Annotated in this window: 49 protein-coding genes (2 of these 49 running past the window's edge); 14 read left to right on the top strand and 35 right to left on the bottom strand. The window is 43.7% G+C overall.

Annotated features, from left to right (window positions below):
• Together KP803_RS05895 and KP803_RS05890 are read left to right on the top strand one after the other, a co-directional pair.
• Positions 1 to 37: the end of a peptidoglycan binding protein CsiV gene (locus KP803_RS05895; protein WP_248007917.1), read on the top strand. It extends 821 nt beyond the left edge of the window; only the last 37 of its 858 coding nucleotides appear in the window; its start codon lies beyond the left edge, outside the window; the stop codon is at positions 35 to 37.
• Positions 38 to 88: 51 nt separating this feature from the next.
• On the top strand, positions 89 to 637 hold the full coding sequence (locus tag KP803_RS05890; protein ID WP_248007916.1) for a GNAT family N-acetyltransferase: 549 nt from the start codon (positions 89 to 91) through the stop codon (positions 635 to 637).
• Positions 638 to 713: 76 nt separating this feature from the next.
• On the opposite strand, the gene KP803_RS05885 is transcribed toward KP803_RS05890, so the two are convergent.
• The 7 genes from KP803_RS05885 to hinT form a co-directional block, all read right to left on the bottom strand.
• Positions 714 to 2,003, bottom strand: a complete 1,290-nt coding sequence (locus KP803_RS05885; RefSeq protein WP_248007915.1) for an NAD(P)/FAD-dependent oxidoreductase — start codon at positions 2,001 to 2,003, stop codon at positions 714 to 716.
• Between the two features lie 312 nt (positions 2,004 to 2,315).
• Positions 2,316 to 2,855 (bottom strand): alpha/beta hydrolase YcfP, encoded by a 540-nt coding sequence (ycfP, locus tag KP803_RS05880; protein ID WP_248007914.1) that lies wholly within the window; start codon positions 2,853 to 2,855, stop codon positions 2,316 to 2,318.
• Between the two features lie 152 nt (positions 2,856 to 3,007).
• On the bottom strand, positions 3,008 to 3,871 hold the full coding sequence (locus tag KP803_RS05875) for a phosphotransferase (protein ID WP_248007913.1): 864 nt from the start codon (positions 3,869 to 3,871) through the stop codon (positions 3,008 to 3,010).
• 55 nt (positions 3,872 to 3,926) lie between these two features.
• Positions 3,927 to 4,517 (bottom strand): penicillin-binding protein activator LpoB, encoded by a 591-nt coding sequence (lpoB, locus tag KP803_RS05870; RefSeq protein WP_248007912.1) that lies wholly within the window; start codon positions 4,515 to 4,517, stop codon positions 3,927 to 3,929.
• 112 nt (positions 4,518 to 4,629) lie between these two features.
• A complete protein-coding gene (locus tag KP803_RS05865; RefSeq protein WP_248007911.1) occupies positions 4,630 to 5,019 on the bottom strand; it encodes a YcfL family putative periplasmic lipoprotein in 390 nt (129 codons plus the stop codon).
• Positions 5,019 to 6,410 carry a COG3014 family protein gene (locus tag KP803_RS05860; RefSeq protein ID WP_248007910.1) on the bottom strand — a complete coding sequence of 464 codons (1,392 nt, stop codon included), beginning with the start codon at positions 6,408 to 6,410 and terminating at the stop codon, positions 5,019 to 5,021. The genes KP803_RS05865 and KP803_RS05860 overlap by 1 nt, the downstream gene beginning before the upstream one ends.
• Positions 6,411 to 6,477: 67 nt before the next feature.
• The gene (hinT, locus tag KP803_RS05855) at positions 6,478 to 6,828 is read right to left on the bottom strand and encodes a purine nucleoside phosphoramidase (protein ID WP_248007909.1); all 351 of its coding nucleotides are present in this window, start codon (positions 6,826 to 6,828) and stop codon (positions 6,478 to 6,480) included.
• Positions 6,829 to 7,092: 264 nt separating this feature from the next.
• Here hinT and KP803_RS05850 point away from each other — a divergent pair, with 264 nt between their 5' ends.
• Together KP803_RS05850 and KP803_RS05845 are read left to right on the top strand one after the other, a co-directional pair.
• Entirely contained in the window at positions 7,093 to 9,084 is a 1,992-nt protein-coding gene (locus KP803_RS05850) for a methyl-accepting chemotaxis protein (RefSeq protein ID WP_248007908.1), read from the top strand.
• Between the two features lie 171 nt (positions 9,085 to 9,255).
• Entirely contained in the window at positions 9,256 to 10,422 is a 1,167-nt protein-coding gene (locus tag KP803_RS05845) for a DUF1887 family protein (RefSeq protein WP_248007907.1), read from the top strand.
• A 90-nt stretch (positions 10,423 to 10,512) separates the two neighbouring features.
• Here the strand turns inward: KP803_RS05845 and fadR are convergent, their stop codons facing one another.
• Positions 10,513 to 11,352, bottom strand: coding sequence for a fatty acid metabolism transcriptional regulator FadR (gene fadR, locus KP803_RS05840; RefSeq protein ID WP_248007906.1), 840 nt, complete (start codon positions 11,350 to 11,352; stop codon positions 10,513 to 10,515).
• A 623-nt stretch (positions 11,353 to 11,975) separates the two neighbouring features.
• Between fadR and nhaB the strand changes: the two genes are divergently transcribed.
• Together nhaB and dsbB are read left to right on the top strand one after the other, a co-directional pair.
• On the top strand, positions 11,976 to 13,568 hold the full coding sequence (nhaB, locus tag KP803_RS05835; RefSeq protein WP_248007905.1) for a Na(+)/H(+) antiporter NhaB: 1,593 nt from the start codon (positions 11,976 to 11,978) through the stop codon (positions 13,566 to 13,568).
• Positions 13,569 to 13,650: 82 nt separating this feature from the next.
• Positions 13,651 to 14,172: a disulfide bond formation protein DsbB gene (gene dsbB / locus KP803_RS05830; protein WP_248007904.1), complete on the top strand. Its 522-nt coding sequence runs from the start codon at positions 13,651 to 13,653 to the stop codon at positions 14,170 to 14,172.
• A 104-nt stretch (positions 14,173 to 14,276) separates the two neighbouring features.
• Here the strand turns inward: dsbB and KP803_RS05825 are convergent, their stop codons facing one another.
• A complete protein-coding gene (locus tag KP803_RS05825; RefSeq protein WP_248007903.1) occupies positions 14,277 to 17,255 on the bottom strand; it encodes a DNA translocase FtsK in 2,979 nt (992 codons plus the stop codon).
• 266 nt (positions 17,256 to 17,521) lie between these two features.
• Positions 17,522 to 18,016, bottom strand: coding sequence for a leucine-responsive transcriptional regulator Lrp (gene lrp / locus KP803_RS05820; protein WP_248007902.1), 495 nt, complete (start codon positions 18,014 to 18,016; stop codon positions 17,522 to 17,524).
• A 156-nt stretch (positions 18,017 to 18,172) separates the two neighbouring features.
• On the opposite strand from lrp, the gene ald reads away from it, so the two are divergent.
• On the top strand, positions 18,173 to 19,297 hold the full coding sequence (gene ald, locus KP803_RS05815; protein ID WP_248007901.1) for an alanine dehydrogenase: 1,125 nt from the start codon (positions 18,173 to 18,175) through the stop codon (positions 19,295 to 19,297).
• Positions 19,298 to 19,429: 132 nt separating this feature from the next.
• Here ald and KP803_RS05810 read toward each other — a convergent pair whose 3' ends face one another.
• Positions 19,430 to 19,588, bottom strand: coding sequence for a YqaE/Pmp3 family membrane protein (locus tag KP803_RS05810; protein ID WP_248007900.1), 159 nt, complete (start codon positions 19,586 to 19,588; stop codon positions 19,430 to 19,432).
• Between the two features lie 129 nt (positions 19,589 to 19,717).
• Entirely contained in the window at positions 19,718 to 20,170 is a 453-nt protein-coding gene (gene yfbV, locus KP803_RS05805) for a terminus macrodomain insulation protein YfbV (protein WP_248007899.1), read from the bottom strand.
• A gap of 390 nt (positions 20,171 to 20,560) precedes the next feature.
• Between yfbV and KP803_RS05800 the strand changes: the two genes are divergently transcribed.
• Positions 20,561 to 21,757 carry an acetate kinase gene (locus KP803_RS05800; RefSeq protein ID WP_248007898.1) on the top strand — a complete coding sequence of 399 codons (1,197 nt, stop codon included), beginning with the start codon at positions 20,561 to 20,563 and terminating at the stop codon, positions 21,755 to 21,757.
• Positions 21,758 to 21,954: 197 nt separating this feature from the next.
• Entirely contained in the window at positions 21,955 to 24,093 is a 2,139-nt protein-coding gene (pta, locus tag KP803_RS05795; protein ID WP_248007897.1) for a phosphate acetyltransferase, read from the top strand.
• A gap of 99 nt (positions 24,094 to 24,192) precedes the next feature.
• On the opposite strand, the gene KP803_RS05790 is transcribed toward pta, so the two are convergent.
• The 8 genes from KP803_RS05790 to KP803_RS05755 form a co-directional block, all read right to left on the bottom strand.
• Complete coding sequence (locus KP803_RS05790) at positions 24,193 to 24,630, bottom strand: hypothetical protein (protein ID WP_248007896.1); 438 nt, start codon at positions 24,628 to 24,630, stop codon at positions 24,193 to 24,195.
• Positions 24,631 to 24,645: 15 nt separating this feature from the next.
• Positions 24,646 to 25,926: a hypothetical protein gene (locus KP803_RS05785; protein ID WP_248007895.1), complete on the bottom strand. Its 1,281-nt coding sequence runs from the start codon at positions 25,924 to 25,926 to the stop codon at positions 24,646 to 24,648.
• Entirely contained in the window at positions 25,919 to 27,529 is a 1,611-nt protein-coding gene (locus tag KP803_RS05780) for a VWA domain-containing protein (protein WP_248007894.1), read from the bottom strand. The genes KP803_RS05785 and KP803_RS05780 overlap by 8 nt, the downstream gene beginning before the upstream one ends.
• A gap of 2 nt (positions 27,530 to 27,531) precedes the next feature.
• A complete protein-coding gene (locus tag KP803_RS05775) occupies positions 27,532 to 28,521 on the bottom strand; it encodes a vWA domain-containing protein (RefSeq protein ID WP_248007893.1) in 990 nt (329 codons plus the stop codon).
• Positions 28,514 to 29,014 carry a DUF4381 domain-containing protein gene (locus KP803_RS05770; protein WP_248007892.1) on the bottom strand — a complete coding sequence of 167 codons (501 nt, stop codon included), beginning with the start codon at positions 29,012 to 29,014 and terminating at the stop codon, positions 28,514 to 28,516. The genes KP803_RS05775 and KP803_RS05770 overlap by 8 nt, the downstream gene beginning before the upstream one ends.
• The gene (locus tag KP803_RS05765) at positions 29,011 to 29,967 is read right to left on the bottom strand and encodes a DUF58 domain-containing protein (RefSeq protein ID WP_248007891.1); all 957 of its coding nucleotides are present in this window, start codon (positions 29,965 to 29,967) and stop codon (positions 29,011 to 29,013) included. The genes KP803_RS05770 and KP803_RS05765 overlap by 4 nt, the downstream gene beginning before the upstream one ends.
• 9 nt (positions 29,968 to 29,976) lie before the next feature.
• Entirely contained in the window at positions 29,977 to 30,942 is a 966-nt protein-coding gene (locus KP803_RS05760; RefSeq protein WP_248007890.1) for an AAA family ATPase, read from the bottom strand.
• Positions 30,943 to 31,070: 128 nt separating this feature from the next.
• Entirely contained in the window at positions 31,071 to 32,591 is a 1,521-nt protein-coding gene (locus tag KP803_RS05755; RefSeq protein WP_248007889.1) for an arylsulfatase, read from the bottom strand.
• Between the two features lie 190 nt (positions 32,592 to 32,781).
• Between KP803_RS05755 and KP803_RS05750 the strand changes: the two genes are divergently transcribed.
• The 4 genes from KP803_RS05750 to KP803_RS05735 all read left to right on the top strand — a co-directional run bounded on the left by KP803_RS05750 (position 32,782) and on the right by KP803_RS05735 (position 38,865).
• On the top strand, positions 32,782 to 33,711 hold the full coding sequence (locus KP803_RS05750) for a LysR family transcriptional regulator (protein WP_248007888.1): 930 nt from the start codon (positions 32,782 to 32,784) through the stop codon (positions 33,709 to 33,711).
• 130 nt (positions 33,712 to 33,841) lie between these two features.
• Positions 33,842 to 35,047, top strand: coding sequence for an anaerobic sulfatase maturase (locus KP803_RS05745; RefSeq protein ID WP_248007887.1), 1,206 nt, complete (start codon positions 33,842 to 33,844; stop codon positions 35,045 to 35,047).
• A 15-nt stretch (positions 35,048 to 35,062) separates the two neighbouring features.
• On the top strand, positions 35,063 to 35,839 hold the full coding sequence (gene fkpA, locus KP803_RS05740) for an FKBP-type peptidyl-prolyl cis-trans isomerase (protein ID WP_248007886.1): 777 nt from the start codon (positions 35,063 to 35,065) through the stop codon (positions 35,837 to 35,839).
• Positions 35,840 to 36,078: 239 nt separating this feature from the next.
• A complete protein-coding gene (locus KP803_RS05735) occupies positions 36,079 to 38,865 on the top strand; it encodes a M16 family metallopeptidase (protein WP_248007885.1) in 2,787 nt (928 codons plus the stop codon).
• 202 nt (positions 38,866 to 39,067) lie between these two features.
• Here the strand turns inward: KP803_RS05735 and oppF are convergent, their stop codons facing one another.
• The 7 genes from oppF to KP803_RS05700 all read right to left on the bottom strand — a co-directional run bounded on the left by oppF (position 39,068) and on the right by KP803_RS05700 (position 47,703).
• Positions 39,068 to 40,060 (bottom strand): murein tripeptide/oligopeptide ABC transporter ATP binding protein OppF, encoded by a 993-nt coding sequence (gene oppF, locus KP803_RS05730; RefSeq protein ID WP_282437201.1) that lies wholly within the window; start codon positions 40,058 to 40,060, stop codon positions 39,068 to 39,070.
• Positions 40,057 to 41,028, bottom strand: coding sequence for an ABC transporter ATP-binding protein (oppD, locus tag KP803_RS05725; RefSeq protein ID WP_248007883.1), 972 nt, complete (start codon positions 41,026 to 41,028; stop codon positions 40,057 to 40,059). The genes oppF and oppD overlap by 4 nt, the downstream gene beginning before the upstream one ends.
• Positions 41,029 to 41,050: 22 nt before the next feature.
• A complete protein-coding gene (gene oppC, locus KP803_RS05720) occupies positions 41,051 to 41,953 on the bottom strand; it encodes an oligopeptide ABC transporter permease OppC (RefSeq protein ID WP_248007882.1) in 903 nt (300 codons plus the stop codon).
• Positions 41,954 to 41,968: 15 nt separating this feature from the next.
• The gene (gene oppB / locus KP803_RS05715; RefSeq protein ID WP_248007881.1) at positions 41,969 to 42,889 is read right to left on the bottom strand and encodes an oligopeptide ABC transporter permease OppB; all 921 of its coding nucleotides are present in this window, start codon (positions 42,887 to 42,889) and stop codon (positions 41,969 to 41,971) included.
• A 131-nt stretch (positions 42,890 to 43,020) separates the two neighbouring features.
• Positions 43,021 to 44,685, bottom strand: a complete 1,665-nt coding sequence (locus KP803_RS05710; RefSeq protein ID WP_248007880.1) for an ABC transporter substrate-binding protein — start codon at positions 44,683 to 44,685, stop codon at positions 43,021 to 43,023.
• A gap of 595 nt (positions 44,686 to 45,280) precedes the next feature.
• Positions 45,281 to 46,342: a tetratricopeptide repeat protein gene (locus KP803_RS05705; protein ID WP_248007879.1), complete on the bottom strand. Its 1,062-nt coding sequence runs from the start codon at positions 46,340 to 46,342 to the stop codon at positions 45,281 to 45,283.
• Positions 46,343 to 46,365: 23 nt separating this feature from the next.
• Positions 46,366 to 47,703 carry an anaerobic sulfatase maturase gene (locus KP803_RS05700; RefSeq protein ID WP_248007878.1) on the bottom strand — a complete coding sequence of 446 codons (1,338 nt, stop codon included), beginning with the start codon at positions 47,701 to 47,703 and terminating at the stop codon, positions 46,366 to 46,368.
• A 142-nt stretch (positions 47,704 to 47,845) separates the two neighbouring features.
• Between KP803_RS05700 and KP803_RS05695 the strand changes: the two genes are divergently transcribed.
• The gene (locus tag KP803_RS05695; protein ID WP_248007877.1) at positions 47,846 to 48,628 is read left to right on the top strand and encodes a formylglycine-generating enzyme family protein; all 783 of its coding nucleotides are present in this window, start codon (positions 47,846 to 47,848) and stop codon (positions 48,626 to 48,628) included.
• 92 nt (positions 48,629 to 48,720) lie between these two features.
• Here the strand turns inward: KP803_RS05695 and KP803_RS05690 are convergent, their stop codons facing one another.
• The 8 genes from KP803_RS05690 to KP803_RS05655 all read right to left on the bottom strand — a co-directional run.
• Positions 48,721 to 49,629, bottom strand: a complete 909-nt coding sequence (locus tag KP803_RS05690) for a LysR family transcriptional regulator (RefSeq protein ID WP_248007876.1) — start codon at positions 49,627 to 49,629, stop codon at positions 48,721 to 48,723.
• 230 nt (positions 49,630 to 49,859) lie between these two features.
• Entirely contained in the window at positions 49,860 to 51,191 is a 1,332-nt protein-coding gene (locus KP803_RS05685; protein WP_248007875.1) for a BatD family protein, read from the bottom strand.
• Positions 51,188 to 52,921 (bottom strand): VWA domain-containing protein, encoded by a 1,734-nt coding sequence (locus KP803_RS05680; protein WP_248007874.1) that lies wholly within the window; start codon positions 52,919 to 52,921, stop codon positions 51,188 to 51,190. The genes KP803_RS05685 and KP803_RS05680 overlap by 4 nt, the downstream gene beginning before the upstream one ends.
• Positions 52,914 to 53,999, bottom strand: a complete 1,086-nt coding sequence (locus KP803_RS05675; protein WP_248007873.1) for a vWA domain-containing protein — start codon at positions 53,997 to 53,999, stop codon at positions 52,914 to 52,916. Before KP803_RS05675 ends, KP803_RS05680 begins: the two co-directional genes overlap by 8 nt.
• A complete protein-coding gene (locus KP803_RS05670; protein ID WP_248007872.1) occupies positions 53,996 to 54,505 on the bottom strand; it encodes a DUF4381 domain-containing protein in 510 nt (169 codons plus the stop codon). The genes KP803_RS05675 and KP803_RS05670 overlap by 4 nt, the downstream gene beginning before the upstream one ends.
• Positions 54,506 to 55,468: a DUF58 domain-containing protein gene (locus tag KP803_RS05665; protein WP_248007871.1), complete on the bottom strand. Its 963-nt coding sequence runs from the start codon at positions 55,466 to 55,468 to the stop codon at positions 54,506 to 54,508.
• Positions 55,469 to 55,479: 11 nt separating this feature from the next.
• Positions 55,480 to 56,475 (bottom strand): AAA family ATPase, encoded by a 996-nt coding sequence (locus tag KP803_RS05660; RefSeq protein ID WP_248007870.1) that lies wholly within the window; start codon positions 56,473 to 56,475, stop codon positions 55,480 to 55,482.
• A gap of 97 nt (positions 56,476 to 56,572) precedes the next feature.
• Positions 56,573 to 57,671, bottom strand: the final stretch of a protein-coding gene (locus tag KP803_RS05655) for a cytochrome c3 family protein (RefSeq protein ID WP_427916926.1). It continues 1,223 nt past the right edge of the window; the window shows 1,099 of its 2,322 coding nt (coding positions 1,224-2,322); the start codon falls outside the window, past its right edge; its stop codon occupies positions 56,573 to 56,575.

Below are 57,671 nucleotides of genomic sequence, written 5' to 3'. Positions count from 1 at the left end.
TATCATTATCCAAGTTCGCCGTGTCGAGCAGAGCTAAATAAAAACGCCCTCACTCATCGAGGGCGTTCTTTTACGTGAATTCTATTCTATGACCCCTAAATTTACCCTTTCAACCCAACGCCTGAGCCTTCGCTTAATCGAGCACGACGAAGCGGAAAAGCTTCGAGAACTTGTTGTGCGCTCTCCTTCACTTCATCAGTGGATTGACTGGTGTACCCCTACTTTCTCGTTGAAAGACAGTGAACGTTTCCTGCTAGCTACACGACTCAATTGGGTGAAAGGCGATGCATTTGGTTTTGGGTTATTTCGACACAATGATGGAATGTTGGTAGGAATGGTCGCGATCAACGAGCTTTATCATACCTTTAACATGGCAAGCATGGGCTATTGGGTGTCTGACCAATATCAGCATCAAGGCTATGCCAAGGAAGCCGTACAAAAGGTTATAGAGTTCTGCTTTGACTTGCTAAAAGTCACCCGTATAGAACTGGTTTGTGACCCTCAGAATGAAGCCAGTCATGCCCTTGCTGCAAGTTGTGGCGCTGAAAAAGAATCAGTGGCTAGAAATCGTTTTATATTTGATGGACAACCAAAAGACGGGCTAATATTTTCCCTTATCCCGCCTTCCTCTCAATGAACCAATTGTTAACCATAAAACAAAAAAGGAAGAGCAACCGCTCTTCCTTTTTCCTATATACGTATAGAGGTATAAATTAGTGCAACTTCAAGTTTGGACGCAATACACGGTTAATTCGACCGACCAACATCATTAATCCCGTTTTCACAGCGCCGTGTAAAGCCACTTGGTGCATGCGATACAAAGAGATGTAAACCACACGAGCAATACGCCCCTCAACCATCATAGAGCCCTTAGTAAGGTTACCCATCAAGCTACCCACTGTAGAAAAGCGACTGAGAGAAACCAATGAACCGTGATCAGCATATACATAGGGTTTTAATGGCTTATCAGCAAGTTTAGCAACGATGTTCTTATAAACATGGCTAGACATCTGGTGAGCGGCCTGTGCACGTGGTGGCACGAATGAACCATCTTCCTGAGTACATTGAGCTAAGTCACCGATAGCAAAAATACTATCATCGCGAGTCGTTTGCAGTGTATTGGTCACCACCAATTGATTAATACGATTGGTTTCAAGACCCGCTATATCTTTGATGAAGTCTGGCGCTTTAATACCAGCTGCCCAAACCATGATTTGCGCGTCAATTTTCTCACCGTCTTTGGTTACTAAGCCATCTTTATCGGCTTGGGTCACCATAGTCGTTGTGCGTACGTTAACACCAAGCTTAGTTAGCTCTAGGTGCGCTGCACTTGAAATTCTTGGCGGTAAAGCGGGTAAGATTCGTTCACCGGCTTCTACAAGGTTAACATTCAATTTGCTTGAATCTAGATCACCAAATCCATAGGTGCGTAGCTCTTTTACTGCATTGTGCAGTTCTGCTGAAAGTTCTACACCAGTTGCACCAGCGCCTACTATCGCGATATCAACAGTGCCATTACCATTTTTCGCATGAAGCTTCAGGAACTCGTTGTTCATTTCTGTTCTAAAGCGATGCGCTTGCTCTGGGCTATCTAGGAAAATACAGTTATCGCGTACACCAGGAGTGTTGAAGTCGTTAGAGGTTGAACCGATGGCCATAACTAAAATATCGTAGTTAAGTTCACGGCTTGGCATCAGTAGCTCGCCTTGCTCATCTTTTAGTTCACTAAGTCGAATGCTCTTTTTCTCGCGGTCAATACTCTCTAGGCTACCCATTTGAAAGTCAAAACCATGGTTTTTAGCGTGAGCGCGGTAACTTAATGCGTCAACACCCGCATCCAGAGAACCTGTCGCTACTTCGTGCAGAAGAGGCTTCCATAAATGGCTCGCTTTTCTATCTACAAGCGTAACCTTAGCACTCTTTTTCTTACCTAATGTACGGCCCAGTTTTGTAGCTAGCTCAAGGCCACCTGCACCGCCACCTACGACAATAATCTGCGTCATCACAACACTCCCTAATAATAATAAATACTCTGTACACCTTGAGAACTTCAAGATGAAAAATTTGTTGGTATCGGGCTTGTACTTCTTTAGTTCAACGCAATTTCGGATTTGTAGCGCAGAGCGCCAAGAGAAGCATTGGTTGCTTCTTTAAACTTTTATTGATAATTATCAAATAATTTTTATGGAATTCATTATATAGAGGAAAGTTAAGAAGGCAACTGCGAATTTATCTGCAGCTAAAACTAAAAAACACCACGTTTCCACATGGTGTTTTTATAGTCTATCGGGGGATGGGACAATGACTACGGGTCATTAACCATCTTTAAAAGCTTTCATTGCTTGAAGGTGTTGTGAGATTTTCTCAAACTTGTGCTTTTGGTTTTCATCCCAAATGATTTGATAATGCGCTTCAAGTTCTTTCGCAGTGTTAGCACTGTCGCGAATCTCATCGTTAGTTGAGAGAACAACTAAACAGCGACCTTCATTTTTGCTACGAAACTTTTCGACACACTTGGTCGCGATATCTTCATACTCTTCAGGACGATCAATGCGATCCATCATATTATCTTGCGGGTGAAGATTAGGGTTAAACATCACTTGTTTAATCCCACATAAGAATCCAATTCGTTCTGCCCAGAAGCCGCCTAATCCAACACCACAAATTAAGATTTTATCATCAGAAGCTTGCTCAACAACCTTGTGCACTTCTTTGAGCAAATGCTGCATATCATGCTTAGGGTAAAGCGTGCTGTAATTTATAAAACGAACATCTTCATCAATGAATTGTAGCTGCAATATTTTTTCGTGATTTCCAGGGCTTGTTGAGTCGAATCCATGTAAATATATAATCATAATAACGTTCCCCATTTTTTCTCAATCTAACACGAACGATTAGTATTGAAAGGCTTAGACTCAGAATTGACACGTTCAATCTTTGAAACAGTGATCTTGGCACTAATGTGAATAATAATTCATCACTCGAAATTGTTAGCTATGGCGTTTTCTCAAGAGTTTTGACCATTCAAATCGTTAACGATACTTTGTGCTTCAACCAAGAACTTCTCATCGCCCCACAATTGATAAGCAAGTTGATACCATAGCATCGACATCATCTTAATTCTTGGAAGCCAAGCAAGCACCCCCTCTACCCAGTCATCAGCACCACTAATGTCACACAACTGGCAATATCGGTACACTGATTCTAACGGGTTTACCTGAGCGACATGAATACTTAAGGTGAGATCCAAGCGAGGATCCGCAATCGATGCGTACTCCCAATCAATCACTCTATTTGCACCTTCTGTTTTTACCATGTTGTATCCAGCTAAATCGAAGTGACACAAGACAGAGCCAACATCCGCTAAATTTGGAGCACTTCTCAGAGCTTGATATAGATCCTTAACTTGCTCGGTCTTATGCTCTTCTTTTAACTGCAACCAATAATGGTCAACTCGAGCGGTAAAACTGAACGGAGCAACTGGGACTCGCGCCGTATCAAGTTGATGAATGCTGATCATGGTTTTCAATAAAGAATCAAAACTCAGACCAGAGGTTAACGAATCTCCTTCAATCCAGTCTACCAACAAGCCATGTTCATTAACAAAAATAGCTTTGGGCCCAATTTGAGACGATTCAATAGAAGAGAGTAGTTGGTATTCTTGGAAGCGTGAGATAGCAAACGCGTTGGTAATAGGTGTCGTTGGCCGCCATACATAAGTGTTATCATCTGGCAAAACGACCTTCCAACAACGGTTGGTCAGGCCCCCAGTTAATGTCTGGGCATAACTGGGGGGAAGACTAAAGAAGTGATTAAGCGATTGTAACGATACATCTAACTGACAAGCTTCTTGCCAAGACATTCTAGCCATAACTCACCTCTTTAGTACTAGGCTAATTAGCTAGCCTAGATCGGTAAATAAGAAACTACAAACCGAGGAAACTCTTCGATTCTTGTTTACGAATCTCAGTTTCATCTGCCCACTCGATAAGACCCGTTTCAAGATCCATCAGTCTCATCGTCATCTTGTAGTAAACGTCTTTGTCGCTGCCGGCGTTCTTTACAATACTTGATAGGTTACCGTAGAGCATGTATTGCGCTCCAACCATTTTACCAAACTGAATCGCTGTGCTTTGATTAACAAGTTCATCATTATTTTGGAAGTTTAGTTGCTCACGAACAGACTCTACACGGTCCATGTCAACAAAACGGAACTTACCAGAGTTAAGCATTTTAGTGCTGATAGAATCGGTAATGGATTCTGTATCGATATGCTCAGTCGTTTTGTTTTTAATACGCTCAACAAAAACGATAGGACGATCATTTTGAGTGATGTAAGAGACCGAACCAGACATCATCATGCTGTCTATCATTTCGCCAGCAATGGTTTGAAGATCTGTTGAACCAAAATCGATCGTTGTTGTTTCTACCGCTTGTGAATCACCGTAGCTCACTTTATTTGAACAACCACCCAAAATTACCGCTAAGCCTAGTAGTGCTATTACACTTTTTTTCATCTTCATATACCCTTTTTTCTCTGCTTAAGAGAAAGCTTATACTTCAAACAAGCGTCGATTAACGCTGTTCTCGTTCACCTTACTAAAAATCATCAAACTCAAGATAGCCGTTCTATTGAGCAAGCTCTCGAATTTGTACTCGATATTGTGTCCCATTAGGATTCACTGAAACCTCAGAAAGTGCGATAGACTCATAACCTCTGACAATCGCTTTGCGCCATGGCGTGAGTTTAGCATTGACCTCTAAACCTTCATCATTATACCAATAGAATCGGTACTGAATATGTTGGTCACCCGTATAGTGACTTGTGATACGAACAACGCCTCTTGCGTGCCCATCAACTTGTGTGGTTGCAATATCATCAATAACTAAGCGAGAGCCTAAAACATTATCTCCAAAAATAACGTTTTGAGTAGAGCCATCGACTCTTAAGCCCGCTGTGTTATCGGCACATCCACTGACCACTAATGCGGTACATAAAACTAATAGCCACTGTTTCATTACAATCTCCCTAATTGTTTATGCCATATTGTCGCGCTACCGCCTTGTCTTGAAACCCAAACTAAGACAGTACGACCCGCTTCTACATTAAACTCATATTGCTGACCATCAACATCAATCTGTTGTTTACCCGCAGTTACAGCTTGACCGCTACTGTAGACCTCTCCCGGGAGAGTTTGCCAACTGCGAGTATCGGGCTGTTCGGTCAGTGTATTCCATAAATTAAAGACCAAATTAACTACATCATCACCTTGCGCTGCCTCTTTGCGCAATTGATCTTTAGCATAAACGCGTAATGCTTGGCGGATGACCATAGAAGGCATGCGCTCAGAAAGATCGCGTTGTGCCATCAAGTTAACGTCTGCAAGCTGATACTCCGTTACTCTATCCCCATTGAGCTGCATTGAACTAAAGCGTTCTGAGGTGGTATTAGCGTAATATGGCAAGGCTAAAGAATACAAAGCGCCATCACCTCGGCTGTCATAAATCGGTAAAGTTAGCTGCCAACTCTGTAGTGCTTCTACAACACCTTGCTCTTGTAAAACAATCACTCGTGCTTGATCATCTTTTAGAGTCTGTTGCTCACCATAAGTTTCTATTAATTGCTCTAGGTGCTGACTCATACCTAAACGCTTAGCAAGGCGCATGGTTGCTTCTATTATCTGAGGGTTATCAGGCATAACAGCCAACGCCCGTCTGTAATCCACATAGGCACTGTTTAATTCGCGAGAAGTCTCATACATAAGCCCAGATAGATAAAGCAAATACCCATTTTGTACAGCCTGTAAGGTTTTTCCTGCATCTGGGTAATTTGATAACACACTTCCCACATTTGGCGATATCCCTTGAGCCTTCATTGAATTTTGTGCTGATTCAAGTTCAGATTGACGGTCTTGGCGTGCTCTCTCTTGAACTTGATTGGCTCGGCGCATCTCAATAGTTGTCGCTTCTAAATCATTATCTTGCAGATAATTAAGGCCTAAATAGAGGTGCAAAAATCCAAGTTCATAATCTGCTGGGTAATAATTATTTAAGTTATCATTCACAGCAAGTGAAGCCAGACTTGCCGCAGAATCAGAAACGGATATCGTTGCTCTATCCTGCTGAATACGTACAGCTCGGTCACCATCATTAAAACTGCTGTGACTCGATTGATAACTCTCAGCTAAAAATTGGACACGACCTTTCTCTAAGTTATCGAGCACGTCTCCAGCAACAAATTCTGGAAGCCTCTGCTCTGCTTTCTCATATTGTCCGGTTTTAACCGCTTGATAAACACCATTGTTCTGCGCACTGTAGTGGCTAAAAAGATTACCTGCCGACATATTGCTACACGCCGACAGTAGTGCCACTGTCACTGAGACGAGAGTCAGTTTAATCACTCGTTTCACATTCTCTCCTAAACTAACTACGCCTACGAAACTGACCTGGTTGATGAAACTAGCTAAGCTTGAAACGCTAGCTAAGTAGAATTGGACCTAAGGCTCTTCCGCCAACAAGGTGCATGTGAATGTGATATACCTCTTGTCCGCCATACGAATTACAGTTCATGATCAAACGGTAGCCATCTTGAGCAATGCCTTCCTCTTTCGCTATCTTTTTTGCTACCGTGAAGAGTCTTCCCATCACTAACTCATCTTCAGCTTCGATATCATTCACTGTTGGGATCAGTTTATTTGGGATAATCAACACATGAATTGGAGCGCGAGGATTGATGTCTCTAAAAGCAGTGACTAATTCATCTTGATAAACGACATCTGCTGGAATTTCTTTATCGATGATCTTTCTAAAAATGGTCTCTTCAGCCATGAGTAACTCCAATGATTGGTATGTAACTGATTATTATTATGAAGCGAGTTGAACCGCTATCAGTATGCGCTAACAGCGTTCAAAGCTCAATTAAAACCAAAAATCCCAAAAATGAAATTGACTTAACATTTATCAAAAAGAAATTGACTTGAAAATTGATTTTGTCTTACTCGTCAATAAACGTGTACCTTATCCTCAATACAATAATGATAATTTTGTTAATTTTAGGCCTTTGGCCATTTGTGTACACTTTGGGAGATAAGCATGAAAGGATCAGTCATTAGAAGGATGTATGGAGGGTTTACTCTCATCATCATTATGTTCGCCGTTATAACCGTACTAATGCTCAATGGTATGAGTCAGATCCACAGCAATTTTGAATCCGTATCCAAAGTATCGTTACCTTTAGTATCGACCTCCAATCAAACTGCTGTTCAACTTCTTTCGGCTGATAAATCTTTTAAGGACTTCCTTACGACGCAAAATACCGAGCGTATGGCAGCAATGCGTGATGAATTCGCTCAAGCTAAAACTCGTTTTGAAGAAACCTTCGCTCAACTTCAAACTGCAAGTGCTAATGAGGCAACCCTTACCGACAATATCGAGCAACTAAAAGTCATGGAAGCACGTTACTTTTCAGAAGCAACCGAAGCTATGAATAACTACGAGGCGATGTTCGCTGCACAAGCACAAGTACAAGAATCAACTCGACAATTCCAACGCCTTCACTCTGAACTTAGCACGGGCATGAAAGAGTATGTTGATGACCAAAGCAGCATTTCAGTTAAAGTTATGGCAAAGAGCTACTTCATTAAACTAAAAGATGCCGAGGTGATCACTTCTGATGCACTGGCTAGTTCTGATGTGGAGTTTGTAAATAAAGCCGTAGCCAAAAACAAGAAAGCGGTCACTCACTTAAACTACGCGTACCGTGGCCTAACGTCACAAATGCCCGAACTAAAAAAAGTATTCCAAGAATCAGTTGATAACTTTAGCCGCGACGTCGGTCAAAAAGGCGGCGTACTTGACCAGCATAATAACTACTTAATGGCTAGAACTGCGCTTTACGAGAACATTGCAAACCTGGCTGTTGAAGTCGATAACGCGATGGTAATACTCGACTCATTCAACGTCACAGCATCAGACAAACTCAACAACTCATTAACTGAAGCCGGAGAGGTTTATAACCAAGGCTTTATCAAAGCCATCGTTATTTGCGCGATTGTTGTTATCTTCGCTACCGCTATCGGTTACCACATTGCTCAAAGCGTTCGTGAACCACTAACCCGCATTCTAAAAACCCTTGAGAGCCTCACCGAAGGGGATATGACTCAGCGGATCGATATTCGTTATAACAATGAATTTAGTCGAGTGAGTGGTCACATCAATTCACTTGCAGACAACCTACACAATATCCTTGTGGAGCTAAATGACGCGTCTGACAACCTAACAAGTACCGCCAACACCAACCAGTCAACATCCACACAAGCACAAGGCCAGCTGAATTCACAACGTGAGCAAACCTCTAACGTAGCAACGGCGATGACTGAAATGGCGCACTCGGTACAGGAAGTCGCTCAAAGTGCCCAAAGCTCTCAACAGATGGTACAACAAGTCGAGACCGCTTCCGAGTCCGGTCGCCAGATCATGAGCACCAACATATCAACAATCAATCAACTCGAAACTCGACTGAACCAATCAGTAGAGGCCGTAGGTGACTTGCAGAGAATGAGCAGCCAAATAGGGTCTATTCTGGATGTTATTCGAAATATCGCAGAGCAAACCAATTTGTTGGCTTTGAACGCAGCGATTGAAGCAGCACGAGCTGGAGAACAAGGAAGAGGGTTCGCTGTTGTCGCGGATGAAGTTCGAGTTCTCGCACAGCGTACAACTGAATCTACGAGCGAAATTGAAAGCATGATTGGCAATCTACAAAGTAGCTCCTCTTCTGCGAGCAAAGTGATTGAAAGTTGTAAAAATGATATGGAGCTTTCCGTCGAGCAAGCGTCTAATGCCAATAGCGCAATGGAAGAGATTCAAGCACTGATCCTAGAAATCAGCCACATGAGTACTCATATTTCTCAAGCGGCCGGTGAGCAAAACGAAACAACATCAGAGATCGCAAGAAATATAGAAGAGATTAACCTGATTGCCGATACGAGCTATCAAGCAATGTCTGAGATTGCGGAAACCAGTGCGAGCTTGACTCGTCTAGCAAGTCAACAAGGTGAATTAGTTCATCGCTTCAAGCTATAGAGAGAAAACTCGTTAGAACAAACGACACTCTCTAAACAAAACATAAGAAAAGGGCGACTTTAATTTAAGGTCGCCCTTGTTTTTTTATGTGTTCATCGTCATATCTTAATGATATGGCTTGCAATGCCTTATTTCCCAATCTTTATTGCAAGCCGAACATGAGGAATAGTTATGGCAGTTCATGTTGGGATCATCGATCAGGACCCTGTCCGTCTTGTAACCCCACTGCTCGATCATCGAAGTATTAGTTCGCACATCATTTTTATCGGCGACAAAACACAAGAAGCTGCATACCTCCGCTTGCATACTGTACTTGAACAACGCTCCATCACTTCAGAATTTTTTGAGATTCCTTCTGTTGTGAACACCGGCTTAATTAAAGAAGCTGTGCAAGTACTTGCCGAAGATCTAAAGACACGAGGTGAAGAAGTAAAACTCAACGCTAGTTGCGGGTTAAGACATCGCCTACTTTCTGTTTACGAAGTGTTTCGTACTTACCACTGGCCTATTTTTGTGGTTGAACCGAACAGTGACAAATTATGTTGGCTATATCCTGAGACTAAAGAAGACACTCAAGTTCAAGATCATATAACTATTGCAGACTATTTAACTATTTTTGGCGCTAGAGGGGAATTTAATGAATTTGAACTTCCCCCCCAACTCGATCAAACGCTTTACCAACTTGGTGAGCGATGGGCGAGCAATGCTTTAGAGCTAGGGCCTGGCTTAGCTACGCTAAATTACCTTGCGACAACTTGCCGAAAAGAACAAAAGCTTGATGTGGCCCTATCCGAAAAGCAACAAGGGTACAAAGAGCTAAACATGTTACTCAGCGACCTTGTTGATGCTGAGATTGCGACCTACAACAACGGTGTTCTTACATTTATTAGTGAAGATGCTAGACGATTTTCAAACGGGGAATGGCTTGAAACGCTGGTTCACAGCACGGTAAAACAGATTCAAGACGATATGCCGACCATTCAAGATCGTTCTCTTAACGTTCAAGTTTATCGCCAACTCGGAGAGCGAGAAGTACGAAATGAACTGGATGTCGCTTCGGTTGTGAACAATAAGCTCCATATAATCGAGTGTAAGACGAAAGGAATGCGAGATGACGGCGATGATACTCTTTACAAGCTAGAGTCTCTCAGAGACCTGTTAGGCGGCTTACAGGCGCGCGCAATGCTCGTCAGTTTCCGTCCACTTCGTCATAACGATATAACTCGCGCCGAAGATCTGGGTCTTGCTTTGATTGGTCCTGAAGAGTTAAAGAATTTAAAGCATCATTTGAGAATTTGGTTTCAGGGTGCAGGTGGTGATGAAGAGTTACAACTATAACCACCAAAATCAGTAACAAAAAAGCCCTAACTCATTAGGGCTTTATTATTTAATAGTTGGTTAACCTTTTATTTCGATTACAAATCGAAGTTAACTATCATCTTCAGTGAAGTTGGTCGGCAGTGTCATTTTCATTTGGTTCCAAATTTGAGCACTTTCCATTCCATAATGACGTATCACTAATGGTAATTTCTCACGATCGCCACTTTCACAGATTTCCAACAACTGAGAATAGAAATCCATCGCTAGCTTACGCGCTTCAGGGTTTGAGAAATAATAGCTACCTACACGGTCATACAGCTTTTTCACGCCGTTGAATATAAGTCCGTAGATCTTATTCCCTGAATGAAAAGCCAAACGCTGGAACAACATATAATCGTAGAAATTAAAGGTACGAGCTAATAAGATCTCTTGTCGCTTCGCTTCATCTTTCTCACCATCATCTTTTACATGTTGGCGTATTTTGTCCGCGTATGGTGATGTTGCCATGAACTCATCCCAATCGCTGGCTTCAACGAGCGCCTGGCAAGACTCCATAACAGAGGTGATGGTTTTTTCTGACCCTTCTTTATTAGCTTTAAATGCATAACGCATAAAGATTGGGCTGATATTAGTACGAGCAGCTAATAAGTCTTCAACAATCAACGTTGCATTGTCAGCATCGAGGGTCATTAACGTGTCCAAGATATGCAAACCTGACGTTTCCATAAATTGATTAACCTTCGTTGGCTTACCATGTTGAATTGTTAGCCAACCATCACGCGCTAATCGTTGTAAGACTTCTCTTAACGTAGTACGGGTAACACCAATAAGTTCCGAAAGCTCGCGTTCAGCTGGTAAAATGGAACCAGGTGGAAAACGGCCGTTCCATATACTTTCAATGATATATTTTTCTGCAAATCCTGCTGGGCTTTTAGCCTTAATGACCATTAGGTACTTTCTCGTTCTATTTTATTGTGTCTAATATTACTCATCATACCACTAGTTCAATGGGTTCGGAAACAAAGAGATAGAAAACTGGCTCAGCCTTGCGTTTAGAGTTTTTACTCAGCCACGTGGTAATTGTAACTTTGGTTACTTGGAGTCAGTTTTGTATCAAACAACATAGTTTTTGCATATTTAGTTAACACTCGCATTGACTGGTATTACTGAAACGAGAAATAGACACGACCAATCGTTACGTTAATGATTCAAAAATCACATCAATAACTACCTCTAAATAAGTATAAACACCCCAACACCGCACCAATTAACATGACATTAACAAAATAAACCAAATTGACCTACGTAGATCGCGTTTCTGGTGAAATGTATCCAAATGTTACTTTCAGTGAGACTTTCTTATTGACTATAAATATCGTGAGAGTAGAGTTGCGGTCGTAGTTAATAGTGCTTGTCGTTCTCAGGGAGTGACTTGGCAAGGCCACAAATTTGTTACGATATTGTTGTTTTACTAAGTCACTGTTGGACCGAATGTTTTTTACATATTTGGTTAATATGAATGCTAGCTCGCTACCACATCCGTTCATAAACAACATTAAAGAGTATTCTCCATGCCGATGTCGCTCGGAAAAGCGCTTATTAAGAATTTTCTAGGTAAAGCGCCTGACTGGTACAAAGTTGCCATTATTTCATTTCTAGTTATTAACCCGTTTGTATTTTTTCTTATTAATCCATTCGTTGCTGGATGGCTATTAGTTATTGAATTTATATTCACACTAGCAATGGCATTGAAATGCTATCCTCTTCAACCTGGAGGGTTACTTGCCATTCAAGCCATCGCCATTGGAATGACAAGCCCCGCACAAGTTAAACATGAGCTCGTGGCTAATATTGAAGTGCTACTGCTGCTGATCTTTATGGTCGCCGGTATTTACTTTATGAAGAACCTTTTGCTCTTCATGTTTACAAAAATCCTATTAGGCATACGCTCGAAACCCATGCTATCGGTCGCGTTTTGTTTTGCTGCAGCTTTCCTTTCAGCTTTCCTAGATGCGCTAACCGTTATTGCCGTGATTATTAGCGTTGCTGTTGGGTTTTACTCGATTTACCATAAAGTCGCTTCAGGAAAAGGGTCAACAAGTTCACATGACCATACTCAAGATGATCAATTGTCGGAGCTTACGCGAGACGATCTAGAAAACTACCGTTCATTCCTTCGTTCTCTACTTATGCACGCTGGTGTTGGTACTGCGTTAGGCGGTGTAATGACAATGGTAGGCGAACCTCAAAACCTTATCATTGCCGATCAAGCAGGTTGGCTATTTGGTGAGTTTATTATCCGCATGTCACCGGTGACGTTCCCTGTCTTTATTTGTGGTTTGATCACCAGTGTTTTAGTCGAGAAATTTAAAGTCTTTGGTTACGGTGCTGAATTGCCTGATAACGTACGAAAAATACTTGTAGATTTCGATACAGAAGAGCGTGAACGTCGCACTCAACAAGACGTAGCAAAACTATGGGTACAAGGCGCTATCGCGGTATGGTTGATCGTTGGACTAGCTTTACACCTTGCTGCTGTTGGATTAATCGGCCTTTCAGTGATCATTCTTGCAACCGCATTTAATGGTGTGATTGAAGAGCACTCTTTAGGCAAGGCATTTGAAGAAGCATTGCCATTCACCGCGCTACTGACCGTATTTTTCTCTATTGTTGCCGTCATTATCGATCAAGAGCTCTTTAAGCCAGTTATCGACGCGGTATTGCACGTTGAAGACAAGAATACTCAGCTTGCTCTGTTCTATGTGGCTAACGGCTTGCTCTCTATGGTTTCGGATAATGTGTTTGTCGGCACGGTCTACATCAACGAAGTAAAAGATGCGCTAGTGAACGGTATGATTACTCGCGATCAATTTGACTTACTTGCCGTAGCGATTAATACAGGAACCAACCTTCCATCGGTCGCGACACCAAATGGTCAAGCAGCATTCCTTTTCTTATTAACATCGGCATTAGCACCTCTAATACGACTTTCGTACGGCCAAATGGTGATTATGGCGCTACCCTACACCATCGTCCTCGCTGTTGTAGGCTTAATTGGTATCATCTTCTTTGTTGAACCAATGACTGCCTATTTTTACGATATGGGTTGGATAACTCATAATTCAGCGAGTGCTGCAGAATCGGCTGTAGCTAGCGGCCATTAAAAAAATCAGTTGATAATGAAACTAATCCAAGTTAAAAAGCTCTGAGTTATCAGAGCTTTTTTATTTTTACAAGGAACCTGTTGTGAAGCTTCTAAGTACTATTCAAACTTTTTCTCAAAACCGCATTTCTTGGCTTTTGCTGCTCATCTTCGTTATTTTTTTTGAAGCCTGTGCCTTATTCTTCCAACATGTGATGCTGCTGCCACCTTGTGTAATGTGTATCTACGAACGTATCGCCATGCTCGGTATTGGTGGTGCTGCAGCGATTGGACTCATCAACCCTAAGAATCCAATTCTACGCTGGCTTGGGCTAGCGGCATGGGGAGCAAGCAGCTACAAAGGGCTTGCACTCTCAATGCAACATGTCGATTACCAGTTTAATCCATCACCATTCGCAACCTGTGACTTGTTTGTTACCTTTCCAAGCTGGGCACCTCTAAATCAATGGGTTCCGTGGATGTTCGAGGCTTATGGCGATTGCAGTAAAATAGTTTGGCAATTCCTTGGCTTATCCATGCCACAGTGGCTTGTGGTTATTTTCGCCGCTAACTTAATCGCTCTCGCAGTGATTGTTATTGCTCAGTTCGCCAAAAAAGTCGACTAAGTCCACTTGAAGTCGTGACACACTACTATCAGTCAGATCAAAAAGCCCCTTCTCGTCATACTAGAAGGGGCTTTTTTAGCGCTACACAAAATATCAGATAAGGCTTAGTTCATATCACGCGTGGGAGCTGGTGCTAGTACTTCACGATTACCATTATGTCCAGGGGCACTGACGATGCCTTGAGCCTCTAACTGCTCCACAATACGTGCGGCACGGTTATAACCAATCTTAAACTTACGTTGAACACCCGACACTGAGCCACGACGTGACTCAACAACATGCTCAACGACTTGGTCGAATAGAGCATCTCGCTCTTCATCCCCTTCCATTTTTTCACCCGGTAGTAGCGTCTCAGGCGTTTGGTCACCATTAGTGATTTCATCAATGTAATTTGGACGACCACGTGCTTTCCAGTTATTCACCACGGCATGTACATCATCATCTGAAGCAAATGCACCATGAACACGAATGGTATGGCTAGAGCCCGATGGAAGATAAAGCATATCACCCATGCCAAGTAGCGATTCTGCACCACCCTGGTCAAGAATGGTTCTCGAATCTGTTTTTGTGGAAACGGTAAATGCAACACGGGTTGGGATGTTTGCTTTAATCAAACCAGTGATGACGTCCACCGACGGACGTTGAGTCGCTAGGATAAGATGAATACCCGCCGCTCGCGCTTTCTGAGCAAGACGAGCAATTAGCTCCTCGACCTTTTTACCCACGACCATCATCAGATCGGCAAATTCATCGATAATCACAACAATATATGGAAGCTTTTCCAGTAGCGGTGGCTCAGGGTCCATACTATCGCCTTCACGCCACAATGGATCGTGAATTGGATGCCCTGCTTCAGCCGCCATTTTCAATTTATCATTGAAGCCTTTCACGTTTCTCACCCCTAGCGCTGACATCAACTTGTAGCGACGCTCCATCTCGCCTACACACCAGCGTAAAGAGTTAGACGCATCCTTCATATCCGTTACGACTTCGGTTAACAGGTGCGGGATCCCTTCATAAATCGAAAGCTCTAGCATCTTAGGGTCAATCATTATGAAGCGAACTTCCTCTGGGGATGCCTTATATAGCATACTGAGGATCATGACGTTAACACCCACTGATTTACCTGAGCCCGTCGTACCCGCAACAAGGACATGAGGCATTTTCGCTAGATCAGCGATAACCGCATCACCAGCAATATCTTGACCTAATACCACGGTTGTAGGAGATACGGCTTCAGTGAATGTAGGGCTGGATACGACATCCGAGAAAAATACCGTTTGTCGACTAACGTTCGGTAGTTCTAAACCAACGTAAGGCTTGCCAGGTATGACTTCAACAACACGAACCGCGATAGCAGAAAGTGAACGCGCTAAATCCATAGAAAGGCTAGATATGCGACTTACTTTCACCCCTGGCGCTAAATCTAATTCAAAGCGAGTGATCACTGGCCCAGGGAAAATATCCACAACTCGCGCCTTGATTTTATAATCCGCCAGTTTCGCTTCAACGAGTCGAGCAATATTCTCTAGCGCTTCTCGATCAATAAAGTTTTCTCGTTTCTCTGGATGATACAGTAGTTCAAGCGTCGGCAGTGGCTCTGCTGGCATTGGTAAAAACGACTCTTTTTGAACCAAGAATGGGTTTTGTTTTCCTGCTGCATTGGCTTGTGCATCTGAAACCAACGATTGAAATGCATCCACATCTTCGTCAACAGGCTGCTCTGCTAGATCTGAATCGATTAAAGGTGATTCAGTCACCTCTTCGAATTTTTCCACGTCACTATCTACGAATTGGCTCTCAGAGTTACTCTCGGATTGATGAGGTTCAGGCTCCTCCAGATCGTCAATAACATCAAACGTAGAAATGGTAGGCTCTTGTTGTTCCAAATTTGGTTCAACATCCTCCACTACATGATCTAAATGACGACTCGATAGCACTGGTTCAAGTTCGTGTTCAAGCGCTGGGTTTTCCTGCGTATCTGGATAAATGTGTTCCTCTGACTCCTGCGCCCAAGGCATTGCTGAGACCTCCGAATCTTCTAGCTGCCTATTTTCAATATCCTCTATCGTCTGCTCTTGATAGTGAGGTAAGTCCTCATCATTTAACGCAGCTTGTTCGAGCTGCTCTATCGTTGCCGACAACGAATGTTCTCGTTCATTTACCGGTTCATCAAAGCTTTTATCCGCTTGAAAGCCAAGTGATACTGCTGAAGCTTCTACTTTTGGAGCCACTTCCGGCATATGGATATTAAAGTGTCTTGTTTGCTTCGCTTCTTTATCTGATAAAGGTTCTTCAACTGGATGAGATACTTCATTTTGAGCAAGTCCATCATTTTCAAATGAATCTCGACGTGATGCCGACTCAGAAGTAAACATTGGCTCGACAGCTTCCTCTTGAGGCTGAGCAACGATAGCTGAAATGTTCTCTTCTTTTTCACCGCGCAACTTATTAACCAGTGCGGTAACTAAACGTATTGAGTAATCGCCTATCCACTCAACCATCGCGAGCCAAGACACTCCCGTTAAGAGCGTAAAGCCAGCCCCCCAAACAAAGAGTAAAACGAGTGTTGTTCCAAGAACATTTAGAGTTGGTACAGCAAGACTTGTCAGTACATCACCAATGACACCACCCGAAGAGAAATACCAAATATCATCAAAATTGAGATCAGCTAAGGCGCAGCTCGTTAAAATAAGAACGGTCAACCCAAGTAAGCGAGTCCCCCAGATCATTAAATCAATGGGTTCTTCTTGGTCGCGATTACGTAAAAAGATCCACGCGACAGCGGTAACAATGAGGGGAATAGGATAAGCCAGTGAACCAAACGTGAAAAAGAGCGTATCGGCTACCCATGCGCCTACAATGCCTGCTGAGTTTTGAATATCCATACCCCATGCTGTTTGGGACCATGACGGATCAGCAGGGTTGAAGGTAAATAAAGCGACTGTGCAGAAAATGGAGACAAGCACGGCAAGAATGAGTACGCACTCTTTCAGCCGCTGCGTACCGTTTAGGCGAGGCGAACTAGAGGCTTCACCTGTTTTGATAATGGTTGCGACTTTCTTTTTGTTCTCGTTGAACATAAACCTACTTTAATCTGAATAATGACTAACCTAACCTTGTGTTACTTTATACTTGAGTTACGTGATACAGGGTTAACGAATGCCAAGTTAGTATAGATAAAACAATACGAGCGGCAAACGCCGCTCATAATGATTTAACCACACTGATGATAAAAACCCAATTGCCTAACGTCAGAATATGGAAAAGAGTTCCAATATTGCTAACGTTAGTAACTCACTAGGAGTTTCAAGCTATTGGTAGGCCCGTAGAACAAGCCTTATAGCTGTTAGCGAGTTTTAATCACCAGTTGATTAGTCTGTTTAACTTCTTCCATGACCACATAGGTGCGAGTGTCGTTAACACCCGGCAAACGTAGCAACGTATCACCAAGTAATTTACGGTAAGCACTCATATCTGATACGCGAGTCTTTAACAGATAGTCAAAGTCACCAGAAACCAAATGACACTCTTGGATATCATCAAGTTTTTGTACTGCTGTATTAAATTGTTCAAATACGTCTGGCGCTCCGCGGTTCAACGTAATCTCAACAAATACTAACAGTGATGCATCTAGGTATTGCGGGTTTAACAACGCTGTGTAGCCCGTAATGTACCCTTGACGCTCTAAGCGACGAACACGCTCAAGACATGGAGTAGGAGAAAGTCCTACTCGTTTTGAGAGTTCAACGTTAGAAATTCGACCATCTTTTTGCAACTCATTAAGAATATTGCGATCGATACGGTCTAGATCCTTGGACGGCTTTTTGAAATTGTCTGCCATTTTTTATTCCACCTTATTACTTCCTTGCAAAAAAATATACTACAACTTTTTAATATTCAGTATCAAATTTTGTAAATTAGTTTCTATACTAGATATTAATTCGACAGAATTACCCTACACATAGATAATACAACCAAAATAACATAAGGAGTCAGGATGATCATTGGCGTACCTAAGGAAATCAAGAACCACGAATATCGAGTGGGCATGATCCCAGCTAGTGTGAGAGAACTAATCTCTCACGGTCACCAAGTTTTTGTAGAAACTAATGCCGGTTCAGGCATCGGTTTTTCAGACGATGATTACATCGCTGTAGGCGCATCCATTCTTCCTACTGCTGCTGACGTTTTCGCGAAAGCAGAGATGATTGTAAAGGTCAAAGAACCTCAAACTGTCGAGCGAGCTATGCTCAAAGAGGGGCAAATATTATTTACCTATTTACACCTCGCACCAGATTTTCCACAAACTGATGAGCTAATAAAGAGCAAAGCTGTCTGCGTTGCCTATGAGACTGTAACAGATTATATGGGTCGCTTGCCACTACTTGCACCTATGTCTGAGGTCGCAGGTCGCATGTCAATCCAAGCTGGCGCACAAACTTTAGAAAAATCTCACGGCGGACGCGGACTTCTACTAGGTGGCGTACCAGGTGTTGAGCCCGCAAAAGTCGTCGTTGTGGGTGGCGGTGTGGTTGGTGCAAATGCCGCTCGAATGGCGGTTGGTCTACGTGCCGACGTCACCATTCTAGATCGCAACCTTGATACACTTCGTCGCCTAGATGAAGAGTTCCAAGGTCGTGCAAAAGTGGTTTATTCTACAGAAGACGCCATTGAGAAGCATGTTCTAGAAGCGGACTTGGTGATTGGTGCAGTTCTTATCCCTGGCGCTGCGGCACCAAAACTGGTAACAAAAGAACACATCGCGAAAATGAAACCAGGTGCGGCTGTTGTTGATGTGGCTATCGATCAAGGCGGTTGTTTTGAGACGTCTCACGCGACAACTCACGCTGACCCTACCTACATCGTAGACGACGTTGTTCACTACTGTGTGGCTAACATGCCAGGCGCCGTCGCTCGAACTTCAACATTTGCACTTAATAATGCAACACTGCCTTATATCGTTAAATTAGCGAATAAGGGCTACCGTGAAGCACTGCTTGAAGATAAAGGTTTCTTGGAAGGCTTGAACGTTATTCACGGTAAAGTGACGTGCAAGGAAGTGGCAGAAAGCTTCAACCTTGAATATGTAGCACCTGAAAAAGCGATCGAAATGTTTAGCTAAACATATGCTTATTAATAAAAGGTCTAGTTATAAACTAGACCTTTTTTGTCTAAAAGTAATGATGGTATGCATTCAAAAAAACCATCTACTCCCGCTATCCTATCAAACACTCTCTCGATGAACGTTCTCCTACTAACGTGTTGCAACCCAAAGTGCGTGCACCATTCCTGGAACCCAGAAAAACAGAGTAAGAATAATATTAATCAGTAGATCTTTACCTGCACCTCGTGAGAAGAAAACACCAACGGGTGGAAGTAATAAGCAGAGTATAATGATCACAAGTCTATTCATGATAATTCCTTTTATGCATTTATTGTTTGTCGATTACTTTTATCGGTAGCCTAGAAACAAAAACGGGCACACTATCTGCACCCATTTCATTTCGATCATCTTTTACGTACTCGCCGCTTGTTTAGCGACCTAAAACCATCTTTCTAAAACGGTTTTATCCAACTGTCTAAACGCACGGTTTAATGTTTGCGCCAACTCTTTATAACGAGGTTTTGATTTCATTGGCTCCATTGCCAACCCGCTTTCAACAATTTTTTGATGCAGTTCTCGATACCAACTGGCAAGCGAAGGAGGAAGTTGAGTATTAGCACGATTACCAAGCCACCACATACCTTGAAGTGGTAAGCTCATGGCGAAAAGAGCAACGACAACCGCTTGAGGCAGTGCTTGCTGATTTTGAAACGCAACTTGAGTGATGACACTGATTGCAGCAATGGCAGGCATAACACGAATGGCAAAGCGAGTCGCTTTGATCAAACGCTGCTCGGGAAATAATACCGCAAGCTCTTTACGCATTGGCCACGTATCCATGTACTTCTGACCGTCTCTTAAGCTGTGTACCAGCCCGACTTTATCACTCATAGAATTCTCTCGCTCTCGATAGTGCCATTACTAAAAGTTTTTAATCTTTCAATTTTTAGCGTAAAAAATTGACTAAAGTTAATATTCTTTCAATTTTTTTTGTTATATTTGCAGAATATCGCTATTCTTTGCACCCCATCATACTCATTGTTGCTGTTATTTGTGATTTAGGCAACCATTGAGATGAACACTGCAAGGATTGCGTCCACTACTGTTGGTTAGCAAGTGCTAAATAAGAGCATAGGTTGTCTACGAGCAGATAGTGTCTTATTAAAAGGATATTTAATTAACTTTTACCAAGAATAGTACGTACTCTTTATCAGTTCAGCTATTCTTGAGATTGATTTTCATCTTTACTGAATAATTCAGACGATTAACAGGTAGTCACTCATGTCTAAGCTGGTTTTAGTTTTAAACTGCGGTAGTTCTTCACTTAAATTCGCAATTGTTGATGCAACAAATGGCGACGAACACTTAACAGGTCTTGCTGAATGTCTAGAGCTTCCAGAAGCTCGTATCAAGTGGAAACTTGATGGCAAGCACGAAGCACAACTAGGTGAAGGCGCAGCACACAACGAAGCTCTTTCTTTCATCGTTGAAACAATCCTTGCTTCTAAGCCAGAATTAGCAGAGCAACTAAAAGCGATCGGTCACCGTGTTGTACACGGCGGTGAAGAGTTCACACAGTCAGTTCTTATCGATGATTCTGTTCTTAAAGGTATCGAAGACTGTGCAGCACTTGCACCTCTTCACAACCCTGCAGCTATCGTTGGTATTAAAGCAGCTCAAAAAGCGTTCCCTGGCCTACCAAACTCTGCAGTATTTGATACTGCGTTCCACCAAACTATGCCAGAAGAAGCGTTCCTATACGCTCTACCGTACAACCTATACAAAGAGCACGGCATCCGTCGCTACGGCATGCACGGTACTTCTCACCTGTTCATCGCTCGTGAAGTTGCAGAGCAACTAGGCAAGCCAACGGATGAAGTTAATATCATCAACTGTCACCTAGGTAACGGTGCTTCTATCTGTGCTATCAAAAATGGTAAATCAGTAGACACTTCAATGGGTCTTACTCCTCTTGAAGGCCTAGTTATGGGTACACGTTGTGGCGATATCGATCCTGCGATCATTTTCCACCTACATGACTCTCTAGGTTACTCAATCGAAGACATCAACACGATGCTAACGAAAGAGTCTGGCCTAATGGGTCTAACTCAAGTATCTCCTGACTGTCGCTTCATCGAAGACAACTTCGGTAAAGACGAAGCTGCAACTCGCGCAATGGACGTAATGACTCGTCGCCTAGCGAAATACGTTGCAGGTTACACAGCGACTCTAGATGGCCGTGTAGACGCTATCGTATTCACTGGTGGTATCGGTGAGAACGGTGCTCCAATTCGTGAAAAAGTACTAGAGCGTCTAGCTATCTTCGGTATCGAAGTAGATGGTGAAGCAAACCTTAAAGCACGCTTTGGCGGCGAAGGTACTATCACTACTGCTGATAGCCGTATTCCTGCAATGGTTATCTCTACTAACGAAGAGTTAGTAATCGCAGAAGACACAGCTCGTCTAGCAGCACTGTAATAAATATCGGCTAGCGATACATATCGTTAGCCGCTTTTTCTGTTATATGTATTTGGTAACTCTGTTTACGAAATACAAATATAGGGGCTCAACCGCTATTCCTCACAGATTTTGTCCATCGTCGTTCAGTACGACATGTCGAGATTTAGGGAATAATTGTTGGGCTTTTATTTCAAATAAATATAGGTATTTTGCATATGTCTCGTACTATTATGCTTATCCCAACTAGCGCTGGTGTTGGTCTAACTAGTGTTAGCATGGGTGTTCTTCGTGCTATGGAGCGTAAAGGCGTTAATGTTTCATTCTACAAGCCAATTGCCCAACCACGTTCAGGCAAAGATCAGCCAGATCTAACCTCAACGATTATCGAAGCAAACAGCTCAATCATCGTGGGTCAACCAACGCCAATCTCAACCGCCGAAAACCTAATCGGTAGTGAGAAAATGGACGTACTTCTAGAGTCGATTGTTGCTGAATACAACAAGGTAAACGGCGAGTCTGAAGTAACACTGATTGAAGGTCTTGTACCAACACGTAAGCATCCATTTGCTAACCAAGTAAATGCTGAGATTGCTAAAACGTTAGGTGCAGAGATCGTTCTTGTTGCAACGCCAGGTACTGACAACCCATCTCAGCTAAAAGAGCGTATTGAGGTTGCATGTTCTAACTTTGGTGGTGCTAAGAACAAAAACATTAAAGGCGTTATCATTAACAAGCTTAACGCTCCAGTTGATGAAGCAGGTCGTACTCGCCCTGACCTATCTGATATCTTTGACGATGCAGACAGCGCTCAGAAAGCGAACCTAGAAGTGATGCAAATCTTCAACTCTAGCCCTATCCGTGTACTTGGCTGTGTGCCTTGGAGCATCGACCTGATCGCGACTCGTGCGGTTGATATGGCGAAGCACTTGAAAGCTGAAATTATCAATGAAGGTGAGATTGAAAGTCGTCGTATTAAGAGCATTACGTTCTGTGCACGCTCTCTTCCTCACATGGTTGAGCACTTCAAACCAGGCTCTCTGCTTGTAACTTCAGCAGACCGCCCAGACGTTATCGTTGCTGCAGCACTTGCTGCGAAAAACGGCGTTGAAATTGGTGCAATCTTGCTAACTGGCGGTTATGACCTTCCAGAGCAGATCGTTGAACTTTGTAAGCCTGCATTTGAAACTGGTCTTCCAATCATCAAAGCGCAAGGTAACACTTGGCAGACATCTCTTAACCTGCAAAGCTTTAACCTAGAAGTACCTGCAGACGATAAAGAGCGTATCGAGTTTGTTAACGAACACGTTGCTAGTCACATTGATGGCCCTTGGATTGACTCTCTATCTGAAGGCGTTCAGGGTATTCGTCGACTAAGCCCACCTGCATTCCGTTACCAATTAACAGAATATGCGCGTAAAGCTGGCAAGAGTATCGTACTTCCAGAAGGTGATGAGCCACGTACAGTAAAAGCTGCGGCTATCTGTGCTGAGCGCGGAATCGCGAACTGTGTACTTATCGGTAACCCTGATGAAATTCGCCGTGTTGCTGCTGCGCAAGGCGTAGAACTTGGTGCTGGCGTTGAAATCATCGACCCTGAAGTTGTACGTGAAAACTACGTAGCTCGCCTTGTTGAACTACGTGGCAAGAAAGGCATGACGGAAGTTGTTGCTCGTGAAAAACTAGAAGACTCTGTATTCCTTGGCACTATGATGCTTGAGAACAACGAAGTAGACGGTCTAGTATCTGGCGCAGTTCATACAACGGCTAACACGATTGTTCCTCCGTTCCAAATCATCAAGACGGCACCTGATGCCTCTATCGTATCGTCAATCTTCTTCATGCTTCTGCCTGATCAAGTATTGGTATACGGTGACTGTGCAATCAACCCAGATCCAAACGCTGAGCAACTGGCTGAAATCGCGATTCAATCGGCAGATTCTGCAGCAGCATTTGGTATCGACCCACGTGTTGCAATGATCTCTTACTCTACGGGCGAATCTGGTAAAGGTGCTGACGTAGATAAAGTACGTGAAGCGACTAAGATTGCTCAAGAGAAACGTCCTGATCTTATCATTGACGGTCCTCTACAGTACGATGCAGCGATCATGGAGAACGTAGCAGCTTCTAAAGCACCGAACTCTCCTGTAGCAGGTAAAGCGACTGTATTTGTATTCCCCGACCTAAACACGGGTAACACAACGTACAAAGCGGTACAGCGTTCAGCAGACCTAGTTTCTATCGGTCCAATGCTTCAAGGCATGCGCAAGCCAGTGAATGACCTGTCTCGCGGCGCGCTAGTAGACGATATTGTTTACACAATCGCACTGACAGCTATTCAAGCGACTCAAGGTTAATTCGTTAGTATCTAACTAAAAACCTAGAAATAAAAAACCCTCGATACTGTTCAAGTGTCGAGGGTTTTTCTTTAGTTAATACCTTAGATTTGGCTTTGATTAATTCGTTTTAGGCGCGATTTGATAGAACGGTAAGTCCGCTTCTTCAATCTGCATTTGGCGCTTTTGTGCTTCTTTCTCAAGCTGATCGATCTTCTCTCTATCGCCTTCACGTGTACTGGTTACCCAACAAGTTGCGTGAGTCACTGGGCCTTCTTCCGGGCTAATATAAAAATCAGCCACGCCTTCTGGTGGGTAAATAGCCACAGAGTTAATTGCGATTGGCTCTTCATTGTTATAAGCCACACAGCGCATTTTCGCTGCAAGCAGTGAAGTAATACGCACTCGATAGTGATTGTTATCCATCTTAACGACAGAAGCGCCACTATAAGTCGTTGGCTTAATGCTCGTCACCTCTTCCTGCGCAAATGCTGAAAATGATGATAAACATGAGACGGAAGCAGCCATCAATAATGCAATTCTTAGAGTCTTTTTCATCTTAAATTATCCTATTTACTTCGGATTAATATCGGATAGATTCCATCTATTTGAAATCAGACTAAATTCCCATTTAGCCACACAACGTAATGTTCCTACTCTACTCAATGACCCTGATTGATGGCATTGCTCTTTCACATATTCAAACTGATCAGGTAATCGATTAATCGAGTATAAATTTTTCTTTCTCATCCAAGAATAAAATGCCTGTTGCCAAGCCTCTTGGGGTTTCAATGCCGCGATCATTAATTCAATGAACCAATACACTGAGGTCTGTTTAAACAGAACTAACCTTTGAGCAATGCGTTTTATCTGCTTTTCTATCTTGGCCCTTAACCAATAGGCCAAAACTACAGAAACTCCCATCAAGAACACCCACAGTTGATTTTGATACCACCAAATAGGGGCTTGCTCTCGCAACTCAAAAAGAGCGATTTCAACACGTTCTTTTAAAGGTGGTGGAGGTGGTGCAGCGACAGTTACATCGATTGAAGGTAAGGTCGCTACCTCTAAGCTACCTTTGGCATTATTCCACCACGTCACCTCTACCGCTGGAAGTTGATACTCACCCGCTTCGACAAATCGGTAATGAAGATTACTGCTCTTTGTACCGGTCATGTGGCCACGGTAATCGCTGATTGAGTGAGACTCTCTACCATGCGTCAATTCAACGCTTTGGTCTAAAAAAACAAGTGGTGGTAGTTGGCCAATAAGATAGCCCGGTAACGCTTTCGCTGATTGAGTAATAGTACGAGTGACTACTCCACCAGACATAATATCGGTTTTTGTCACTTTCTGACTTAACGAGTAATTCGATGTTGAAATGGCCCCCATCGCCTCACGAGGCTGAGCAGAGGCCTCTACTCGATAAGAATCACTGGTAAATTGGTACTCGTCCTCTTTTTGAGTCACCTGAACCTTTAGCTCAGGTAAGCTAAAGGTTCCCGCTCTAGACGGATAAATATCATAACGATAGTTGGCCAAGTAGAAGCGTTGACCGTCACGATTTTGGTGTGAATAGCTAGGTCGATCACTAGGTTCAATAAATAGCCCTAAAACTTTCAAAGGCTCAATAGAGAATTGACCCGAAATAGGAGAATTGCTTGTAATGGTTAACCAGAGCGTTGCTCGTTCTCGTTCAGTCACGCCCTCTGTTCTAAGTTCCCAAAACGCATCCCAAGTCACCCGAGACTGAGGTTGATAACCACGTTCGTTGCTTGCAGAAACACAAACACTGCTCAGAAGACAAAGTATTAAAGCAGTGATCGTGCGTAAGATAGAAAGTCTCTTAGTCATGCTTACGCTCCGCCTCAGTTGCTGATATCTCTTCATTAAAAGACAAAGCGCTATTCAATTGATTCGAAAACTTGTTACGTAAAAACACTTCAGGGCTGGTTTGAACCTGCTCTAGCCAGATTTTATTTAAATGCTCTTCGGCAATAAGGTCGGCACTATTAATCACCTCAATTTTATCTTCTGGCTCTTCAATGCCCATATCTTCAGCAAGTGAATTGACAAAATCAGCCGTCATATCTTCTCCTGCTGTCCCCTGCCCGAGAGCTCGCTCTTCCATCAATTTAAAAATGTCTTCTATAATCTCTAAATTGTGCAGAGCGACTGGGTTTGCCTGTTCGATTTCTAACACGCTATTAAACCAACGCTCTGCGCTACGAAAGCGTTGCAAGTGGGTGTAAGCAATACCAATATTCAATCCACGCCTGACCTGGTCGCTTGGCTCTGTCACCTCAAGGTTATTGAGTAACATCAGCGCCCACTCCCACTGACTGTCTCTCATCAGCGCTTCTACCTTCCATTCTGGCTCAGTAAAAAGCTGAGCAGCACATGCGTAGTTCTCTCGCTCAAAGTGCCAACGAGCTTGCTGCTCTGGCGTGAAAACAATCTCCATCCAAAGACTCTGGCAACTTAGCTTAGACTCCACTTCATCAGCATAGGCAAGGTTTGGTGACGTTGACGACATAATAAATAGCCAAGGTAGAGCAAACCAACGAATCGTCCAGCCACGGCGGAACCACGTCAAGGTGATCAGTAACAATGCAAACACCAGAAAGTAACCCGCTTCTTGCCACTCAATATCACTGTCTTGCGGGTCGAAGTATTGGTAATCATCCACCCAACGGTTGATTCGCTTGAGGTCTAATTCATCGGCACTCATTGAGATTGTTTGTACCCCAGAAGGCGCATCCAGTGATGCAGAATAACCAAACTTCCAAACCAGTAGTTGATCATCACTATCTTGTAAGTATTGAGTCATCGCTTGTTGCGAACTTCGGTCTATTTGATCGGTAATTAATATAACGCTACCGGGAAAGACAAAACCCTCCGCCTGTAGGTTCGATTCCTTGATACCATTTAATACCGCTGACACGTTTTTACCTGCTCGCGGTACTAGGCTTGTAGAGAGGCTATCTAGATAGTAATCGAGAACATTTCTGTCTTGTGTGGGTGGCAGAAGTAAGTGCGCACTACCTGCGTAAACCCATATGCCAATTTCACCCTCTTCACGGCTGTTAATAAGCTCTGTTATTTTTAGCTTTGCGGCTTCCAAACGCGTTGGTGTGACATCTGACTCAGCCATAGAACATGAGAGATCGACTACTAGGATAAGAGGCGACTGGTTCTGCGCCTGCGTACCAGGCTCTGGTTTCCAAGTCGGCCCTGCACATATAATCACTAGAGCGGCAAGCGCCCATGGTAATAGCGCTTTAGGGGATAATCGGGATTGGGTGGTGTCTTTCGTCAGCACTGATGCTTGCAAGTGTGGCGCGATCAAATCACGAACATCATTTTTACTATTAAGCTGACGAATCAGCCACGCAATAAGGCCAACGACGATAAGGGCTAAAAGCCAAGCTGGGCGAATGAAGTGAAATTCAGACATATCTACTTCTCCCCTTTATTGATATTGCGAGATAGCTTGAGTAAAACAACGAGCAAAGCAGTCAGGATCAAAGCGAGCACGACGCCAATAGGGTAGTAATAGAGCTCTAATTTAGGTCTGACACTATAACTATCAAAAACCGCAGGCTCTAGTTGATCGATCTGGGTGTAGACCTGTTGTAGATCAGAGGCATCTTGCGCTTCAAATACGACACCGCCAGTAAGATCAGCTATACGGTTGAGCATCTCCATATCAATCGCTTCTTCACCCACTGATGCAGGGTCGCCAATTGCAATTGAGTGGATAGTAATACCGTGCTCCGCAGCAAAGTGCGCCGCTTCAATCGGTGGAAAGTTACTATTGGTATCTCGACCATCTGTCATCAAAATTAGAGTCTGGTGTGTCGTTTGCGCATGTTCAAAGTGGTTCACCGCAACGCCTATCGCATCACCAATCGCCGTTCCTGGGCCCGCCATACGAACATCCATCTCTGCTAGAAGCTGTCTTAAGGTGATAAAATCAGAAGTAAACGGAGACTGCAGATAAGCCGCATCACCAAAGGCAATAAGACCAACGCGGTCTGACTCTCGTTGAGAAAGAAACTCTTCAAGTAAGTTCTTAACAACATCAATACGTCTTTGCTCAATACCCTCTTCATCAGCAAAATCTCGCGCTTCCATTGAACCCGACAAGTCAACAGCGACGAGCATTTCTCTGCCTTGAGTTTCAATCGTATTCACCTCTCCCCAGTAGACCGGCCGCATTGCCGCCAATACCAAAGAGAGATAAAGCAGAATCACCAAACTGCGCTGCCAAAATAGAGGCGTTAACTTAACGGCACCCTTAGAGAGCTTTTGCTGTGACAATGCTTGGAACTGCTCAAAATGACTGTGTTTTACGGCTCTAAAACGAGTTAAGTGGGCAGGTGCAAGCGCGACTAATATTGGTAGCACGAGCGCCAACGCAAACCAAGGATAGGTAAATTCAAACATAAAGCGCTCCTAACCAAGCTCTCACTTCCGCCACATGTTGCTCTGATAACACTACATTTGGCTGATAACTCGTTTGGAGAAGTGCTTCACAACAAGAATTAGAGAGTGACAACTCACCCTGTTGCTGCTGTAGAAACTGGTAAAAAGCAGTGGCATTCATTACCCCTACCTTACCTTCTGGCCAGTGTTGATTTGCAACACGTTTCACTAAGTGACCAATTCGTTGATGATCGGTTTGAAGGTACTCTTCAAATAGAGTCGCCGCTTCTCTAAGGTAAGATGCTCGAAGCCACTTCAAACGGCGATAGAACACAGCGCCAATAATCGCTAAAAGGATGAGCGCAAATAACGTATACCAAGCCGTTGTAGCGGGAAACCATGATACTGGTGTTGGCAGCGTTCTCCATTCGAGGTTTTTAATCAGGTGAGCACCAAACTCTGTCACACTGCCTTCATGAGCATTTGTGCTGTTTAGGTTGTCTACACTGCTCATGATGCACGCTCCCCTGACTCTGAGCTCGATGATAAGTGAGACAAGCTGTTGATTTGAGCCCAAGTATCAAGGTGAGTGGTAAAATCAAAAACAGGCTGCCCTGTTGCTTTAAAGCAGGCATCTAATACCGAGCGATGCTGCGCAATATAGTCATGATACTTCGCTCTTAGTTGCTCATTATTTTGTGCAATATTGAGTTGATACTCTTCATTGCCCATTAAGATGTTTCGCTTGGGTAGTACCATCTCTAATGGGTCTGACACGCGAAAAGCAAACAGATCATTATGCGCGGCTAATTGGGTAATCAATGGAACGCATTGAGCATCAAAATCAGAGAAGTCACTTAAGATGAACAACTGCTGATCTTTAATGCCACGCTGACAAAGATCATTGAGCACTTGCTTTAGCCCATTCGCTTGCATTGAAGTTTGTGGGAGTTGACGATTTTGACTGACAACCTGCTGTAATACGGTGAGCATTGCAGATTCACCTCGGCCAGAAACCAGTGCCGTTATTCCACTATCGTGAATAACATTGCCGCAGAAGCGATCGCCATCATAATTAACACGACCTGCAATAATGGCGGCAAGTTCAGCCGCAATCACAGATTTCATCGAGCCATTTGAGGCAAAAAACAGTGAACTGGTTTGATCGACAATCAGTTGAATGGTTTTGTCTTTCTCTTCCGAATAGACACGCAGATAAGGCTGACCGGTACGTTGTGTCACTTTCCAATCGATACATCGAACATCATCACCAGGGTGATAGTGACGCAGTTCAATGAAATCTAAACCTCGGCCACGCTGTGAAGCGACGTTTAGCCCACTTAATAAAGAACAGCGACCAAGCGGTGGACGCCAGGTAAGTTGACGACCTTGCGCAGCCAAACCAGTAAGACGTGCCATGCTGGTATGGATACGCAGATCAGTTGAAGCCGACAATTGCTTTGCCATACGCGCCTCTTATACCCATGCAACCTGTTTGAGCAGTTGATCAATCACCTTATCAGTGGTCATTTTATCGCTAAGAGCGGTAAAGCTAAGGGCAATACGGTGACGAAGAACAGTATGAGCTATCGCTCGGATATCATCAGGTGTGACGTAATCTCGATCATTTAACCACGCGTACGAACGAGCACATTTATCAAGTGCAATCGCCGCTCGTGGGCTGGCTCCTAGCTGAATGAAGCTTGCTAGCTCAGGACTGTATTTTTCTGGGTAACGCGTTGCATCAATAATATCGACAATGTACTGATCAATGGCATCAGACACACTTACTTTCTCAACTAAGTTCTGCGCGGCTTGTACTTCTTCAACACTCAAACCTGCCACGTCTAAGCTTGTGCCCAAACGCTCACTACGTAGCATTTTAAGCATCTCTTTTTCGGCATTTTTCTCTGGGTATTCCACCAATACTTGCATTAAAAAGCGGTCCATTTGAGCTTCTGGCAGTGGGTATGTGCCCTCTTGCTCAACTGGGTTTTGCGTTGCCAATACCATAAATAACTCTGGTAATGAGTAAGTTATTCCACCAACAGAAACTTGGTTCTCAGCCATCGCTTCAAGCAGCGCAGACTGCACTTTCGCTGGAGCACGGTTAATCTCATCCGCGAGCAGTAAGTTAGAAAAGACTGGGCCACGTTTAAACGATAGCGACTGGCTATGAGCATCATAAACTTCGCCACCGGTGACATCACCCGGAAGCATGTCTGGCGTGAATTGAATACGGTGCAATTCAGCGTTCATATTACTTGCTAGGCCATTAACTGCGCGCGTTTTTGCCAGCCCTGGAAGGCCTTGAATCAGAACATGCCCCTTAGCAAGTAATGCAATCACAAGCTGTTCGACAACACGTTCTTGACCAATGACGGTCTGGTTAACGCACTCTTGAAGACGTTGGAATTTAGGAAGTAATGAAGAAGTTGGCATAACATAGCCTCACGTTGATACGGTCAGTTACTTATTGAAATACTTTTAGAAAGAGTAAATATTTTAATAAGCAAACTAACGGAAAAAGTGGGTGCACCTAAGTACACCCAGAATATTAGAACGTTAAATTATTTAGCGTCTGGACGGTAAGGCATCTGCTGCATTACACGCTCAAGGTTGAATGAGGTTGGCGCTTGACGTAGAGGGAACTCTTGGAACGTCTGCAGTAGCTTAGCGACTTCAACCTGCACTGGTACGAAGAAGAACATGCGGTCACCAAACCATTTTAGGTACATCATTGAGTGCTCTGGTGCTTCTTCAAATGGGTCAGCACGTAAGTCGACTAGCTGAGGCCAAGTAGTTGCAAGACGTGGAGCGAACCAATTATCTTCAGTCGGCTGAATGAACGTCGCTTTGATCTTACCAACACGTACCGCTTCTAGGTTACCTGTCTCAGCGAAGTAGAAGATCTCGTTACGAGTCGTATCTTCATTGTTGAACCAAGCGTCTCTGTGGTCGTAACCATCAATGTAAACATCGTGCTTCTTCTTGAAGTTCTCTTGAACGTCTTTTTCACCCGCGATAGTCGCTAGCGTTGTGAATAGATCTTCATGAGACTGAATACCGTTGTTTACAGAACCCGCTGGGATTTTGTTTGGCCACATAACCATAAATGGAACACGTGTGCCACCTTCAGTTGTTAGACCTTTTTCACCTTTAAATGGTGTGTTACCACCATCTGGCCAAGACATCTTCTCAGCACCATTATCGGTTGTGAAGATAACGATTGTGTTGTCTTTCTGACCTGTTTTTTCTAGCGTATCAAGAAGCTCACCCACGTAGTGGTCTAGCTCGTTCATACCGTCAGCGTATAGACCAAAGCCAGTCTTACCCGCCCACTCTTCACTTAGGTGAGTCCATACGTGCATACGTGATGGGTTGTACCATAAGAAGAACGGGTCATCTGTTTTAGCTTGAGCTTCAATGTAATCTACAGCCATGTCTGTAAGTTCACGGTCAATCGTTTCCATGCGCTTACGAGTTAGCGGGCCATCGTTACCTGTTGGGCCATCAGCAGTACCCGTTACCATACCACGAGGGCCAAAACGCTCAGCGAATGCAGGGTCTTGTGGGTAATCTTCGTTCTCTGGCTCTTCTTCAGCGTTTAGGTGGTAAAGGTTACCGTAGAAGTTGTCAAAACCGCGACGGTGAGGAAGCATGTGCTCTTGGTCACCAAGGTGGTTTTTACCTAGCTGGTTCGTCATGTAGCCGTGTTCTTTTAACACTTCAGCAAGCGTTGGGTCTGATGGAGAAAGACCAACCGGAGAACCAGGTAGGCCAACGTTTAGTAGACCTGTACGAATAGGTAACTGACCGGTTAGGAACGCTGCACGGCCTGCTGTAGAGCTTGGTTGACCGTAGTGATCAGTAAATAGCATACCTTCATTAGCAACACGGTCGATGTTTGGTGTTTTGTAACCCATCATGCCATTGTTATAAGCAGACGTGTTAAACCAACCGATATCATCCGCCATGATGACAACGATGTTTGGCTTCTCAGCAGCATTTGCCATTGCAGGAGCAACCGCGCCTACCGCAGCAGTTGCAACAACCGCTGTGCTGATCAGGTTTTTAGAAAATGTTTTCATTTGCATAACCTTTATTAGTTTCAACGACTCCACAACGCGACTACTTCCTACGTGCCAGCTCTTCCATGTATTTCATTGGGGAGATACATCCGAAATTGGATTGCGCATAGATTAAAAGGTTTACAGCTCATCTAGTATCAGCCTAAGATAATAGATAACATTTATATTATGAATATTAGGTTGTTTGCTTATGCCACAAAACAAACACTTTGATCTGAACCTACTTCGCGTTTTTGTTGCTGTATGTCGTACAGGCTCTTTCACCAAAGCTGCCGAGGAGTTAGACCTGACACAATCGTCGGTAAGCAATGCTATTAACCGATTAAAAGCGTCGATTGATACCAACTTGTTTATTCGTTCAGGTCGCGGCGTGCAACCCACAGCGATTGGTAAAAGTTTGTTTGAGCAGATGGAAGAGCCACTTCGATTACTCGATCAATCAATAAAAGGCATTGACTCTTTTGATGAGGTCAACGATCACCGTTCCTTCAATATCTACGCGTTTGACGCCTTTATTCAACTGCTTGCCCCTCACCTTGAAAAGCGTACAAGTGATACAAGTATTGATGTCATCATGCGTGAAATGCCCGGAGAAGAGGAATTCTTAATCAATGCATTACACAATGACACCGCTGATATTATTGTTGATGTAAAACGTCCAGAATCGGCGTCACTCGACTTTATGAAAATCGCCACAGACGATCTAGTTTGTTTAGCTAGCTCCTGTCACCCGAGAGTATCTAAAAGCCTATCTCGTGAGCAGTTTTTTGAAGAGAAACACGTCATATTTAATCTAAAGCGGCTTAATTTGACAGCCTTCGATCTATTTACAGAAGAGGTACTACCAAAACGTAGGGTATTAACAGAACAGTCTTCGATGATGAGTATGCTTGCGACTATCAGTAATACAGAGTCATTAGGTGTGACCCTTGAAAGTTACGCCAAACAATTTTCTCCACTATTCAGTTTACAGACTTTCGAAGTACCCCTTGATACTAAGCCCATCGATATTTATCTAGTGTGGAATCGTAAGTTCACCCATAACGCCGCGCACAAATGGTTAAGAGATCTATTGAAAGATATCTTCGATAAAGACCTTAAACATTTACAACATAAATAAAGAGTATTGATGGGTTCTGTTTATCGCTTCGAGTAGCAGTGATAAATTTGCAACCTACGAACAAGGAGCTACAGCGTTCGATATTAGTTAATAAGGATGATGGCCGTTTAATTAAGCTCTGGAGTCACCCATGACCACTCAGTCTACTCATCCTTATCACCTTATCGTTAAACCTGTTGGTGCTAAATGTAACCTCGATTGCAACTACTGCTATTATCTTCGCAAAGAGGAGCGATACGAGCCTAACGCGACAATGCAGATGTCTGAGGCAGTGTTAGAAACGTATACCAAGCAATATATCGAATCACAGCCACAACAAGCAAAACACATTGAGTTTAGCTGGCAAGGTGGTGAGCCTACCCTACGTGGTCTGGACTTCTTCAAAAAAGCGGTTGAGCTTCAACAAAAATACGCTCGTCCGGGCATGACTATTACCAACAACTTTCAAACCAACGGCACCTTAATTAATGACCGTTGGGCAGCCTTTTTCAAAGAGAACAATTTCCTGATTGGTATTAGCATTGATGGTTCAGAGAAGAATCACAATAGCACTCGCCCTGATATTAAAGGTAACGATAGCCTCCACCTCACGTTGCGTGGCCTTGAAGCACTAAAAAAATATGACGTTGCCTTCAACACCCTTTCTGTCGTTCATAATGAAAATGCGCATTTGGCCAAAGAAACCTACCAAGAGTTAAAAGACCTAGGTTCAACGGTAATCCAGTTCCAACCCTGTGTAGAGCATCCATCGGATCAACGTAGCGATAAAGACTGGTCTTTAACGCCACAACAGTGGGGCCACTTCTTATGCGATGTATTTGATCAATGGAAAAAAGAAGATGTGGGCAAAATTCACATTCAGTTCTTTGAAAATACGCTTGGCATTTTAGCCGGACAACCGAGCCAAATGTGTTTCCACAGTGAGCTATGCGGGCAGCAGATGATGCTAGAGCATGATGGCAGCTTGTATTCTTGTGATCACTACAGCTACGACGAATATCAAGTGGGTCACATGACTCCGGCAAATATCGACTCGAACCTCATCGATTCTATCGATTTAGGCGCTATCGCTTGCAGTGACCGACAAAAAGAGTTTGGGACCAACAAATGGACCACCCTTCCTCAGCAGTGTCGAAAATGTCACTTTAGACCATTCTGTAATGGCGGTTGCCCGAAAGACAGAACCGCTATCACCGCTGATTTAGAGCCAGGGCTGAATCACCTCTGTGTCGGTTATAAGCAGTTCTTCCTTTACTCGATGCCTTACTTCGGAGCCATGTTAGAAGCGATTCAACAAGGTCACTCTGCAGCTATGTACCCTATTTTCCTTAAATAACTCGGAAACGATGTCATGAACAAATTGTTTAAACTTTCTACTCTAGGCGCTGCGCTTTTCCTAACATTTGGTTGCAATCAAAATGAGCAACCAACTCAAGCAGAACCACAAGCACCCACTGAAGTTGTGCCAGCAACAGCCGATGAACCTGCGGCTGAGTTAACGACATTAGAGCAAAAAGCGGCTTATGCTATCGGTGCATCATTCTCGAAATACCTTGTTACTAGCTTAAACCAGCCTAAAGAGTTGGGAATCAACCTAGAAGATAGCGATGTTTTCCGTGGCATTCATGACAGCTTTAGTAACAATGTTCAACTGACACAAGAAGAGATTGAAGAAGTGCTAAAAGATCTCGATAAGTTAGTCGCTGATAAATTGGCTGAGTACTCTGAAACCAAGCAAGCCGAAGTGATTGAGCAAGGTAACGAGTACCGTGAAAACTTCAAACAGCAAAAGAACGTGACCGAGCTTGATTCAGGCCTAATGATCCAAGTTCATGAAGATGGTCGAGGAAAGAAACCTGCTACAACTGACACAATAACCGTGCATTACCGAGGAATGCTGACTGACAGCACAAGCTTCGACAGTTCTTACGACAGAGGAGAGCCTGCAACCTTTCCATTGGCCCAAGTCATCGAAGGTTGGACGGAAGGTTTACAACACGTTAACGTGGGTTCAAAAGTAACCTTAGTGATTCCACCAGAGCTTGCATACGGTGACCAATCAACGCCTTCAATTCCTGGTAGCTCAACACTTGTATTTGATATTGAACTACTGAGTATCGAAAAATAATTACCTAAGAATAATTGCACTTGCATTAGGTAACCTCTATCGTCATAAAGTAAAGATTAAAGGCATCGTCGGGGTGCCTTTTTTATTTCACCCTGTCCCAAATGTGAACTAACTCAACATAGTAATTGCAAAATTACCGCTCACTCCTCGCAGTAACATTTTACACCGAAATCTATCTTTAATTGCTTGAATTTAAATACTTTACAATGGAATAGAACATCCATTGATTTGAGGTTTCTATGTTAAAAACATTCACTCGACTGCTCACTGTCTTGGCCGTCATCAGTATCACTTTAGGCTGTGCTTCATCTCCCCCTCCAGTTGCTCTAAAAAGCAATCCAAACTGGTCTAGCTACACGCTCGAAAACGGGTTCACCTACCACCTAAGACAATCTGACAAAGCGCCGGTCTCAATGCGCCTTATTGTTCATTCAGGCTCACTTCAAGAGACAGAGGATCAACTCGGTTACGCTCATTTCCTTGAGCACATGGCCTTCAATGGTACTAAACACTTCCAAGGCAATGAGATCGTTGCACTGTTCGAACAAGCCGGGGCGAGCTTTGGCGCTGATGTCAACGCGTACACCAGTTACCATGAAACAGTTTATAAACTCGACCTTCCTAGCAATGAGAAAATGGATGAGGGCCTACTTTGGTTCGCTGACATTAGCCAACATATCGATCTCAATGAAGGAGAAATAGAAAAAGAGAAAGGCGTGGTTATTGGAGAGATACGTCGTAGCCGTCCTGAAAACAAACCTCTCGCATACAAATACTACGATAATGTAATTGAAGGAACGCAATATCAGACACGTGATCCGATTGGCACAAGAGCAACAATTCAAAATCTTTCTGTTACAGAGCTCAAGTCCTATTACGAACAGTGGTATCAACCCGCCCGTACTGAACTGGTTATCTATGGTAACTTTGACCGAGCTAACATTGAAGCCATGATTAGCGAACGGTTTGCATCATGGGAAAATACGCCTTCAACTAAGCAATTAGAGCCACTGCAAACGGGTCAACGTTACAACTTTACTGATCTGGTTACGGCTCTAGAAGACGGCGAAAACCCGAGTTATGGCATGGTTTTCGATAGAGGCGATCGCGCGATATTGACGCTAGAAGATCAACAAGAAGCTTGGCTAGATGAAATTGCACATACTGTGATTCAACACCGATTGTCTACTCGATTTATGGACGCAGCGCTTCCTATTATTGCGCTTTATTCCGTTGACTATACTCTCCCATATCAGCGACTTTTCATTACTGAAATGGCCTTCCCTACGGAGAAAAGAGAGCAAAACCAAGCACTGTTTCAAAGAAGTATCGGAGAGCTTAGAGATTACGGTATTAGCCAAGATGAGTTCGAGTTAATACAAAGTGAATGGCAAACCCGATTAGATGACTTAGACACGGATTGGAACAACACTGATGCAGTAGGGCATGTTAATGGGAAAACGACGACTCTGACGATTCGTCAGCCTGCACAAGACAGAGAACAGTATCGAGAAAACTTAATCGCTTTGAATGACAGCTTATCGATTAAAAAAGTGAATCGTCATTTGGACCGTTTACTTTCGTCTCCTTACCAGTTAGTTGTAGGGGTTGATAAACAAGAGAATATCGAAGAACTTACAGCTAAATCTGGCGATTGGCGAAATGCCACGAACCTAACTGCCGACAAGCCTCTCTCCTTAATCGCCGCCAACACCGCTTTTAATACACCAAAAGCAGCCGGCACTGTTGTGAATCAACAAGCCCTTAATCAAGGTCAGAATATCCACACATGGTCATTATCGAATGGGATTGATGTCTGGTACCAAAAAGATACCAAAGTTGGCAATAAGGTACACATGGTACTCGCAAGTCGAGGCGGTAAAGCCGTGTTAGACAGCGATCTGTATATCACCAGTGATATTGCCATTAATGCCGTCTCGCGCAGCGGTATTGGAGACTTTACGGGGTCCTCTCTCGATGCCCATTTAAGAAGGCATGATCTCACACTGCTTCCTTTCATCAACTTCACTCACCACGGGGTTGAATTGCAAAGTAACCAGAAAAACTTAACCGATAGCTTTGCCGCACTTCATACGATTTTTACCGATATTAATGTCGACCCCGCACAGCTCGACGCTGTCAAACAAGAGTTCCGCCAATCGGTAAGTACGTATATTAACTCTCCATTAGGGCAATTTAACAAAGCGCTGAATCATGTGAGCTACCAACCGTCCAGCCGACACTATTTTGCGGAAATCGAAGAGATTGATGCAATAGACGTTAATAAGGTTGAGCGTATTCACAGTGAATTATTTACCAAAAATAGAAACTATCAGTTGGTGATCATCGGCAACTTAGAAGCATCCGACTTAACACCACTTCTAAGGAAGTACATTGCATCTATACCCCTAAGTAACACTCACGATCAACAGTTCGATATAGCCTATAAAGACTATAAATCTGAGAGAGTCGACGTCTCGTTGAACACAGAGAAAAGTAGTTATTACCTGCTTCGTATGACTAACCCTCACATGCAGCCAAGCAGTGCAAAAGATATCTTCATCGACGATATGGTTCAGCGAATGCTGACTCAACGATTGACGGCTTACGTGCGCGAAGAGCTTAGCCTAGATTATGCACCTTCCGCGTTCTCTGCGATTCAAGACAGTGAACTTGCCAGCGATTGGCTATTGGTCGCTGACACTGATCCTAAAGATGTCGAGAAAGTGGAACTCGCGATCGATGAAGTCATCAAAGGGCTCCTGAGCAACGTCAACCAAATGGAGGTGGATTCTACAGGGAGTCAACTGGCCAACGACATGATTCCAATTAAAGATGATGCTCCACAAAAAGCGTGGTTCTTTGCTCGATATCTGATTCACGATTATGACACCAAGGCGCTGTTTAACCCGAAAGAACAAGTCAAAAAAATCTCGCTCGATGATGTACAAAAACGAGTCGAACTTCTGTTTGGTCGTGATGCTATGGTCGTAAAAGGAATCCTAAGACCAAAGGCGAAATCTTAGTGGAGCACTGAGACTCTAAAAGCAGTAATAACAAAGGCCTATTTTTATAGGCCTTTATTAGTTTCTCAATACGTTAAAGCAAACTATCTGCTGTCCATACCTTTTCTCATACACGAAGTTCTATAACTGATAACCCACGTATAAAAAAAGCGCGACAATCACTGCCGCGCTTAAGCCTGTCACAGGCTGAATCGTTAAATTGTTATGCGGTTACATGTAAACACGACACGGCATGAACATCGTTACCTTGAATCGTCGGTTTAGTTTGTGCACATATATCCGTTGCTTTCGGGCAGCGAGTACGGAACACACAACCAGACGGCGGGTTGATTGGAGAGGGTAAGTCCCCTTCCAACATTTCAATCTTCTTCGCTCTCTCAAGCTTAGGATCTGGGATCGGCACGGCTGACATCAATGCGCGTGTGTATGGGTGTTTCGGCTCGGAAAATATAGCGTGAGCTTCTCCCATTTCAACCGCATTCCCTAAATACATCACTAACACGCGGTCTGAAATGTGTTTGATTACCGACAAATCGTGAGCAATAAATACCAGACTCAAACCAAGCTCTTTTTGTAGCTCTTTAAGTAGGTTAACCACTTGCGCTTGGATTGACACATCCAAAGCCGATACCGGTTCATCACAGATGATCATCTTTGGATTTAGAATCAGTGCACGGGCAATACCGATACGCTGACACTGACCGCCAGAGAACTCATGCGGATAACGGTTAATCACGTTAGGCAACAGGCCTACTTTCGCCATCATTTCTTTAACACGAGACTTCACTTCTTCCTTGTTTAATTCAGGATAGAACGTCTCCAAAGGCTCAGCGATAATGTCGCCGACCGTCATACGTGGGTTCAGTGATGCCAATGGATCTTGGAAAATCATCTGAATGTCTTTACGTGTTTCACGGCGCTGAACGCCTTGCATCTTGGTTAGATCTTGACCAAGCCAAACCACTTCGCCATCCGTTGCCTCAACCAAACCAATAATGGCGCGAGCAAACGTTGATTTACCACAACCGGATTCACCTACAACACCTAGCGTTTCACCTTGATACAATCGAGCATCAATACCATCAACCGCTTTTAAGTTCGCTGGTTTTGACCAAGGCCATGCCGATTTTGAGGCAATGCTAAAATGAACTTTTAAGTCTTTTACATCTAATAGTAATTGTTTATCTGTACTCATCTTGTCCAAGTCTCCCAATCAGAAAAACACGCGCGCTGACGACCATCGCCAAATGGCTGAAGGATCGGCGCTTCACTCATACATCTGTCCGAAACACGGTGGCAGCGCTCTTGATAAGGGCAACCAGGAGGCAGACGCAGTAAGTTAGGTGGGTTACCTGGAATAGTCGGTAGAATTTCACCTTCAGTATCTAGGCGCGGAATCGCTTTAAGTAGCCCTTCCGCGTATGGGTGACTTGGATTGTAGAAGATCTCATCAACCGTACCGTACTCCATGGTACGTCCGGCATACATCACGAGCACTTTGTCACAAGAGCCCGCAACAACACCTAGGTCATGCGTGATCATGATGATTGCTGTATTGAACTCGTCTTTCAGCTCATTGAGCAGATCCATGATTTGCGCTTGAACCGTTACATCTAATGCTGTTGTTGGCTCGTCGGCAATCAATAGTTTAGGACGACACAGAAGTGCCATTGCAATCATTACACGCTGACGCATACCACCAGAGAACTCGTGAGGGTACATAGTGATACGTTTACGCGCTTCTGGAATTTTCACCGCCTCAAGCATACGTACAGATTCTTCAAAGGCTTCCGCTTTACCCATGCCTTTGTGAAGCATTAACACTTCCATCAGTTGGTCACTTACCTTCATATATGGGTTCAGTGACGTCATTGGGTCTTGGAAGATCATTGCGATCTGCTCAGCACGAACCTTGTTCAGCGCTTTTTCTGGCAGATTTAAGATCTCATTGCCTTCGAACTTTGCACTACCAGAGATAATGCCGTTTTTGGCTAAAAGGCCCATTAATGCGAATACGGTTTGAGATTTACCCGAACCTGACTCCCCTACGATACCAAGGGTTTGACCTTGCTCTAGGGAGAAATTTAAATCGTTTACTGCGGTAACAATACCATCTTGGGTAGTGAATTCTACGCGCAGATCTTTGACATCTAATAAGCTCATAATTGCTTCCTTAATCTTATTGTTATCTGTCTTTTGGATCTAACGCATCGCGCAGACCATCACCAACATAGTTGAAGCAGAATAGCGTCACTACCATGAATATTGCAGGGAATATCAGTTGCCAAATAGCTACTTCCATTGTCTGCGAACCTTCTTGAAGTAATGCACCCCAACTTGTCATTGGCTCTTGAACACCAAGACCAAGAAATGAAAGGAATGATTCGGTCAGAATCATGCTTGGGATTAGAAGCGTTGAGTAAACCGCCACAATACCCAGTACGTTCGGTACAATATGACGAGTAATGATTTTCCAATTACTCACACCACATACGTGTGCCGCTTCGATGAACTCTTTACTACGTAGGCTCAACGTTTGACCACGAACGATACGTGCCATATCAAGCCAAGCAATAGCACCGATAGCAACGAATATCAGAACGATGTTACGGCCAAAGAAAGTAACCAGTACAATTACAAGGAACATGAACGGAACGGCGTATAAGATTTCTAAGATACGCATCATGACACGGTCAGTACGACCACCGATGAAACCTGATGTCGCGCCATAAAGCGTACCAATTAATACCGCGACAAAGGCACCTAACACACCCACCATCAGTGAGATTCGCCCACCGATTAAGGTACGCACATATAAGTCACGACCTAAGCTATCGGTACCAAACCAGTGATCAGCACTTGGCGCTGCATGCATGGCGTACCAATCAGTATCGTCGTACGCGTACTGTGCAACCATCGGTAAAAAAATCACTGCCAATGTCATCAATAAAAGGATGAATAGACTGACCATTGCGGCTTTATTGCGCATGAATCGAATGCGTGCATCTTGCCATAAACTGCGACCTTCAATTTCAAGGTTCTCCGAGAAATTCTCAATCGCTTCTAGATTCTTCTTTTTCGTTAACATAACCAATCTTCCCTGCTAGTAGCGAATCTTCGGATCAATCATTGCTAATAAAATATCAACAATGGCATTGAATAAGATAAATAGGAAACCAATCAAAATGGTCACCCCCATTACTAACGAGTAGTCTCGGTTAAAGGCAGCATTAACGAACAGCTTACCAATACCTGGCAGGCCAAAAATGGTTTCGATAACCACTGAACCAGTAATGATACCAACGAACGCAGGCCCCATGTAGGAGACAACTGGCAGCATTGCCGGCTTAAGTGCATGCTTAACGATAATGTACGAATAACTTAATCCCTTCGCACGCGCGGTACGAATAAAGTTACTGTTCAACGTTTCAATCATTGAACCACGGGTAATACGAGCAAAGGTGGCGACATAAAGCAGTGACATACCTACAACTGGTAGTGCCATATACTTGAAGGAGCCATCAAGCCAACCACCTGCCGGGAACCAACCTAAATTGATAGAGAAGATATAGATGAGCGTTGGTGCCAATACAAACGAGGGCAATACGACACCCAACATGGCGGTAGACATTACGGTGTAATCTATCCAGGTATTTTGCTTTAGTGCAGCAAAGGTTCCGACGGTCACACCCATAACAAGGGTAAAAATAAAGGCGACCAGACCAACCTTCGCAGAAACGGGAAGTGCTACAGCAATTAGCTCATTTACTGAGTAATCTAAATATTTGAATGAAGGACCAAAATCGCCTTGGATAACGTTAGTTAAGTACGTGGTGTACTGTTCAAATACTGGCTTATCTAGGCCATATTTAGCTTCGATATTGGCCATTACTTCTGGGGGTAACGGTTTTTCAGTAGAAAATGGGTTACCCGGCGCATAGCGCATAAGAAAGAAAGATACCGTAATCAACACCAACATGGTTGGTATTGCTTCGAATATCCTTTTCGCGATGAATTTAAGCATAAGCTCACTCTTTCAGTCTGTGACAATGTAATAAAAAGAAATCAAACAATGGAAAATACACTACATGCACTAATCAAAATGATTAGCACATGCAGCGTCAATAATAATTATTGTTATATCAGCTTAGTGGTTTACTGAGCCTTGATGTAAAGATCTTTAGAGTAGATCTTCTCTTCTGGGTTGTTTACTGGGAAGCCACCAACTTGTGGGCTCAGTAGACGTGTTTTAACGTACTGATAAATTGGTGCAATTGGCATATCTTGAGTTAGAAGACCTTCTGCCTCTAAGTAAAGTGCCTTACGCTCTTCTTCAGAAGTAGAAGACAACGCTTTCTCCATAACAGCATCGTATGCTTTGCTGTCATAGTGAATACCGCCTGTTGTATTGGTACTCTTCATTAGAGTTAGGAATGAAGACGCTTCGTTGTAGTCACCACACCAACCAGCACGTGCAACTTCGAAGTTACCCGCATCTTTAGTCGATAGGTATGTTTTCCACTCTTGGTTCTCTAGTGTTACGTCAAGACCCAGCGTTTTCTTCCACATAGAACCTAGCGCTACAGCGATTTTCTTGTGGTTTTCAGATGTGTTGTAAAGAAGAGAGAATTTCAGCGGGTTATCCGCACCGAAACCAGCTTCAGCAAGCAGTTTAGCCGCTTCAGCGTCACGCTCTTCTTGAGTCATCTTACCGTATGCAGGGACCGCAGGATCGAAACCAGCTGTAATCTCAGGCGTTAGGAAGTATGCAGGCTGTTGACCTTGACCTAGAATCGCATCGGTGACGATATTACGATCAATCGCGTAAGAGATCGCTTTACGTACACGTACATCATCGAATGGTGCTTTCTTCGTATTGAAGATGTAGTAGTACGTACACAGGTTACCCGTGATAGATAGAGAATCAGCGTGCTCAGTCTTCAGACGACGGAAGTGCTCGTTTGGAATTTCGTAAGTCACGTCAATTTCACCCGCTAAGAAACGGTTCATTTCAGCAACTTGGTTTTCGATTGGTAGGAAAGTTACTTTGTTTAGCGTTGTATTGCCGTTATCCCAGTACTTTTCGTTACGCTTTAGAACTAAACGCTCGTTAACAACCCACTGGTCAACAACGTATGCGCCGTTACCCACGAAGTTTTCAGGTTTAGTCCACTGATCGCCAAACTTCTCAACGGTTGCTTGGTGAACTGGCTTGGTTGTTGTGTGACCAACCATCATCACGAAGTATGGTACAGCGGTATCAAGCTCAACCACTAACGTGTGATCATCTAGTGCTTTAACACCTAGCTCGCTCTTGTCTTTTTTGCCCGCTACGATGTCCTTCGCATTTTTCATCTTGGTGTATTCCATGTACCAAGAATAAGGAGAAGCTGTTGCAGGGTCGACCGCACGTTGCCAACTGTAGACGAAATCACCTGCCGTTACAGACTCACCGTTTGACCAGATCGCGTCTTTACGAAGGTGGAAAGTAAAGGTCTTGTTGTCTGTCGTTTCCCAAGATTCTGCGATACCTGGGATAGTGTTACCTTCTGCGTCTTGGTTAACCAGACCTTCTAGAAGGTCACGAATTACGTGAGACTCAGAAACACCCTGTGACTTGTGAGGGTCAATGGTAGCAACTTCTGCGCCGTTACCACGTACAATCTCTTGTACATCTGCTAGTTTATTTGATTCTGAAACTTCAGGAAGGGTCGCAGGTTGAGCAGCTTGTTTTTCTTCAGGTTTATCGCCACAACCAGTAAGCGCTAGAGATAGGCCCGCACTTATGAAAAGCGCACGAGTGATTTTATTCTTGTACATGCATTAAACTCCAAGTTTTTATTTAGCATCCATGACTTCTTTGTAAGTTCACCGAACAGCCAGTGATTTAGATTTATTTTGTGCAAATATTAAGCACAAAAAACTAAAACCCCACAAAGATTAGGCACACAGTATCAATCATCGAAGTGATTTGCCATAAATTGGCATTAGAAAAACGTATAATTCTTCACATTTTGATAAAAGCCAGTTAAAAACACCATTCAAATAGGGATTTGAAGTGAATTTTTATAAAAATGACTTTGATTGATAGACTATGGTGCCAAAAACTCTAACCAGATACATTTATTCAGCATCTTATGCTAGAAATCACTCAAGAATTTAACATTCTAGTCGTAAACAATCTAACTTAAACTCACATTCCCCTTAACTAGCATGTCAATTTGTGAACATAGTCACCCTACTCTCTAACTCCGTATTTTGGGACTATTTACTTAGTTTTATACAAGAATTGACTAAGCATGCGCAATCGGTGATTTTTTAATTGAGAAGCTAAAGTGGCTACGACAGCAATGACGAAAAAAGCCAGAGCAACAGGGCCCTAGCTTGATATATAACACTATTCAATTATAAGTTTTTAGTGCGTTATCTGCTTATCTCGTAGCTGTTGTATCACTTCTTCTGGAGCGGCATTGGCAAGCTCTTCCAGACACTCATCCGTATTATCATGTCCATATCGAGCGTAAATATCACATACTGCATAAAGATGCTCAGGTGCCCCTGATAGCATATAGGCTTTTTCAAAGGATTTAGTGGAATATGCTAAGTTTTGCTCTTCTTGTAAAACACCGTTGATATACCAATAGTAGCTATTGCTCTCTGCAATGGTCGCCGCTAAATGGCTCTCTTTCGCCGCTTGTACTTTTTGTTCTAACCTGACCAACGCTAATGATTTCGAAAAGTGCAGGTTCGCATTGGGTGGCAATAAATCAATTGCTTGGTTTAACGTTGCGACAGCGCGATCATCCATCCCTTGAGCGCGATAGTTGTCCGCTAAGCTTAGCCAAACTTGAGGGTTATCTGGCATCGCCTTTTTAGACTCTACGTATTTCTCTTTGGCTAACTCGTAGTGTTTTGTCCAACGATACACATCAGCCAATAACAGATTCGACGCATCATCGGGTTGGTTCTTCAAATGTGTAATTAACTCACTTGCTGCATCCATCAAGTGCTGTTTTTCCTGATGTTCTACCTGCCCTAACGTGTCTAGGTTATCGAGTTCTTTTAGTAAACCTGCCGCAGCAGTAATTCTGACTTGAGCCACGTCATCAACAAGTAATGGAGAAACTAAACGCCAACGGTACTCTAACGGGTATGGATCAGCACCAATAATAGCGGCTTCTCGAATGATCGGGCTTTCGTCTTTCAATCCTCTTGCTACCGCTACCAAGCCATTTTGAGAGGCTTGTGAGCCAAGAGCTCGCAATGCGGCCGCACGCTGCTCATCACTTAAACGGACATCTTGTGCCTGAAACGCTAATTGTGCTGTGGGATCAGGACTGACCGATTGCGCTGAACCACTCGCTGAAGAAACTGCGGCACTGCTTCCGTCAGCTGAACTGGTTTCATCATCAGAGCTAGCGATTGCTGTCGGTAGGGCAAGCAGTGTCGACAGTGCCAGTATCATCGTTTTATTCATCTGGTTTTCCTTAGAGTTTGGTTTTAGCGATAGCTCTGAGGCTGGTTCGTTTTATAGGCTATGCCCTGCTTCATTCTGTCTCGCAATACCGCATCACTAAACTTGCCGTGTGCGACAGGGTGCTTTGTTGCACGTAGAATATAAGCAAGCGACTTATCAATGTGTTTAAAAAATTTATGCCAACCCGCACATAGGTAATTGAGCCCTGGCTCTCCAGATTTGGTGCGAATAAAACGGTTCTTAGGGCACTCGCCATGACAAGCAAATTGATAATCACACGTTTGACATTGAGTCGTTAGTGAGCGGGTCTTTGCGTAACCAAACTGCTGCTGTTTCGGCCCATAAGCCATGTCATCAAGCTTTTGGTGGTGGATATTACCGATTTTGTATTCAGGGTAGACGTAGTGATCACAAGTAAATACATCGCCATTTGGCTCCATAGCAAGCCCTTTTCCGCATAAATCACTTAACGTGCAAAGTGGATTCCTGCGTCCCATCCAAGTCTCTAAGCTCGCTTCAAAGTATTGAACGAACACTTTACCTATGTCTTTTTGAGCCCATTCGTCAAAAATGGCGATAAGGAAGTTACCCCACGCTTGGTCTGACACACACCAGGCTTCAACAACAGAATCCTTACCACCTGGAATAAGTCGCTTATCCCCTTGTTTTGGTTGATCGTCCTCTGCCCATGTTTGAGGTGCCGTATCACGGAAGGTTTTTTGTTCCACAATCGGGATAAACTGCATCTGTGGAGATTTCACTTCATCTCGGAGGAACCGATAAACCTCTAACGCGTTCTGACTCGTTAGATTATTCACACAGGTTAGGGTAGCAAAGCTTACTTTGTGTTTATGAAGCAGCTCAACCGCAGCCATCACTTGGTTAAAGGTGCCTTTGCCTGCTCGATTGGTTCGATACGCGTTATGCAGCATTTCTGGGCCATCAATGCTCAAGCCAATTAAGAAATTATGTTTACCCAAAAACTCACACCACTTATCGTTAAGTAGCGTTCCGTTGGTCTGCAAATCGTTTGAAATGGTCACACCTTCTGGCTGATATTTCTTTTGAAACTCAACAATTTTCTCAAAATAATCAAGGCCAAGCATGGTGGGTTCACCACCTTGCCAAGAGAAAATAATTTCAGGGGTATTTTGCGCTTCGATGTATTGGCGGATATAGGTTTCTAACCTCTCCTTCTCCATCTTAGGCGAACAACCTTTTTTATATTCCAACAAATCCTGTTTGCTTAGGTAATAGCAGTAAGTGCAATCAATGTTGCACACCGCGCCAATAGGCTTAGCCATAATGTGCATTCGTTTAGAAGCTTTACCGTTAAACTGTGGACCTTGAGTAATATGCATTGTTCGATACCCGTTATTTCAATTTGACGCTACAATCATAAATCTCGATGATGGATATGGCTTGTTATACCCATTATAACCATTTGGAAAGTCGAATAGTGGTAGTTTATCGGTTCACTAAACTTAGCTTATGGGACTCTAGATGAGCATATTTAAAGGTACGTACTTAGCTGGCGCGATTTCATTGACGCTACTTATGAGTGGCTGTGCGGTGCAACCCCCTCACCCTATCGCTCAATTGATCGATCAAGATATGGTGCTAGTGGAAGGCGGCCAATATGTTCGAGGCTCTGACTTGGATGAAGCACATCGTTCAGAAAAGCCGGCTCGCGAAGTCACTGTAGGCGACTTCTATATCTCTAAATTTGAAGTCACTCAAGAACTGTTTGAAAGCGTTATGGGCTCTTCTTACAGCTTCTTTCAGCATCCTCAAGTTCCCGTGAACAACCTAAGTTGGCAACAAGCGAACTATTTTATAGAGCAGCTCAACGAGATGACCGGTGAAAACTACCGCTTGCCAACAGAAGCGGAGTGGGAATTTGCAGCAAAAGGCGGGAACTATAGCCAAAACTACACGTACGCAGGTTCTGACAATATTGACGAGGTGGCTTGGTATGCAGGTAACGCCAACAACCGTGCGCACCCTGTAGGGCAAAAACTACCTAATGAGTTGGGTCTGTATGATATGACAGGTAACGTGGGAGAATTTGTTATCGATGCCTTTGATGACACTTTTTACCGTTATGGCCCGACCGATAACCCAAACAACGCCAAAGATACTCCCGTTCATTTAGCGCATAAATCGGTGCGTGGTGGAAGTTTCTCTTATTCTGCAGAACTATCTGAAAACTACCGTCGCGATTTCGCTTCCCAATCGATCATTATGTCGGATATGGGCTTGAGATTAGCCAAAGACGCGAAATAGTCATCAGGCGAATTAGCATAAAAAAGCCAGCATCGTTAAGTGCTGGCTTTCCTCTAAAGTCTATTTTTAACACGAGACAACTTTTTATATTCTTACTCTTCCATTATCTGCTTACCAGCACGTTTGAGCTGATCTCTTAACCATTTATGGCTCGCATCATTGGTTTTACTTGGGTGCCAATAGGAACACAGAGAACTCTTAAGTAACTCAAGTGGCATCGACAACGCTTTAATTGGGTACTTATCTTCAAACTGCTTTATGGTCGATACTGGCGCTAAAGCCAAATAGTCACTGGTTAAAATGACGGGAAAAACCTCCATAACTCCTGGAGCGCTATAAACGACCTTACGTTTTTCCATAATTGGATGCTCATGATTGCTCAGTAAGTATTGGCGATTATGCCAACGTGACATCACCACGTGCTCTTCTTGCAAATACTGTTCTAAAGTAATGCTATCCCCAATCCTTGGGTGGCCTTCTCTGCAACATACGACCAATTCATCTTCCAGAATGATTTCATGCTTTAACACGGTTCGACCTGATGGCGTCATATCAACAATTAGATCATAACGTTCTAATCTAAGGTCGGCTTCATAGTCTTCGGTAAACAGTGGGTGCACCTCAAGCGTCACATTAGGTGCAATGGCTCTTATATTCTTAAACGCTCTAGGGATTAATGAATATGCCGCCATGGTAATACAAGCAATGGAGTAGACGCGGTTGGCGACTTTAGGGTCAAAGTCTCTTGATGAAGTGAGCGTTGATTGAAAATTCTTCAGGGAAACCGCCAATGCTGGGTAGATATCCGTTGCAAAGCTCGTAGGCTGAACACCATTGGAAGCACGATGAAAAAGAGAATCATCATAGACATCTCTTAAACGCGCTAAGGCTTTACTCACTGCAGGCTGGCTGATCTCTAAACGAGACGCTGCTTTTGATAGGCTCTTCTCTTCATAAATAGCAACAAAGATAGGGATTAAATTGAGCTCAGTATTTTTCATACAATTCCATATTTATCAATATCGCCTTTAGAGTGTGACTGATTAGAGCGCTCTATAGTAGAAAACCTGCGATGAATGTTCGATACGTTTCATCCAAACATGTGTGTTACGTCCTCAAAACTTATTCCCAAAATAGAAATAATTAAAAACAAAAAAACTCAGACGTATTTAATACGTTGAGTTCCCTTGTTTTTATGTTCAGAGTGCTCTTATCTTATTCGCGTTAGATTCTAACCCTTATCTTTGTTATGCACACCTTCTAAATCAGGTAACGCTTTCGGAATGTTGAGTATGAATAGAGTTCGCCGCTTACGGTTTATCACAGTCCAAACTCTTTTGAAGATAGGCAATTCTTGCTCACCTTGTTGAATACTTTCACTGTCTTTTTGCCACTGAACGCCAGTACCAAAGGGGGTTAACTCTACACGCGTTGTAACGCGCCTTAATTCTTGATAAATAAAGCGTCTAAGATTAGGCCAATCTTTACTCTTCATTAAGCGTTGAAAAATAAACCAACTCGGAGCCGGTCTACTTTGGTAATATTTTCGCGCCCAAATCACAACAAACAACAAAATGACAAGAAAAGAGATCATCACAATAAAAAAGCCAGCATAAGCGTGAACAAACGACGTTAGGGTATGCTTTGCAACAAACGCGTTACCTTTTACTGTCACCAACTCTAACTCTTGTGTCTCACTGTTCCACCACTGAAATTGGTAGTCCGGTAAGGAGAATTCCCCCCCTTGTTGAATCACATAGACCGTTTCTTCAATGCGAGTAGAGCGATAATCCCCCCTCTCCTGTGTGTCATCTAGAATATGTGGCTGAGTATAAGCTTGATATTGCTTGGTCGATTCATTTTTAAGGAGATCGGGAAGTAATATTGATAATGAATCTTTCGCTTCTATTTCAATGGTTCGAATCAGTGCATCACCGACTTTCAACGTCTCGCTCGACTGTTGCCAACCTTGCGTTACATCGACTGATGTGGCGCTAAACCATGGAGTATCATCACTCAACCTACCTGACGGAAGGGACGTTTGAAACTCCATTGGGGGCGTGTATAACGTGCCCGCAACGTTCGTTCCATCTGGTGCCGACACTTGCACCTGTACCGCAACACTAGGAACCACAAACGTACCCGATGTTAAGGGGTATAATGTCACTTCCCAACGCTGACGCGACCAGGTCTGTCCACCCTTTCGAACCGTATAATTTGTCGCGAGTAAATTACGTTGTTTCGCGATTACATTAGGAATCTCAACCGAACCGATGCGAGTCCCCCTCGTCAGCCAACGTGGGGTTGCCACTTCAATCGTCAGAATTACCTGCTCGTTAACACTATACTGCCCACCACTAACTAAAACACTTTCGTTATTTCTTAGGGTGTTAATCGGGTCTTTTTGGTCACCAATCCAAGCGACCAATTCAATGTCGTTACTTTTCAGTAGATCATTAATATCGAGCGCCAAGGCGTGCCCACTGATAAAACCCAGAAAACTCACAAAAATAGAAAGAAACCAAGGGAACACGTTTCGAATTTTAGACAATGGATTACTCATTCGTTGGCTCCTTTTTGACTATTCACAGCTTTCTCTATATCTCTCAATTGAATGTGGAATTTTGCTCTCAAGAAGTATTTAGGATCAGCTTCTACACGTCTTAGCCATTTGTCAGCCAGTTCATCGCTTCCAAGAATCTCTCGCGCATTTAACGTCTCTTTTAATAATAACTCCGCCGCTGTGTTTTCTTCTGCGCCATCCCCTGTTCTTGGCTGGTCTTCATCAAGCTCAAACGACTCTTCAGGCCCATCGGTTGTACCAGACTGACTCTCACTAGTTCGATTCACCTCTTCAATGATACTTTTAAAAACAGCAAGGTTATTTTGAACCGGCGCTTTTAGGTTTGGAGCTAAATCCGCTTTGTTTGATAATGCCTCTAGCAAATCGCGGGCAGCGAGGTACTCTCGCTGCCTACCTAACGCGCTGGCAGCGTTATAGAGACCTAAATCACTCGTGACTCCAGCTGAGCTTTCAACCTGCAGAAACGCACTATGAGCAAGTGTATACTCAGACGCATAATAGTAAGCGGCCCCTTTACGAAGTGGGTCGTCAAAGCGTTTTGCCGCTTCTAAATATTGCTGTTGATTAAAAAGTCTCTGTCCCTGTTGATCGGGGGTTAACCATAAATCCCACCACCATTTCGTGGTTTTATCCCATTGACTTAGCGTTTCAATGTTTGAGCTTGAAGAGGCTGTTGTATGAACCATTTCCGCTACCGTATTTGGAGAATAGGTCGTTGATGAGATGACAAATCCAATAAGACACCATTGGACTAACCAACCTTTTCTAAACCAGAGCAACATAATGAAAGCCATTGGAATCAACAAACCATACCCCATGTCTTTCCAAGGCATCGACGACTCGCCATTCATCTGCATATTGCGCTCGACAGCGCGATTCAAGGCTTGAACATCGCTGTCATCCACACTGATTTCAAATAAGCGGCCACCAGTTTTACTCGCAAGTGCTTGAAGAGAAGCCCAGTCAATCGGGTTTTTACTCGCAATGCTTCGGTTTCCTGCTGCCAGAATTAGCAACTGATGGGGCGATTGTTCAAAATAGGCTTCATAAGCCTGAATCGTGGCAGGGTTTACACCATCGGTTACCAGAAGAATACTGGATCCCAATTCTCCTGATAATTGCGGGTCAAACAATGGAATCGCTTTTTCCGCATACTTACCCTCAATAGGCATAATTTCAGGGGTGATTGCTGCAAGAAATGGGGCAAACACCTTACTGTCTTGAGTTACAGGCATAGCAATGTGCGCACTGCCTGAATAGACGACTAGCCCTGTACTTCCACCTTTTCGAAGCGAAAGCAGATCTCTTATTTTCTGCTTAGCGCGTTCTAATCGATTCGGTGGGAGATCCTTAGACAACATCGATTCGCTGTTATCAAGAACCACCAGCATTGAGGCTTTATCTTCACCAAAAGGGGACGCCTCTCGCTGCCAACTTGGGCCTGCACAAATAACAATAGCCGTTGTCACGATGACCATCAGCAATTTCAATGGTAATTGTTTGCGCCAACCTGTTTCCCCAATGGTTAACGCGGTTCTTAAGTGCGTAGGAAGAATATCTTTCCAAGAGGATTTCGTTTCTTCTCGCCAGCGTAACCAAAGCAATAGAAATGTTGGGATGAACGCTATTAGCCATAAAGGTCGAATAAAATGAAACTGTGTGAGCAACTGCTGCAAGGATAAAGCGTCAAAAAAGAGAGAATCAAACATACTCATCTCCCGATGTCGAATCACTTTGTGTCACCTTCTGCTGGCCCTGTTTTGAATGTATCAACTGCTTTCTTCGCAATGTCGCTAAACTAAACGCCGTTAAATACATGATCACCACGATAGACATAAGATAATGATGTAACCCCTGCTTAGGGCGATACGTTGTACTTTCATATAATTGAGGTTCAAGCTCACCAATCGCTTCATAAGCTGCGGCTAATTCATCGCTGTTAAGCGCCTCAAAAGCTTCCCCCCCAGACTCAGCAGCAATTCGAATGATGGTCTCCATGTCTAACGCGGTTTCACCCACGGTTTGAGGATCGCCCATGGCAATCACATGAATTCGGACACCTTTGGCTTTGGCAACCTTCGCAGCATCAATCGGCTCAACAAAGCTTCCAGTGTCGTTACCATCAGTAAGGACGATAGCCACTTTTTGCTGTGATGTATCACTGCTCTGTTCGAACACTTTAATCGCTAATCCAATGGCATCACCTAAATGAGTACTTTGGCCTGCCATCGCAACATCAGTTTGATCTAAAAGCTCAAGCCACACCTCTTGATCGGCCGTAAATGGTGTCTGAACGAACGCTGCATCACCAAACAAAATCAAACCCAGTCGATCACCCTGACGCGTTTGAGCAAAATCACTTAATACTTGCTTGGCCGCATCTAATCGTGAGGTTTGCTCTCCTGTCTGCGAGGTAAAATCTCGCTCTGCCATTGAGCCAGACAAATCAACTACAACCATAACATCTCGACCAAGTTGCTCTCGAACCTGTGGTTCACCAAGCACGGTTGGTTTGGCTAATGCACACACCACCAGTAACCACGTCAATATCAAAGTGGCGCGCTGCCACCACCTCGGTGTCAATTGACTCGCACCTTCTGAGGGCGTTTCCCCAATCGCATCAACAAGTTCATCAAAAAATGGAACTTTTATCGCCACCTGTTTCGTTCGATAAGCAGGAACAAGAAAATAGATAACGGCGGGTAATGGTAGAATTACAAACCAAAAAGGGTGTGCGAATTCAAAGCTTGAAGCAGAAAGGTTGTTGAATAATAAGGAGATGCTCATGATTTCCCCTCACCGGCTTGATGGTGTTTAACCCAGTGTTTTGAATACTCGATTAACTTTTGCTTTTGACTCTCAGTTAAATGGGTTGAACCACGTTCTAAACCACGCATCCATGTCTCCGCAACAGCGTCAGGCAACATCACGTGATGATGCTTGGAAGAAACCAAGTAGCCCTCAAGCCGTTTAATAAATGAAGCACCGAAAAGGTTGGCATTACTCGGTTCTATGTATCGAAGTACCATTTTCAATATGGTAAAAACTCGATCAGTCGCCTGAGCATCGTGTATTGAAATAGCGTTGAGTGCGGCTAATGCTTCACCTCGATATCGGTTTCTCCACCAATGAACCACAAAACGAAATACCATGTAGGCGGCGCCCATCAATGCCAATACTGCTAGAATCTTCCAACCAATGGTTTGTGGCAACCAACTCACACTCTCAGGTACGGCTACATCTTGAAGTTCGCGAAGAATGTAAGTACTTGGGGGGGTATGCTCTGCACTCATTTAGCGCCCTCCTACTAGCTTTTGAAACTGAGCGATATGGCTACCTGAAGTATCAAGTTCTATAAATGGAAGCTGCTTTATTGCCATTAACTTTTCCAAGGAGGATCTTTGCAAGTGCGCTTTCTTAGTCAATTGCTCACTAGCACTTGTCACTTTCGACTTACTGTCTAGGTTAAGCTGAAAACGGCCATCACCCACAACCCAATTTGCAGTCGCTATCTCATTGGGAAGTGATTGCTCGAGGGGGTCACTCACCATCACGGAAAGAATGTCATTGTGTCTCTGTAACTGTTTAAGATGATCAAGGTTTTGTTCTGTGCAATCACGCCAATCACTAATAAAAACTAAGGTTGATTGCTTAACTCTTGCTCTTTTGATGACCTCTAGCCAGTGATCAAAGCTCACATTTTGGTTATTCATCACATTAACGTTCAGGCTCTGATTAGCATGAACAAGACGCTTAAGCTGTGCTAATAAGTCATTTTGCGAACGTTGAGGTTTGGTGTGACTAATGGCACTCGAAGAGGCAATGATGAAACCGACTCGATCGCCATCTTTCAAAACACGCCAACCACATAAAGCGGCGATTTCCGCTGCCACAACTGACTTCATCACGTGATCAGAGGCGAAAAACATCGAGCTTCGTTGATCAACACAGATGAGTACATTCCGGTCTTTCTCTTCGGTATAACTGCGCACATGTGGTTTTCCAGTACGCATGGTCACCTTCCAATCAAGATTTCGAATATCATCCCCTAATTGATAGTGGCGAAGCTCTTCGAAGTTAAGACCACGACCGCGAAATAGTGAGTGATGACGCCCTGAAAGAACACTGCCAGCTTTGAGGTGAGGAAGCAGAGAAAAGCACTCCGATTGAGCTTGTAGCCGAACCAATCGAGCATAATCACAATATAAGCGGTCATCATGTTCACTAGGCTTAGGCGCTATTTGTGGCTTTGCCATAATGCCCCCGTTTATCCGATCTCTACACTATCAAGCAGCTCTTCAACAACTCTTTGATGGCTAACACCATCCGCAAGCGCATCGTAAGACAAGCTAAAACGATGGCCAATAACCGCGGGTAGCACGGCTCGTACATCATCTAATGAGACATAGTCTCGCCCCATTAACCATGCATTAGCTCTTGCGCATTTATCCAGCGCAATCGACGCTCTAGGGCTTGCTCCGATCTCTATCCACTTTGAGAGCTGACTATCTTTGTATCGCTCTGGTTTACGTGTTGCCATGACTAGCGCCACAATGTAGTTTTCAACTAACTCTGACACCGTAATATTCGGTAGTTGACGTCTTGCCTCGATAACCAATTCTGGCTCAATGTGGTACGACGTAGACTGCTCAGAACGATTATCAGCTGCGCTTTCATCTGGCAGCTCTTCACTACGAACTAAACGTATAATTTCGCGCTCTGCTTCATCTTCTGGATAATCGACAGTAACCTTCATAATGAAACGGTCCATTTGAGCTTCTGGAAGTGGGTAAGTGCCCTCTTGCTCTACGGGGTTTTGAGTCGCCAGCACCATGAATAACTCTGGTAATTGATGGGTTTCGCCACCAACAGTAATGGTACCTTCTGCCATCGCTTCTAGCAGTGCCGCCTGTACTTTCGCAGGTGCTCGGTTTACTTCATCGGCTAAGACAATGCTGTTGAAGATTGGGCCAGCTTGAAAATGCAGCTGTGGCTTGCCATCTCGTTCTTGGTAAACCTCAGTTCCTGTAACGTCAGAGGGCAGGAGATCAGGAGTAAATTGAATACGGCCAAAGCTGGTATTCAAAAGGTTGGCAAGAGATTTTACTGAGCGCGTTTTCGCCGTACCAGGTAGCCCCTCAAGCAAAACATGACCATTGGTTAATAACCCCATCACTAAGGCCTTCACGACATGGCTTTGCCCTATCACGTTTTTTTCTGTCTGCTCAATGAGTTGGTTTATCGCTTTTTGTGCTTGATTCATCGTTCACTCTTCCATTTAATCTGGCTGTGTACATCCTACTCACAAGCTATATAACTATTGGTTATACACACCATAGCTCCACTAGGTTTTACTTCACCTATCTAGATTTAATTAAAGCGTTCAAGCGACTCACCACCTCTGGGGGAACGACTTCACTTAATAAAGCCATACACTGCTTGAATGCAAACTCGATTCGACCACTTTGGAAATTACGCGCAAGCACTTCGCACTGAGCATATAAATGCTGAGGGTTACCACTGAGTTGATACGCTTTATGTATCGCCTCACTTGAGATAATCACATCCTCACGTTCCATCGCTAGCCCATAAACATACCAATACTGTGAGTTTTGTTGCGCTATCTCAGCCGCCGTTTTCAATAGTCTTCGGGCCTCGCTATCGTCTTTAGCTCTAAGAAGCGCTAAACCTAAACTATAAGGTATAACACTCGATTTTGGCTGGGCTTCCATACCCTGCTTTAAGGTCTTCATCGCATGGCTCTCATCACCTTGCATTCGATATAAGTCGGCCAAGTTGACATAGCTGCTTTCAAAATAAGGTTCTATTTCGATCGCACCAAGATAGGACGAAATAGCAAGTTCAAATTGCCCCATTGAACGATAGACATTACCTAAATTGGTTCGACCAAAACCTCGGTCAGCGTTGAATGTTTGAATTTCAATATATTCATCAAGAGGGGGTTTTAGTGCTTCTTTTTGAGCATTGGTCATCGAGGCCCAATCGACCACTAATGTACTGGCGGCCTCAGCCCGAACAGATAAAACCGGATCACTTAATAGTGGTTCTAATATCTGCCAACGATCGGCTAGCTCATAACCAGACGCCCCTGAAATCGCCCCAAGCCTTAGCATTTCATTTTCATGTTTTACCGCTCTAGCGAGTGAAATCAAGGTGTTCTGGTTAGTGTTACCTGCCATACGCTCAAGACTAGAAGCACGAATAATGTCACTCACACTTGAGTCTTGTGACGTATATGCCAATGCATCTTCTGCGCCTCGATGCCCTATAGCATCGGCATAGAAGGCGATTGAAAAGTGCTGTTGGTTACGATACTTAGAATTTGGGAACCACTCACCCACCTGCTCATCTGCCCACTGGGCGTCTTTGTCTTCGTGGCAAGCTGTACAAACATTGGGCGTATTGATATGTTGGCTAATATCGGCGCGAGGCACATGC

The organism is Vibrio amylolyticus (genome assembly GCF_023145695.1).
GTDB classification, from domain to species: Bacteria; Pseudomonadota; Gammaproteobacteria; order Enterobacterales; family Vibrionaceae; genus Vibrio; species Vibrio amylolyticus.
The sequence above is the reverse complement of the archived record's forward strand: the minus strand, read 5'-3'. Positions and strand labels throughout refer to the sequence as shown.

Bases quoted from the DNA above. Each gene is read 5' to 3' on its own strand.
- KP803_RS05670 (WP_248007872.1), bottom strand. From the start codon at position 54,505: ATGAGTGCAGAGCATACCCCCCCAAGTACTTACATTCTTCGCGAACTT.
- KP803_RS05885 (WP_248007915.1), bottom strand. From the start codon at position 2,003: ATGACGCAGATTATTGTCGTAGGTGGCGGTGCAGGTGGCCTTGAGCTA.
- KP803_RS05700 (WP_248007878.1), bottom strand. From the start codon at position 47,703: ATGCATATTACTCAAGGTCCACAGTTTAACGGTAAAGCTTCTAAACGA.
- hinT (WP_248007909.1), bottom strand. From the start codon at position 6,828: ATGGCTGAAGAGACCATTTTTAGAAAGATCATCGATAAAGAAATTCCA.
- KP803_RS05765 (WP_248007891.1), bottom strand. From the start codon at position 29,967: ATGGCAAAGCAATTGTCGGCTTCAACTGATCTGCGTATCCATACCAGC.
- KP803_RS05690 (WP_248007876.1), bottom strand. From the start codon at position 49,629: ATGAAAAATACTGAGCTCAATTTAATCCCTATCTTTGTTGCTATTTAT.
- KP803_RS05775 (WP_248007893.1), bottom strand. From the start codon at position 28,521: ATGTTTGAATTTACCTATCCTTGGTTTGCGTTGGCGCTCGTGCTACCA.
- KP803_RS05800 (WP_248007898.1), top strand. From the start codon at position 20,561: ATGTCTAAGCTGGTTTTAGTTTTAAACTGCGGTAGTTCTTCACTTAAA.
- KP803_RS05695 (WP_248007877.1), top strand. From the start codon at position 47,846: ATGAGCATATTTAAAGGTACGTACTTAGCTGGCGCGATTTCATTGACG.
- KP803_RS05810 (WP_248007900.1), bottom strand. From the start codon at position 19,588: ATGAATAGACTTGTGATCATTATACTCTGCTTATTACTTCCACCCGTT.
- yfbV (WP_248007899.1), bottom strand. From the start codon at position 20,170: ATGAGTGATAAAGTCGGGCTGGTACACAGCTTAAGAGACGGTCAGAAG.
- nhaB (WP_248007905.1), top strand. From the start codon at position 11,976: ATGCCGATGTCGCTCGGAAAAGCGCTTATTAAGAATTTTCTAGGTAAA.
- KP803_RS05785 (WP_248007895.1), bottom strand. From the start codon at position 25,926: ATGACTAAGAGACTTTCTATCTTACGCACGATCACTGCTTTAATACTT.
- lrp (WP_248007902.1), bottom strand. From the start codon at position 18,016: ATGGCAGACAATTTCAAAAAGCCGTCCAAGGATCTAGACCGTATCGAT.
- KP803_RS05790 (WP_248007896.1), bottom strand. From the start codon at position 24,630: ATGAAAAAGACTCTAAGAATTGCATTATTGATGGCTGCTTCCGTCTCA.
- KP803_RS05875 (WP_248007913.1), bottom strand. From the start codon at position 3,871: ATGGCTAGAATGTCTTGGCAAGAAGCTTGTCAGTTAGATGTATCGTTA.
- oppB (WP_248007881.1), bottom strand. From the start codon at position 42,889: ATGCTTAAATTCATCGCGAAAAGGATATTCGAAGCAATACCAACCATG.
- KP803_RS05845 (WP_248007907.1), top strand. From the start codon at position 9,256: ATGGCAGTTCATGTTGGGATCATCGATCAGGACCCTGTCCGTCTTGTA.
- KP803_RS05890 (WP_248007916.1), top strand. From the start codon at position 89: ATGACCCCTAAATTTACCCTTTCAACCCAACGCCTGAGCCTTCGCTTA.
- KP803_RS05660 (WP_248007870.1), bottom strand. From the start codon at position 56,475: ATGAATCAAGCACAAAAAGCGATAAACCAACTCATTGAGCAGACAGAA.
- oppF (WP_282437201.1), bottom strand. From the start codon at position 40,060: ATGAGTACAGATAAACAATTACTATTAGATGTAAAAGACTTAAAAGTT.
- KP803_RS05705 (WP_248007879.1), bottom strand. From the start codon at position 46,342: ATGAATAAAACGATGATACTGGCACTGTCGACACTGCTTGCCCTACCG.
- KP803_RS05745 (WP_248007887.1), top strand. From the start codon at position 33,842: ATGACCACTCAGTCTACTCATCCTTATCACCTTATCGTTAAACCTGTT.
- oppD (WP_248007883.1), bottom strand. From the start codon at position 41,028: ATGAGCTTATTAGATGTCAAAGATCTGCGCGTAGAATTCACTACCCAA.
- KP803_RS05760 (WP_248007890.1), bottom strand. From the start codon at position 30,942: ATGCCAACTTCTTCATTACTTCCTAAATTCCAACGTCTTCAAGAGTGC.
- KP803_RS05865 (WP_248007911.1), bottom strand. From the start codon at position 5,019: ATGAAACAGTGGCTATTAGTTTTATGTACCGCATTAGTGGTCAGTGGA.
- KP803_RS05825 (WP_248007903.1), bottom strand. From the start codon at position 17,255: ATGTTCAACGAGAACAAAAAGAAAGTCGCAACCATTATCAAAACAGGT.
- ald (WP_248007901.1), top strand. From the start codon at position 18,173: ATGATCATTGGCGTACCTAAGGAAATCAAGAACCACGAATATCGAGTG.
- oppC (WP_248007882.1), bottom strand. From the start codon at position 41,953: ATGTTAACGAAAAAGAAGAATCTAGAAGCGATTGAGAATTTCTCGGAG.
- KP803_RS05710 (WP_248007880.1), bottom strand. From the start codon at position 44,685: ATGTACAAGAATAAAATCACTCGTGCGCTTTTCATAAGTGCGGGCCTA.
- lpoB (WP_248007912.1), bottom strand. From the start codon at position 4,517: ATGAAAAAAAGTGTAATAGCACTACTAGGCTTAGCGGTAATTTTGGGT.
- KP803_RS05680 (WP_248007874.1), bottom strand. From the start codon at position 52,921: ATGTTTGATTCTCTCTTTTTTGACGCTTTATCCTTGCAGCAGTTGCTC.
- KP803_RS05780 (WP_248007894.1), bottom strand. From the start codon at position 27,529: ATGTCTGAATTTCACTTCATTCGCCCAGCTTGGCTTTTAGCCCTTATC.
- KP803_RS05755 (WP_248007889.1), bottom strand. From the start codon at position 32,591: ATGAAAACATTTTCTAAAAACCTGATCAGCACAGCGGTTGTTGCAACT.
- KP803_RS05750 (WP_248007888.1), top strand. From the start codon at position 32,782: ATGCCACAAAACAAACACTTTGATCTGAACCTACTTCGCGTTTTTGTT.
- ycfP (WP_248007914.1), bottom strand. From the start codon at position 2,855: ATGATTATATATTTACATGGATTCGACTCAACAAGCCCTGGAAATCAC.
- pta (WP_248007897.1), top strand. From the start codon at position 21,955: ATGTCTCGTACTATTATGCTTATCCCAACTAGCGCTGGTGTTGGTCTA.
- KP803_RS05770 (WP_248007892.1), bottom strand. From the start codon at position 29,014: ATGAGCAGTGTAGACAACCTAAACAGCACAAATGCTCATGAAGGCAGT.
- KP803_RS05685 (WP_248007875.1), bottom strand. From the start codon at position 51,191: ATGAGTAATCCATTGTCTAAAATTCGAAACGTGTTCCCTTGGTTTCTT.
- KP803_RS05850 (WP_248007908.1), top strand. From the start codon at position 7,093: ATGAAAGGATCAGTCATTAGAAGGATGTATGGAGGGTTTACTCTCATC.
- fkpA (WP_248007886.1), top strand. From the start codon at position 35,063: ATGAACAAATTGTTTAAACTTTCTACTCTAGGCGCTGCGCTTTTCCTA.
- KP803_RS05675 (WP_248007873.1), bottom strand. From the start codon at position 53,999: ATGAGCATCTCCTTATTATTCAACAACCTTTCTGCTTCAAGCTTTGAA.
- KP803_RS05665 (WP_248007871.1), bottom strand. From the start codon at position 55,468: ATGGCAAAGCCACAAATAGCGCCTAAGCCTAGTGAACATGATGACCGC.
- KP803_RS05735 (WP_248007885.1), top strand. From the start codon at position 36,079: ATGTTAAAAACATTCACTCGACTGCTCACTGTCTTGGCCGTCATCAGT.
- fadR (WP_248007906.1), bottom strand. From the start codon at position 11,352: ATGGTCATTAAGGCTAAAAGCCCAGCAGGATTTGCAGAAAAATATATC.